Source organism: Streptosporangium sp. NPDC006930, assembly GCF_040635605.1.
Lineage (GTDB): Bacteria > Actinomycetota > Actinomycetes > Streptosporangiales > Streptosporangiaceae > Streptosporangium.
The window spans coordinates 221,449-279,119 of sequence record NZ_JBEYID010000005.1 but is presented as its reverse complement, the minus strand read 5'-3'; the positions used below and the strand labels follow the sequence as shown (position 1 = coordinate 279,119).

The following is a 57,671-nucleotide window of genomic DNA, read 5'->3' as shown; positions in this document are numbered from 1 at the left end:
TCGGACCGGTCAGACCGTCGTCGTCGTGCGGCGGAGCTGGAAGGTCAGGCCCAGCTCCGCGTCGCCGTGGACGGGAAGGTCGTCGGCGCCGCCCTCGGTGAGGGAGACGGCGAGGACCTCGTCGGCCACCGCCTGTCCCTGGGTCCGCAGGGCCTCGGCCAGGTCGGCGTCGCCGGTGGACCACCACACGTCGATCCGGTCGGCGATCGACAGGCCGGTGGACTTGCGGGTGTCCTGGAGCAGGCGGATGACGTCGCGGATCAGGCCCGCGCGGCGCAGCTCGTCGGTGATGGTCAGGTCGAGGGCGACCGTCTCACCGGCCCCGGCCTCCACCGCCCAGCCGGACCTCGGCTGCTCGGTGACGATCACGTCGTCGGCGCCGAGCTCCACGGTGCCCAGCTCTCCCGCCTCCACCGGGACCGGTGAGCCGGTACGGAGCGCGCGGGCGAGCTCGGCGGGGTCGGCGGCGGTGACGGCCGAGGCGACCAGCTTGGTCCGCGAGCCGAACCGCTTGCCCAGCGCCCTGAAGTTGGGCTTGACGGTGAAGGACACCAGGTCCGCGCCGATCCCGGACAGGTCCTCCAGATCCTTCACGTTGAGCTCGTCGGTGATCAGCTCGCGCAGTTCCGGGGGGAGAGCAGCCCAGCCGGGGGCGCCGACCAGGGCGCGGCCGAGCGGCTGGCGGGTCTTGACCCCGCTGGAGGCGCGGGCCGAGCGGCCCAGCTCCACCAGGCGGCGGACCAGCGCCATCCGCTCGGACAGCTCCGGGTCCAGCAGTTCGCCGTTGACCTCGGGCCAGGAGGCGAGGTGGACCGAGGAGGGGGCGTCGGCGTCGCGGAGCACGTCCCACACGTAGTCGGTGGTGAACGGCACCACCGGCGCCATCAGCCGGGTGACCGTCTCCAGGCACTCGTACAGCGTGGCGAACGCCGCGGGGTCACCGCTCCAGAAGCGGCGCCGGGAACGCCGTACGTACCAGTTGGACAGGTCGTCGAGGAACTCGGCGAGGCGCCGCCCGACGCGGGCGGTGTCGAAGACGTCCATCGACGCGGTGACCTCGTCCACGGTCCTGTGCAGCTCGGCGAGGGCCCAGCGGTCGATCAGCGGGCGCTCGTCGTACGCGGGCGCCGCCGACAGCTGGGACGGCGACCAGGATTCCGCGTTCGCGTACAGGGTGAAGAACGACGTGGTGTTCCAGTAGGTGAGCAGGACCTTGCGGACGATCTCCTCCAGGGCGCCGTGTCCCACCCTGCGGGCCGCCCACGGCGAGCCGGAGCAGGCCATGTACCAGCGCAGCGCGTCGGCGCCGTGCTGGTCCATCAGCGGCATCGGCTGCAGGACGTTGCCCAGGTGCTTGCTCATCTTGCGGCCGTCCTCGGCGAGGATCAGGCCGAGGCAGAGCACGTTCTCGTACGAGGACCTGCCGAAGACGAGCGTGCCCACCGCCATCAGCGAGTAGAACCAGCCGCGGGTCTGGTCGGTGGCCTCGCAGATGAACTGCGCGGGGTATGCCTTGGCGAGCATCTCCTCGTTCTGGTACGGGGCGCCCCACTGGGCGAACGGCATCGAGCCCGAGTCGTACCAGGCGTCGATCACGTCGGGCACCCGGCGCGCCTCGTTGCCGCAGGTGGGGCAGGGCAGGGTGACGTCGTCCACGTAGGGGCGGTGCGGGTCGAGCGCGGAGACGTCCTGACCGGACAGGCGGCCAAGCTCGTCCAGTGAGCCGACGCAGGTGACGTGCGAGTCGTCGGCCGTGCAGACCCACAGGGGCAGCGGGGTGCCCCAGTAGCGTGAGCGCGACAGCGACCAGTCGACGTTGTTGCGCAGCCACTCGCCGAACCGGCCCCACTTGATCGTCTCGGGGTACCAGCTGGTCTTCTCGTTCTCGGCGAGGAGCTGGTCCTTGATCGAGGTGGTGCGGATGTACCAGGCGGGGAGGGCGTAGTAGAGCAGCGCGGTGTGGCAGCGCCAGCAGTGCGGGTAGCTGTGCTCGAAGTGGCTGCCCCGGTAGAGCAGGCCGCGCGTCCGCAGGTCGGCCGTGAGCCCTTCGTCGGCGTCCTTGAAGAACGTGCCGCCGACCTGGGGAACGCCGTCGAGGAAGCGGCCGTCGGGGCCGATCGGGTTGACCACGGGCAGCCCGTAGCGCTTGCAGGTCGCCATGTCGTCGGCGCCGAAGGCGGGCGCCTGGTGGACCAGGCCGGTGCCGTTGTCGGTGGTGACGTAGTAGCCGAGCACCACGTAGTGCGCGCCGGGGATGTCGACCAGCTCGAAGGGGCGCGTGTAGGTGGTGTGCTCCAGGTCGGCGCCCTGGAAGGAGGCGAGGACCTCGGCGTCCTCGCCCAGCGCGGAGGCGAGCAGCGGCTCTGCCACGACGAGGACCTCGTCGGATCCGGCGGGGCGGGCCGCGACGTAGGTCACGTCCGGGTGCACGGCCACGGCGGTGTTGGAGACCAGGGTCCACGGCGTGGTGGTCCAGATCAGCAGCGAGGCGCCAAGGTCGGCGAGCGGCCCCGAGGTCGCGGGCATGCGGACGTAGACCGACGGGCTGTTGACGGTCTCGTAGCCGCCCGGCTGGCCCAGCTCGTGGTCGGACAGGCCGGTGCCGCAGCGGGGGCAGTACGGGGTGATGCGGAAGTCGCGGGTGAGGAGGTCCTTGTCGAAGATGACCTTGAGTGACCACCAGACGGACTCCACGTAGGCGGGGTCCATCGTGCGGTACGCCTGGGACAGGTCGATCCAGTAGCCCATCCGCTCGGTCATTTCCTCGAAGGCGTCCACGTGCTTCAGCACGGACTCGCGGCACCTGTCGTTGAACTCGGCGATGCCGTACGCCTCGATCTCCTTCTTGCCGGAGAGGCCGAGGGACTTCTCGACGGCGACCTCGACGGGCAGCCCGTGGCAGTCCCAGCCCGCCTTGCGGGGGACGTTGTAGCCACGCATCGACTTGTAGCGGGGGAAGACGTCCTTGAAGACACGCGCCTCGACGTGGTGGACGCCGGGCATGCCGTTGGCGGTGGGCGGACCCTCGTAGAAGACCCAGTTGGGACCGCCGGCGTTCTGCTCGACCGAGCGCTCGAAGATCTTGCCGTCCCGCCAGCGGTCGAGCACCTCGTGCTCAAGCGCGGGAAGATCGACCTGCGCGGGAAGAGAACGGAAATAGGCGGACATGATGGGCTGGACCTCCACGCTGGAACCGACTGCGGCGTGGAGGGACGAGGCTGTCGGGCCCCGCGGTACCACCCTCCTTGACCTCGCGTGCGAGGCCCTCTTCCTTCGGTCTGCTGCCGGGTCTACTGGGCCGCCGCGGATCTTCTCCGGGACGTCGCGGCCGTTCTTCCGGCGGCTCCGGGGTGATCGTGCCTTCGCGCCTCGCCCCGGGCTCGCACCGTCCCCGGGTCGCTCGTGCGAGGGGATGCGGAGGTTGCTGTCCCCATCAACGCCTTGCAGGCTCACACGATAACGCACCCGCTCCCCGGAAGCTTCCCCGTTATTGAGGCGGGCTGAGCGGAATCAGGGGGAAGCGACCGGATGTTACGGGAGTGGTAAACAATGCGGCGGGTCGTTTGCCGTTCTGTTATAGAAGACCTAAGCTGCCCGCACCGCTTACCACATTGGAGACGGTCATCGAGCAAGGAGGCCGCCATGGCCGCGACCGTGCGCGCAGACAACAGCGCGGTGGCGCCGTCCCCGGACGGCGCCGTCGTCACCTGGTCGGCCCAGGAGCTCAAGGAGGTCCGTGGGCAACTGGCCACGGAGATCCGAGAGCTCACCGAGGAGATCGCCAAGGCAGAGACGGAGATCGCGTCGAGCGACGTCACCGACGGCGCGGGAGACGATCAGGCCGACGCCGGAGCCCGGACGTATGAACGCGAGCGCGAAATCGCCCTTACCCTGAACTCGCGCGACCTGGTCGCGCAGAACGAGCGAGCGATCGCCCGGATCGACGCGGGGACCTACGGAGTGTGCGAATCGTGCCATCAGCCGATCGGAAAGGAGCGCCTTCAGGCGTTTCCGAGGGCGACGCTGTGCGTGGCCTGCAAGCAGCGGGAGGAGCGCCGCTGACCGGTGACAGCGAGGACGGGGCGGTTTCCGCCGCCCCGCTCCCGAGGCGGCGGATCGCCGTACTCGCGATGATCGTCCCCGTCATCTACGCCCTCGACCTGACCACGAAGACCCTCGTGCTCAGGACCCTGGAGGGCAGGGAACCGCTCGTGGTCATCCCGGATCTCCTCCAGTTCCGGGTGATCTTCAACTCGGGGGCCGCCTTCAGTCTCGGCACCGGGATGACGATCATCTTCACCTGTGTCGCGACCGCCGTCGTGGTGGCGATCCTGCGCACCGCGCGCAACCTGCGCAGCCTGCCCTGGGCGATCACGCTGAGCCTGCTGCTCGGCGGGGCGCTCGGCAACCTCACCGACCGGATCTTCCGCTGGCCCTCGGGCTTCGGGCCCGGAAGGCCCTCGCCCTTCCAGGGGCACGTGGTCGACTTCATCGAGACCTTCCCCGGCTACTTCCCGGTCTGGAACGTCGCCGACTCGGCGGTCGTCTGCGGAGGCATCCTGGCGGTCGTTCTCGCCTGGCGGGGCTACCAGCTCGACGGCACGCGCGACACGGGAGCCGAGAAGACCACGAAGGAAACGAAGGAGAACAGCGATGGCTGACCGGCGAAGCCTCCCCGTCCCCGACGGGCTGGAGGGCGAGCGCCTCGACGCCGCCCTGTCACGCCTGTTCGGCCTCTCCCGCACCCGCGCGGCCGAGCTGATCGTCGCCGGTGACGTGCTGGTGGACGGCGCGGCCGCGATCAAGTCCGACCGGGTCCACGGCGGCGCGTGGCTGGAGGTCACCCTCCCGCCGCCGCCCACCACGCCGATGCCGGTGGCCGAGCCCGTGCCCGGAATGCACATCGTGTACGAGGACGACGACATCGTCGTCGTCAACAAGCCCATCGGTGTGGCCGCCCACCCGACCACCGGGTGGACCGGTCCCACCGTGATCGGCGGTCTGCTGGGCACCGGCCACCGGGTGGCCACCAGCGGCGCGGCCGAACGCCAGGGCATCGTGCACCGGCTGGACGCCAACACCACCGGCGCGATGGTCGTCGCCAAGAGCGAGCACGCCTACTCCCACCTGAAGAGGGCTTTCAAGGAGCGTACGGTCGACAAGCGCTACCACGCGCTGGTCCAGGGCCACCCCGACCCGCACCGCGGCACGGTGGACGCGCCGATCGACCGCCATCCCGTCGGGGACGGTCGCTGGGCGGTGGTGGCCGGAGGCAAGGACTCGATCACCCACTACGACACGATCGAGGCGTTCCGCGCGGCGTCGCTGCTGGACATCAAGCTGGAGACGGGCCGGACCCACCAGATCCGGGTCCACATGTCGGCGCTGCGCCACCCGTGCGTCGGCGACATGCTGTACGGGGCCGACCCCACCCTGGCCGCGCGCCTGGGGGTGAGCAGGCAGTGGCTGCACGCGGTCTCTCTCGCCTTCGAGCACCCTTCCACCGGCGAGTGGGTCTCCTTCAGCACCACCTACCCCGACGATCTGGCCCAGGCTCTCGCGATCGTCGCCGCCGAGTCCTAGCGCCGCACGCCGATCAGCCGTTCCTGATCTCGCCTCCGGTGTCCGTGTCCTGGTGCGGTTCGTTGATCACCCCGGCGTTCGTGACCTCGCCCTCGGGGGCCGTCCCGGCGTTGGGGGCGACCTGGTCGGGTGAGTCGCCCTGCTGCCCCTCGCCCGGCGCGGTGTCCTGCCCCGAGCCCTCGTCGGTTCCCTCACCCTGGTCCTGCTCCTCGTTCTGCCCCTGGTCGGCGGGGTCCTCCTCGGGTGTGTCGGGCTTATCGGGTTTGTCGGGTTTGTTTTGGGGCTCCTGTGACGGCTTGGGCGACGGCTTCTTCGAAGGTTCGCCCGACGGCCTGTCCCGTGGCGCGGGGTCGTCGTTCCTCGCCCTTTCCGGGGCGGGGCGGCCCGAGGTCCCGCCACCGTTGTCTCGCGTGGGCACCTTCGCCTGCTCGGGCTTGTTCGAGGGCTTCTTCTCGTCGGGCCCCACGCTCGCCGACGTCGGCTGATCCCGGGGGACCGGGGGCGAGGAGTTGACGGCGACCCACGCCGCACCTCCCGCGGTCGCGGCGATGGCGAGCGTCGCCGCGACCAGGGCGGCCATCGCCGGGCGTCGCCTCCTCCGGGGGGCGGAGGCCGGATCCTGCTCCGGGCCGGATCCGGGGGGCACGGGAGGCAGGGGCGGAGTGGCCTCGGCCGGCGCGGTGGGAGCGCCGTCCGGACCCGGGACCGCGGCCACCATGGGAACCGCCATGGAAGATCCGGTCGACGGTCCGGTGGCGACCCCGGCCGGCGCTGCGGCGGGCAGTTCGATGGGCATGGTCGGTTCCGGTGCGGTGCCGTTCACCAGGGAGGTGAGGTGGACCTGCACATCGCGGGCCGACATGCGTCGCGCGGGATCCTTGTGGAGCAGGCCGAAGATCACCGGGGCGAGCGGCCCGGCGAACCGCATCGGCGACGGCTCCTGGTGCATGACAGCGCTGAGCGTCGCGAGCGGGTGGGCCCGCTCGAAGGGAGAGCGTCCCTCGACCGCCACGTAAAGTGTCACGCCGAGCGACCACAGGTCGGAGGCGAACTCGGCAGGCCCGCCGCTCGCCCGCTCCGGCGCGATGAAGGCCGGGGTGCCGATGAGCGAGCCGGTCCTGGTGATCGAGGAGTCGCCCTCCAGGACGGCGATGCCGAAGTCGGTGAGCACCGCCCGTCCGTCCCTGGCGAGCAGCACGTTGTCCGGCTTCACGTCGCGGTGCAGGACGCCGGCGTGGTGGGCGGCGAGCAGCGCGCCCAGCACCTCCAGCCCGATCCGCGCCACCCGCACCGGCGGCAGCGGCCCGTCCTCCCTGACCACCGCTCCGAGCGTGCGGGAGTCGATGAGCTGCATGATGATCCAGGGACGCCCGTTCTCCTCGATCACGTCGTAGACCGTCGCCACCCCCGGGTGGCCGCCGATTCGCCCGGCGGTACGGGCCTCCCTGAGGGTCCGGACGGTGAAGACCTCACGCTCGGGACCGGTGAGGTCGGGGGAGGGGACGACCTCCTTGACCGCCACCTCGCGGCCCAGGACCTCGTCCCGCGCTCGCCAGACCGTTCCCATGCCTCCTCGGCCGATGCGTTCGAGCAGACGGTAGCGGGCTCCGATGATCCCCTGAGAATCGGTCATGGGGTGGCGAGTACCCAGGATTTACGTCGGCATTCAGGAAAGTTTACGCAGACCAGAGCATGTGTCCCTCTTCGCACATGAACGTGTCCACGAATCCGGTGCCGTCGAAGGAGAAGTTCATCACGGCGACGACCACGCGATGGCCGCCGACGGTGGCGGTGCCGTGCGGAACGGCGTCGTCCAGACCGGTGCGGCGGGAGAGATCGTCACAGGGCACGCTCCCGGGGGGCCAGTGGTAGAACCGCCGTGCCATCGCGTCGGCGGGGCCGCGCCACTCGGTTCGCCCTGGCCGACGCCGCCCTCGATCCCGCCAGGGAGGATCCGTTCGACCTGTCGGTGGTGACCGCCGCCGCCTCGGGAGGAAACGCCTTCGGGCAGCGGGAGATCCAGGCGCTGTGGCGGAAAGGGCCACGAGCGGTGAGCGCCTACCAGTCCATCGGCTGGTCCTACCAGGAAAACGTGAACGGCCACCGTCTTCGCAGACGATGGCCGTTGCGTTGTCCGGCCGCTCCTAGACGGGTTCCGGGATCCGAGCGGGCTCGGGGTTCTCCCACCTCAGCGGCGAGGGCTCCACCCGCAGGATCCGGGCGGCCCGGACGGGTAGCCACCAGTTCCACCGGCCCATCATCGCGACCACGGCCGGGACCAGGACGCCGCGGATGAGGGTGGCGTCCAGGAAGACGCCCAGGGCGAGGCCGCTCGCGAACACCTTCACGTCCAGCTCGGGGGTCATGGCGAGCGCCGCGAAGGAGACGAAGAGGATCAGCGCCGCCGAGGTGACCAGCCGACCGGTGCGGCCCACCCCCTCGATCACCGCCTGCTCCGTGCTGCCGGACCTGTCGTACTCCTCGCGCATCCTGGCCAGGATGAACACCTCGTAGTCCATGCTCAGGCCGTACAGGAAGGCGAAGATGACGAGCGGCACGAACTCGCCGATCGAGCCGGTCGGCTGGATGTCCAGCAGCTCCCTGGTCCCCCAGCCGAACTGCCACAGCACCACCATCGCGCCGATCACCGCGCCCAGCGAGAGCAGGTTGAGGGCGATCGCCTTCAGCGGCAGCAGCAGCGAGCGGAACGCCCGCGCCAGCATGACGAAGGTGACCAGCGCGATCAGGCCGAGCATCCAGGGGAACGCCCCGTAGGCGTGCTCCTGGAAGTCCATGCTCTGCGCCGCGTTGCCGCCGACGCGCGCGGTGACCGGCACCGCCTCGCGTACCCGGGTGATGGTCGCCTCGCCGGCCTTGGTGCCGTTCTCCGAGATCGGGAGCACGGTGATGACGGCGGTGCCCTCGCGGCGCCGGGACGGGTCGTCGGGGGCGAGCACCGTGGACACGCCCTTCACGTTCCCGATCCGTTCGGCGGCCCGGGTGGGGTCGCCGCTCACCAGGACGTCGAACGGGGTGATCGAGCCCGCGGGTACGCCCGCCTGGCGCAGCGCGGACAGTCCCTCGGCGCCGGGGCCGGTGGTCAGCAGGTTCCCGCTCGCCGGCAGGCCGAGGTTGACGCTCAGCGCGGTCACCGTCAGCGCCGTCAGCAGCCCGCCGGTGAGCAGGGCGGCGAGCAGGCGCATCCGCACCACGCCGCGGGCCCACGCCGACCAGGCCCGTCCGGCCCGCGCCTCGCGCTGGAAGGGAGCCCCGTCCCGGCCCGCGCGGGCGCGCCTGCGGTCGAGCCGCTGCCCGGTGAGGGCGAGCAGCACCGGCAGCACGATGAGTGTCGTGGCCACGCTCGTCGCCGCGGTGCCCGTTCGCCCGCTCCTCCCGCCAGCGGGCCACCAGCAGCAGCGAGTAGTCGATCGCGATGCCCAGGCCGAGCAGGGGCATCGTGGTGAGGGCCACGTCGTGCACGGTCGTCACCAGCGTGAGCAGCAGGATCACGACGAACGACAGGAAGATGGACAGGGCCGAGATGAGGGGCGGTACGAAGGCCAGTGCCGAGCGGAACACCAGCAGCAGGACCACCACCGCGGCGAGCACACCGACACCGATCTTGGCCTGATCGTCCTGGACGTGATGCTGCCCGACGTGCTCGGCACCGAGGTCTGCCACCGGATCAGGTCGAAGGGCTCGGAGGTGCCCGTGGTCTTCCTCACCGCCCTCGACGCCACGGAGGACAAGATCGGCGGGCTCACCGTGGGAGGTGACGACTACGTCACCAAACCGTTCAGCCTGGAGGAGCTGATCGCGAGGATCCGCGCCGTGCTGCGCAGGACCAAGCGGGCCGGCGCCGAGGAGCAGGGCACCCTGGTCTTCGAGCGTTTCCACCGGGCCGGTCATCCCCGCGACGGCGCCCGCCAGGGAGGCGCGGGTCTCGGGCTCTCCATCGTCGCCGCCGCCGCCGCCGTCGCCGTCGCGCACGGCGGCGACGCCACGGTGACCTCCCGCCCCGGCGCCGGCGCCACCTTCCGCGTACGGTTCCCGCGCGGCACGGGCGACGTCGGCCAGGCCCGGGACGCGGCGCGAGGTGACGAGGCCGCTCCGGTTCGGAGCGCGGCACGGCACTGACACCCCCGGCTCCGCACGCGGTGATCCCGGCTCGGGAGGTGGCGCTCTCAGCTCAGGACGTGGCGCAGCGCGGCGGTGACGAGGGCGGCCGCGGCGAGGACCACCAGGAACGGGGCGCGCAGCAGCAGCGCCACGACGGCGGCGCACATCCCCGCGGTGCGCGGCCAGTCGAGGTGCAGCGCCTGCCCCTCGCCGAAGGTCTGCACCGCGATCAACGCCGCCAGCAGGGCCACCGGGACGAGCGTCGCGAAACGCTGTACCCCCGGGTGGTCGAGGACGCGGCGCGGTGCCGACAGCCCGGCGAGTTTGAGCGCGTAACAGGCGACGCAGGTGATGACGACGGCCCACCAGATGGTCACTTGGGTCTCCTCAGGATCACCGCGAGCACGGCCACGGACGCGAGCAGCACGGGCACGCCCGGCGGGGTGAAAGGGGTCGCGGCCAGCGCGACCGCCGCGCCGCCGCACGCGATCAGGCGCAGCGCGCGGGCCTCGGCGTCGCTCCCGGTGAGCCGGGGCCACAGGATGGCGAGGAAGGCCGCGGGACCGACGACGTCCAGGCCGAACGCCGAGGGGTCGGCCACCCACGAGGTGCCCAGCGCGCCGAGGAGGGTGGTGGCGTTCCAGGTCAGGTAGAGGCTGACGAAGGTGACGAAGAACGCGGTCCTGGCCGACTCCTCGTCCGGCTGGGCGAGGGCGACCGCCGTCGTCTCGTCGATCACTCCCTGGGCCGTCAGCGGCCTGCGCCATCCCCGGACGCGGAGCACCCCGGCCATGCGCAGGCCGTACAGGCTGTTGCGGGCGCCGAGCAGCATCGCACCGGCCGTGCCCGCGACCAGGTTGCCGCCGCCCGCGACGACGCCGACCAGGGCGAACTGCGAGGCGCCGGTGAAGGCGAACAGGCTCAGCACGCACGCCTGCGCGACGCTGAGCCCCGCGGTGACCGCCGCGGCGCCGAAGGCCACCCCTGACAGTCCGACGGCGATCCCCACGCCCAGTCCGTCCCTGATCGCGGAGGAACGAGTGGTTGTTTCCATGGGAGGCGAGCCTAGGTTCGGGTCACGTTCCGGTCTTGTACGTTCCTGCGCGCTGGTACGCGGCCGGTGGCACGCCCACCGTCCGCTTGAAATGCCTGCTCAGGTGGGCCTGGTCGGTGAATCCCACGTCCCCGGCGACCTGGGCGGGAGGCGTGCCCGCCTGGAGCAGCCGCCGGGCCCGGATGATCCTCAGCGTGTTCAGATAGGCGTGCGGAGGCAGCCCTGTCGCGGCCTTGAAGGCCCGGATCAGGGCGAAGGGTCCGGTGCCCACCGCCCGCGCCAGGTCCTCGATCGTGGGCGGGTCGACGAGCCGCTCGTGCAGGATCTCCCTCGCCCGGCGCACCGCCGGGTCGTCGTTCCAGCGCGGCGTCTCCGGGGGACGACGGGAGGCGTGGTGGCTGAGCAGGGCGGCGAAGGCCGTGCGGGCCAGCGTCGAGGAGGCGAGGTCGTCACCACCCTCCGCGGCGTCGTGCGCGGCCCGCAGCAGCGCGACGGTGGGCCGGTGGTAGGTGACGGTCTCGGGAAAGCAGGGGGTGCCGTGCCCGGCCATCAGCTCGGCGGCGATGCCGGAGACGAACTCGACCGAGGGATACATCACCCGGTAGGACCACCCATCGGGGACGCCCGCGTGGCCGTCGTGCACCTCATCGGGGTTGAGCGTGCTCAGGCTGCCCGGCCCCACGCGGTGGACGGTGCCCCGGTAGGCGAACTCCTCCACCCCGGACAGCATCATCGAGATCACGTAACCGTCGTGCACGTGCGGTGGGAAGCGGTGGGTCACGTATCTGGCCTTGAGGAGGTCCACCCCGGGCAGGGCCGGGGTGCGCCAGAAGCGCGCGCTCTCCGGGCCGCTCATGGCCGGAAGGTGTTGGTGAACGCGGCGAAGAGCGATCCGGACCGCCTGGCGTCCGGGCTCTCCCAGTAGATCGCGTACGGCTTGCCGTCGCGGGTACGGAAGCCCCGGTCCAGGACGCGGGTGCGAACCCCGTTCTTGAGGTAGGTGAACTCCCAGTCGGCGGCCGGCACCCCCTGGTACGTCAGCGCGGTGATGCTGACCCGCCGGTAGCCCGGCCAGACGTTCTCGGCGACCCCGGCCCGCTCCACCTTCTCCCAGTGCCTCTCCGGGTCCTTCTCCGGGTCCTCGGTCGACTCGATCCACAGGAAGCTGTCGCTCGCTCCGGGGGCACGGAACTCCACCCGGTCACGGCCGGAGAACCGCTTGACCTGCCAGTTTCCAGGCACCGCGATGGAGAAGCCCATCGGGTCGCGGTGTAGCCGCCAGCCCGAGGGGATGATCCTGGACGGACGCGGCGTCGCCGTCGGAGTCGCATCCCGGGTGGGGGTCGCCTCGGGCGACGTGGCGGGGGTGGGGTCGGTGATCGGGGCCGTGACGCCGGCCCGGCCGCCCGTGTCGACCGGGGTACCGGGATTCCTCAGGACCAGCCACGCGCCGACCCCGACCGTCACCGCGAGCGCGGGCACCCCGGCCAGGAGGGCCAGGCGTCGCGCCCCGGTCAGCCGCGCGGGCGCGGCCCCCGTGTCGGTGGGCTGCTCCCGCCTCGTCCAGGGCTCCGAGCCGTACGCCCGCTGCTCGGGGCGCGCGTGCCGAGGCTGCTCGTGGTACGCGTACACCTGCTGCTCGGGGTGTGTGTACGAGGACTGGCCGGGGTGTGTGTACGGATCGGGATGTGTGTACGGGGGCAGGCCGGGGTGTGTGTACGGATCGGGGGGCGCGGACGAGGAGTGGCCGGGATGTGTGTAGGGCTGCTGCGCGTACGGCGGCTGCTCCGGCCGGGGGTGAGCCACCGAGGGGCGGGCCTGTTCGGGCTGAGGGCCCCCCGCCGTGTAAGGGGAGTGCTCGGAGTGGGGGCGGGCCGTCGAGGGGAAGTGCTCGGGGGGCGTATGCGCGGCCGGGTGGCGAGGCTGCCCTGGACCGCCCGGGGAATCCCCGTACACCGGCCGCCACGCGTCCTGAAGCGGTGAGGGGTCGGTGCGCGGCGGGTCGGTCTGGAAGCCAGAGCCGTACGCCCGCTGCCCCGAGTGCGGCCCTGGGGAGGCCGGGGAGCCGGGGGAGGCTGCGCGGCCGAGCAGGACCTCGGCCTGTTCGGGGACCATCCGGGCGGCGGGATCCCTCGCCAGGAGGCCGAGGATCGCCGTCGACAGGGGGCCGGAACGGCTCATGGGGCTCGGCTCGCCGTGAAGGACCGCCATCATGGTGGCGGCGGCCGTGGCCCGCTCGAACGGTGGGCGGCCCTCCAGGGCGGCGTACAGCGTCGCCCCCAGCGACCACAGGTCCGACTCGGGGGTGGCGGGCATCCCGTGCAGCCGCTCGGGAGGCAGGAAGGCGGGGGTGCCGACCATCGCGCCCGTACGGGTGATGCCGGTCTCCTGCGTCATGGAGGCGATGCCGAAATCGGTCAGCACGACCCGGCCGTCGTCGGCGAGCAGCACGTTCTCCGGCTTGACGTCGCGGTGCAGCACCCCCGCGGCGTGCGCGGCCCGCAGCGCGCCCAGCACGTGCAGTCCGACCGAGGCGACCCGCTCCGGCGGGAGCGGCCCGCCCGAGCGGACGATCTCACCCAGCGACCGGGACCGGACCAGCTGCATGACGATCCAGGGACGCCCGTCCTCCTCGACCACGTCGTGCACGATGATCACGGAGGGGTGGTCGAGGCGCCCCGCGGTCCTCGCCTCGCGGATGGTCCGCCGGTTCAGGTCGGTGCGCGCGGCCTCGTCGACCCCCCGGTAGCGGACCTCCTTGACGGCCACCACCCGGTCGAGGAGCTCGTCGTGGGCACGCCAGACGATGCCCATGCCGCCCTCGCCGATGTGTTCGAGCAGCCTGTAGCGGCCCGCCACCCTGCTTTCCGCCATCCCCCGCCCTCCCAGAATCACTCACCGCAGGCGGTGGGGCTCCCGCTCACTTTTTGGAGGAGAAGGTCGCGGTGAACCCCTCGAAGAGGTGCATGTTCTTCTTCCAGTCCTTGGCCAGGGTATGCCAGTAAATCGCATACCCCCGGCCGCCCTTGGTGATGAACCCCCTGTTGATCACGCGGGCCTTGCCCGAGCTGGTGTTCCAGGTGAACTCCCAGTCGGAGGCCTTCACCATGTACTTGACGTTCGCGATCCGGATCCGGTCGTACCCGGGGAAGTTGCCCCGGACGACTCCCTCCTGGTTCTCCCAGTCCTTCTTCGGATCGGGACCCGCCTTGTCGACGTACTCGACGAAGACGAAACTCGTCCGGTCGGGGCCGCGGAACCACACCTGCTGGCCGGGCCGCTTCTCCACCGCCCACCCCTTGGGCAGGCCGATCGAGAAGCCGTTGCCGTCCTTGTGCATCCGCCAGCCGGAGGGAAGGGGGGACTTCTTCTCCTTCTTGGTGGGACTCGGGTCGGCGGAGGGGGACTCCGAAGGGTCCTCGGACGGCGACGTCTCAGAACTCGGCGAGCCCTCGGGGGTCGCCTCGGCGCCGCCGCTCGGGGCCTCCGACGCGCTGGACGCGCTCGGATCGACCGGCTTGGCCTGCGGGGTCTCGTCGCCGTCGCCACTACGCATGCCGAGCCAGCCGGCGATCCCGCCGACGATCAGCAGCGCGGGCACGAGCACGAGCAGCCCTCGCTTCACCGGGGAGACGCCGGAACTCCGGGAGACGAGTGTGTCGCCCCCGTCGCCGTGGCCCCCGTAGGCAGCGGGCTCCTCCCGCGGAGCGGGCTCGGCCCTGGAGGCGGAGGCGGGCTTCTGTTCGGTGCCGGGCTCGCGCCCCACGGGCGGGAAGGGGTTGGGGCGCGAGACGGGTTTGCGGCCCTCGGCTCCCGGCTCGGCGACCGGCGGGGCGCCCTCGCGGCTCGCCTCCGGACCGGCGGACCTGCTCCCGGCGGGGAGGGCGGGCTCGGAGGGGGCCGTGCCCGGTTTCGTCTCGCGTACCTGCGTGACATCGGCCGCGGGCTTGGGGGTGGGTTCGGCTTTCTGGCCGATGGTGGGTTTCGGCTTGGGAGCGAACCTGGCCAGGATCGGGGGTGCGGCCTCGGCGGCGGCTGCGGACGTCGGGGTGGGTTCGGTCTTCTGAGTCGGTTCGGGCCCGGTGGTGGGTTCGGTCTTCGCGCCGGTGGTGGGTTTCGGTTTGGGAGCGAACCTGGCCAGGATCGGGGGTGCGCCCTCGGCGGCGGGCGTGGCCCCGGCAGCGGGTTCGGGCTTGGAGGTGGGTTCGGTTCTCCGGCCGATGGTGGGTTTCGGTTTCGGGGCGAACCTGGCCAGGATCGGAGGCGCGGCCTCGGACGCGGAGGACGCCGGGGGAGCGGGGGTGGCCTCGCCGGTGGGGCGCTTCGCCTTCGAGCCCGCTCCCGCCTCGGGAGCCCGCGCACCCGCTCCGGCGTCCGGGCCGGGGGAGTCCGCCGCGGCCTCGGAGGCCTGCCCGCCCTGCGCGGTCTTCTTCGGCGCCGCCTTCGCCTTCTCCTCGGAACCGGCCGCCGGAGCGGATGCGGGAACGTCGGGGGCGGGGGCGGGCTTCGGCCGTACGGCTTCCGCGGGCGTCTTGGCGGGGGTTTTGGCCGAGGGCTTCCGCGGCTCCTCGCCGCGCGCGGGCGGGGCGGACGCCTCCTCCTTGGAACCCGAGGGTTCCGAGGGTACGGAGTCCAGCTTGGCGCCCGTCTCGGGGACGGCGCCCGGCTGGAAGCGGGCCCCGGGATCGGTGTCGTCTCCCGCGTTCACGGCCGGCATGACGGCGGTCCTGGGAGGCCGGACCCGGTCGCCCTCGGCCACCCGGCGCAGCAGCCGCTCGGCCTCCTTGTAGGGCATGCGCAGCGCCGGATCCTTGCGGAGCAGCCCTTCCAGGACGGGGGCGAGCGGCCCGGCGTGCACCGGAGGCTCGGGCTCGTCGTTCAGGATCGCGTGCATGGTCGGCAGCGCCCCGCCCCTGTCGTGCGGCGGCTTGCCCTCGACGGCGGCGTACAGGGTCGCGCCGAGCGACCACAGGTCGGACTCGCGCTGCGCGGCGCCGCCCTTGATGCGCTCGGGCGGGATGAACGCGGGCGTGCCCGCGATGCCGGTCATGGTGAGGGCGGTCTCGGCCTCGAGCGTGGCGATGCCGAAGTCGGTCAGCACCACCCGGCCGTCGTCGGCGAGCAGGACGTTCTCCGGCTTGACGTCGCGGTGCAGCACTCCCTGGGCGTGGGCGGCGCGCAACGCCTCGAGCAGCTTGAGACCGATCTCCGCGACCCGTCGAGGCGGCAGCGGCCCGTCCTGGCGCATCACCTTGCCGAGGGAACGCGACTCCACCAGCTGCATGACGATCCAGGGACGCCCGTCCTCCTCGACGACGTCGTGGACGACGACCACGTTCGGGTGCGTCAGGCGCCCGGCGGCGCGCGCCTCGCGCTTGGTGCGCCGATTGAAGTCCTCCTGGTTGTCCTCGCCGAGCATGTCGGCGTAGCGGACCTCCTTGATCGCGACCTCACGGTCGAGGAGCTCGTCGTGGGCCCGCCACACGATGCCCATGCCACCCCGGCCGATGGCTTCGAGCAGCTGGTAGCGGGAGGCGACACGCCGCCCCTCGGGCTGTGCTTCGGCCATCAACCGGCTTACCTCCTTCTGAACCCCCGAATACTCTCATAGCCCAGTAAAGTGATCGACTCACACGCCGCAGAAAAGTCCATGCCTTGAGATGCGCTGTCCAGTACGTGGCGGATGCCGGGAAGATAACCTAAGGTTGAGCCCATGACCTGCCACTTCGCGTTCATCGTGCCGGCTCGGGAGAGCCGGTGGTGACAGTCGGGAACTAGCGACCGGCCGGAGCCGGCACGAGGCGGAGACATGAGGTCTCTGCCTCTTTCTCTTTCCGAAGTCCCTTCTCGAACGGCCGCCGGCTCGCGGGACGCGCGTCGGCCGAACCAGGGGAGCCTCATGTCGTCCACCGCACAGTGCACCGCGCACACGGAACGCGCAACGGTACGGCTGGGCACGCTCACGGTGGGCGCGGGGCCGGCCGTGGTGATCGGAGGGCCGGGCGCGGACGCCCGCTGGATCAGCCTGCGAGACCACCGCGGGGGAGTATCCGCCCACGGGGCGGAGGAGTCCGTGGCCGTGGCCCGCGCCCAGGGGGCGGGACCCGTCCTGGTGGAGCCGTCCTTCGAGGGAGATCTTCCGCTGATCGCCGAGAGGGCCGACGGCGCGGTGGTCGGCGCGGCCTGGATGCGGGACTCCGGTCTGGTGCGTGCCACCGCCGGGCTCGGCCTGCCGATGCTCCTCCAGCGCGACCCCTCCGCGACGCTGGAGGAGTGGCTGGAGGTCGCCGGTCACTGCGCGGCGGAGGGCAACGAAGGGATCGTGCTCTGTGAGGGCGGCCGTGGCCCCCTGGGCGTCGCCGCTCCCGACCTGGCCCTGATGCGCGCCGCGCGTGAGAGGTCGGGACGTCCCGTCCTGGCCGGTCTCGGCGCCGACCCCGCGCTGGCCGCCGCCGCGATCGCCGCCGGTGCCGACGGCCTGCTCCTGGACCCCTCCTCGAGCGAGCGGGACGCGCTGGCGGCGCACGAGGCCGTGAAGATCGTCGGAGCCCTCACCCGCAGGGAGAGCCCCGACTCGGTACCGGCCGCCCGCGAGGCCATCGACCGCGTCGACGCCGCCCTCGCCGTCCTCCTGGAGCGCCGCGCCGAACTGGCAGGGACCATCCAGCGCCTCAAGCCCGTCGGAGGTTTCGCCGGTCGCGACGCCGACCGCGAGCGCCGCCTGGTCGCCGAGATGGCCCGCCGTGCCCCCGTACTGGGCGAGGCCAGGCTCGCCCCCATCATGAACGCCGTGATCGAGGCGGGCCTTCACCTCGCCGAGGAACGCCGGTCCGCGCCTCGCGACTGAAGGTGATAAGGAAGGTGAGAAGAACGCCGATGGCCCGGGCGCCCCGGCCGATCCGAGGCGCCGTGAAGGACCGGGGTGCCCCGGGAGGTCCGGGGGCGTCGGGAGGAGAGACGACTCAAAGCGCATGAGTCACTTCCGGAACTCGGATTTGGATACGCTTTCCCCGCCGACGGTGCGACTAGGGGAGGACGGGGCCGCATGTCAGACTCGTTTGTGCATCTGCACGTTCACACGGAATACTCCATGCTGGATGGGGCCGCCCGTTTGAAGCAGATGTTCAAACAGGTCGGCGATCTGGGCATGCCCGCCATCGCGATCACCGACCACGGCAACATGCACGGGGCCTACGACTTCTACAAGCAGGCGACCGGGGCCGGGATCAAGCCGATCATCGGCATCGAGGCCTACGTCGCCCCCGCCTCCCGGCACCAGAAGAAGCCGGTGCTGTGGGGCGAGCCGCACCAGAAGCGCGACGACGTCTCCGCGGGTGGCTACTACACCCACATGACCATCTGGGCGAAGAACGCCACGGGCCTGGGCAACCTGATGAAACTCTCCTCGCGCGCCTACACCGAGGGCTTCGTGCGCAAGTGGGCCCGGATGGACGCCGAGATCCTCGCCGAGCACTCCGAGGGCCTGATGGCCACGACCGGCTGCCCGTCGGGCGAGGTGCAGACCCGCCTGCGCCTGGGCCAGTACGACGAGGCGATCGCGGCGGCGGCGAGGTTCCAGGACCTGTTCGGCAAGGACAACTACTACCTGGAGATCATGGACCACGGGCTCGACATCGAGCGCCGGGTCCGCGACGGCCTGACCCGCATCTCGCGTGAGCTGGACATCCCGCCGCTGGTCACCAACGACTCCCACTACACCTACGAGTCCGACGCGACCTCGCACGACGCGCTCCTGTGCATCCAGACCGGCAAGCAGCTGTCCGACCCCGACCGTTTCCGCTTCGACGGCAGCGGTTACTACATCAAGAACGCCGACGAGATGCGCGCCGTCGACTCCTCGGACCTGTGGGCCGAGGGCTGCCGCAACACCCTGCTGGTCGCCGAGAAGGTCGACCCGAGCGGCATGTTCGGTTTCAAGAACCTGATGCCCACCTTCCCGCTGCCCGAGGGGGAGACCGAGGAGAGCTGGTTCCGCAAGGAGATCTGGTCGGGCATGGAGCGGCGCTTCCCCGAGGGCGTCGACTCCGAGCACCGCGCGCAGATCGAGTTCGAGATGAACGTCATCCTGCAGATGGGGTTCCCCTCCTACTTCCTCGTGGTCGCCGACTTCATCATGTGGGCCAAGAACAACGGCATCCGCGTCGGCCCCGGGCGAGGCTCGGCCGCGGGCTCGCTGGCCGCGTACGCGCTGGGCATCACCGACCTCGACCCGCTGCCGCACGGGCTGATCTTCGAGCGGTTCCTCAACCCCGACCGTGTCTCCATGCCCGATGTCGACATCGACTTCGACGAGCGCAGGCGCGGCGACGTGATCCGCTACGTGACGGAGAAGTACGGCGCCGACAAGGTCGCCATGATCGCCACCTTCGGCACCATCAAGGCGAAGGCTGCCATCAAGGACGCGGCCCGCGTCCTCGGGCATCCGTACGCGCTGGGCGACAAGGTCTCCAAGGCGTTCCCGCCCGCGGTGATGGGCAAGGACATCCCGCTGTCGGGCATCTTCGACTCCGACCACCCGCGCTACAACGAGGCCGGTGAGCTGCGCAGGCTGTACGAGGAGGACGTCGACGTCAAGTCGGCGATGGACCTGGGCAGGGGCCTGGAGGGCCTGATCCGGCAGACCGGCGTGCACGCCGCCGGGGTCATCATGTCGGCGGAGGTGCTGACCGACTACATTCCGATCATGCGCCGTGACTCCGACGGTGTGATCATCACGCAGTTCGACTACCCGACCTGCGAGACGCTCGGCCTGCTGAAGATGGACTTCCTGGGCCTGCGCAACCTCACGATCATCGACGACTGCCTGAAGATGATCGAGGCCAACACCGGCGAGGCCATCGACCTGCTCAAGCTGCCGCTGGACGACCGCAAGACGTACGAGCTGCTCGGCAGGGGCGACACCCTGGGGGTGTTCCAGCTGGACGGCGGCGGCATGCGGTCGCTGCTGCGGTTGATGAAGCCCGACAACTTCGAGGACATCTCCGCCGTCGGCGCCCTGTATCGGCCGGGTCCGATGGGCGCCAACTCCCACACCAACTACGCGCTGCGCAAGAACGGTCAGCAGGACATCGTCCCGATCCACCCGGAGTTCGAGGAGTCGCTGCAGGAGATCCTCGGCACGACGTACGGCCTGATCGTCTACCAGGAGCAGGTCATGGCCATCGCGCAGAAGGTCGCCGGGTTCTCGCTCGGCAAGGCCGACCTGCTGCGGCGGGCGATGGGCAAGAAGAAGAAGTCCGAGCTGGACAAGCAGTTCGAGTCGTTCGAGCAGGGCATGAAGGACAACGGCTACTCCGCGGCCGCGATCAAGACGCTCTGGGACATCCTGCTGCCCTTCTCCGACTACGCCTTCAACAAGGCGCACAGCGCCGCCTACGGCCTGGTCTCCTACTGGACCGCCTACCTCAAGGCCAACTACCCGGCCGAGTACATGGCGGGGCTGCTCACCTCGGTCAAGGACGACAAGGACAAGTCGGCCCTCTACCTCAACGAGTGCCGCCGCATGGGCATCAAGGTGCTGCCGCCGGACGTCAACGACTCCGACTTCGACTTCACCCCGCGTGGCACCGACGTCCGGTTCGGCCTGTCGGCGATCCGTAACGTCGGAGGCAACGTGGTCGACGGGATCATCGCCGCGCGCCGGGAGAAGAGCCGTTTCGCCGACTTCAAGGACTTCCTGCGCAAGGTCCCCATGGTGGTCTGCAACAAGCGGGTCATCGAGTCGCTGATCAAGGCCGGTGCCTTCGACTCCTTCGGGCACGTGCGCAAGGGCCTGGTGATGGTCCACGAGCAGGCGGTCGACAGCATCATCGGGATCAAGAAGAACGAGGCCCAGGGGCAGGACTCCCTGTTCGGCGCCATCGAGGGCGCCGAGGACCAGACCTTCGACGTGCAGATCCCGCTGGGGGAGTGGGACAAGAACACCCTGCTGCAGTTCGAGCGGGAGATGCTCGGCCTGTACGTCTCCGATCACCCGCTCTTCGGTGTGGAGCACATTCTCGCCTCCGGGGCCGACTGCTCGATCGCCTCGCTGCAGGACGAGCACCGGCCGGACGGTCAGGTCGTCACCGTCGGCGGCATCCTGAGCGGCCTGCAGCGCAAGGTCACCAAGAAGGGCGACACCTGGGTCCTCACCCAGTTGGAGGACCTGGAGGGCGCCATCGAGGTGATGATCTTCCCGTCGGCGTACCAGCTCTGCGCGACGGTGCTCGCCGAGGACGCGATCGTGTTCGTCAAGGGACGCCTGGACAAGCGCGAGGACGTCGGGAAGATCATCGCCATGGAGGTGACGGCTCCCGACCTGACCCGCGAGGCCGGTGGCCCGCTGGCCGTCAGCCTCGCCCTGGCCCGCTGCACCCCGCCGGTGGTCGGCCGCCTCAAAGAGGTGCTGACCGCGCACCCCGGAACCACCGAGGTGCATCTGCAGGTCCACAACGGCCCGAAGACCACCATCGTGCGCCTCGACGACCGCCTGCGGGTGTCGCCGTCCCCGGCCCTGATGGGCGACCTGAAGCAACTGCTCGGCCCCGCCTGCCTGGGGGCCTGAGAACGGGATTCATCCGGTGTGACCTTGATGACGCGGTAGGAGGGCAGGCCGGCGAGCGGTCGGGCCTGAGCGGATGCCCGCCGGTGACGGTGAATCCGACGGAGCACTTCGGTCACCGTCCCGGACGGGCGAGCCAGGTGGGGATCCGCGGGGGGCGGCGCGCCCGAGTGCGGCAGAAGATCATCAGCATCGATGAACGTTTCATCACAGAGCCGATCTCGCACAGTGCGGTCGGGCGCCCGTAAGGGCAGATGAAGGCCCACAGGGGCGGGAACGCGGGGAAAAGGGCGAGGAGTCGTGCCTTGACGCGGATCGGCCGCATCGTATTGGCTCCGCGCACCACCCCCTCCCGCCGGAGAAACGAAGCAGTCCGCCAGCGGGCTGCTTGTTAACGCTAACAACAACCGTGGCCCCGCGCATACGTCTGGGCCGAACCCCTCGGGTGTGCCCACACCAGTCCCTGACAGTGGCTGGACGAGAAGATGAGGAGCACGCACATGCGCCTGCCCTGGCGAACGCGGACACCGCGCCGCTCCGCCGTCACACCGACGGCACCGTCCCGATCGGCCATGCGCCGAGGCTTGGCGATCGTCACGATCCCGATCCTGCTGGCGGCGACCGGCCTACTGGCCACCCAGCCCGCGCAGGCGGCCGTCGCCTGCCGGGTCGACTACACCGTCGGCTCGTCGTGGCCGGGGGGCTTCAACACCAACGTCACCATCAACAACCTGGGTGACCCGGTCAACGGATGGCGGCTGACCTGGTCCTTCGGGGGCGGCCAGCAGATCACCCAGATGTGGAACGCCACGTCCGCCCAGTCCGGTTCCGCGGTGACCGCGACCAATGTCAGCTACAACGCCGCCATCCCCACGGGAGGCAGCGCCTCCTTCGGGTTCAACGGCTCGTACACCGGCAGCAACCCGTCGCCCACCTCGTTCTCCCTGAACGGCGTGGCCTGCACCGGGACCCCCGGAGACCCGGACCCCACCCCGACCCCCACCCCCACGGTCACGCCGACTCCCACGCCGACTCCGACTCCGACGCCGGGCAACTGCCCCCTTCCCTCGACGTACCGCTGGACCTCCTCCGGCGTGCTCGCGACCCCGAGGTCGGGCTGGGTCTCGCTCAAGGACTTCACCGTCGCCCCCTACAACGGCAGGCAGCTCGTCTACGCCACCACCCACGACACCGGCACCAGGTGGGGCTCGATGAACTTCGGCCTGTTCACCAACTACTCGGAGATGGCCTCGGCCAGCCAGAACGCGATGAACAACGCCACCGTCGCGCCGTCGCTGTTCTACTTCGCGCCGAAGAACATCTGGGTGCTCGCCTACCAGTGGGGCGGCCCGGCCTTCTCCTACCGCACCTCGACCGACCCCACCAACCCCAACGGCTGGTCGGCGGCGCAGACGCTGTTCTCCGGCAGCATCTCCAACTCCGGCACCGGCCCCATCGACCAGGCGCTCATCGGTGACGGCCAGAACATGTACCTGTTCTTCGCCGGCGACAACGGCAGGATCTACCGGGCCAGCATGCCCATCGGCAACTTCCCCGGCAGCTTCGGCTCGAACTACACGACCATCATGACCGACACCACGAACAACCTGTTCGAGGCCGTCCAGGTCTACAAGATCCAGAACGAGAACCGCTACCTCATGATCGTCGAGGCGATCGGCTCGCAGGGCCGCTACTTCCGGTCCTTCACCGCCACCAGCCTCGGCGGCAACTGGACCCCGCAGGCCGCGACCGAGAGCAACCCCTTCGCCGGCAAGGCCAACAGCGGCGCCACCTGGACCAACGACATCAGCCACGGTGAGCTGCTGCGCACCAACGCCGACCAGACCATGACCATCGACCCCTGCAACCTGCAGCTGCTCTACCAGGGCCGCAGCCCCAGCTCCGGCGGCGACTACGGCCTGCTGCCCTACCGGCCCGGCCTGCTCACCCTGCGGAGATAACACCATGGCACCGATCCGGACCGGGTGTTCCTGACACTCGCGGGGAAGGCGCACACCCTCGCCGGGTGAGCGTGATCAGGACCGGCTGGAGACGGAGGGGCGGGTTCGGCGTGACGCCGAGCCCGCCCCGTTTCATGTGGAGAGACCAGATCATCCCGCTGTCCGAGCGGGCGGTTCACCTCGGGTGGTCGCCGATACGCCAAGCACTCGAAGTGAGTCCGTACCGGTCGGCATGTCCGCGGCCCGAAGCCGAGGCGGTCGGCTTCGGGCACGCCATGATGCCCCGCCGGTCAGGAGCGGCCGATGTCGGCGGCCCAGGGATAGGTGAGCTGGACGGAAGAGGTGGGCGCCCCGGTCAGGCCCTTGCCCAGGTAGAGCGGGTTGAACGGCGCGTACAGCGGGATCCAGATCAGCTGTTCCGCGGCGATCTTCTGCGCTTCGGCCACCAGCCTGGCCCGCTCGGCCGGGTCGGCCGCCGAGGTGGCCTCGCCGATCAGCCGGTCGAACTCCGGGTCGGCCCACCCGGCGTAGTTGAACGTGTTGCCGCCCTGAAGGTACTGGTAGATCTGCGTCGGGTCCGGGTAGTCGGTCTGCCAGAGCGAGAAGATCATGTCGATCCCCTCCCGCGCCTTGGCGTCGCTGTACAGCGCGTTGTAGTTGTCGGCGGGCAGCGTCCTGATCTCCACCTTGAGGCCGACGGACTCGCCCGCCCGCTTGACCTCCGCGCCGATGACCGGCATCTCGGCCTGCGAGCCGGTGACCGCGATCGTGATCGGGGTCGCGGGCGCGCCCGCCTCGGTCACCAGCCTCCGCGCCTCGTCGGCCGGGCCGCTGGGCTCGGGCAGTGCGTCGTACGCCGCCTTCAGCGTGTCCTGCCCATAGCCCCAGGTGCCCGGGGAGGCGGGGGCCTTGAGCGGCTCGGCCGCCCCCGACACCGCGGCCTTGATGATGCCCGGCCGGTCGATGGCGAGCGAGAGCGCCCTGCGGATCCGCACGTCGGCCAGCGGGCCCTTCAGGCTGGTCACCATGCCGACGTAGCTGCCGGAGGTGCGACCGAAGTAGAGCTTCCCGGTGTCGGTGGCCTGGAGCCGGGTGAAGCCGGAGGAGGGTACGTACCAGGAGCCGTCCAGCTCTCCCGCCAGCATGGCGGTGACCCGGGCCGCGGGGTCCCGGATGAAGTCGAAGCGGATGCCGGGGGCCTTGGCCCGGTGCGCGGCGTCCCAGTAGCCGTCGAAGCGGGCCAGCTCGATGGACTGTCCCGCCGTCCAGCCGGCCAGCCTGAACGGGCCTGTGCAGTCCACGCCCCCCTGAGGCGTGCCGAGCCTCTTGCCGGCCGCCTCGGACGCGGCTTTGCCCAGGACGCGGCCCGCCGGGGTCGCCATCGACTGGTTGAACAACGCGTCCGGCTTCTTCAGCCGGACGGTGACCTCACCGTCGCCGGTGGCCTTGATGTCCTTGACGTTCTGGTAGACGGCGTCGTTGTAGGAACCCAGGTCCTTGTCGAGATTGCGGTTGAGGCTGTACGCGACGTCCTCGGCGGTCAGTTCGGCGCCGCTGTGCAGCTTCACCCCGGGGCGTAACGTGTAGACCCAGGTCAGGGAGTCGGGTTGTTCCCACGACTCGGCCAGCGAGGGCTGGAACGAGAAGTCGGGTGCGATCTTCACCAGGCTCTCGCACACGTTGGCGAGGACCTCCATCGGCGGGAAGTCGTTGCTGTAGATCGGGTCCAGAGAGGACGGCTCGGCGTACAGCGCCCAGCGGAGCGTGTCCGCCTCGCCGGTGGCGGCGGGCAGTGACTCGGTGAGTACGGGGCCGTCCGATCCGCCGGGCGAGGAGGAGGCGCCGTCGGCTCCTCCGGTCCCGGTGGCGACGGTGCCTCCTGAGCATGCGGAAACGGTGAGGGCGGCGCAGACGGCCAGTGCGAGGAGGAGGCTGCGGCCAGGGGCGGGTCCGACGGTCATGGGATTCCTTCCGGGGTCTCTGTCACGAGGCCGGTGATCGGTGGGGGACGCGGAGAGAGGGGAGTGGTCGGCGGGGTCAGTACCGGGCGAGCAGATCGCGGCGGGCCTGCCCCACGCGGGCCGGGTCCCAGCCGGGGCGCGGGACACTGGACAGCAGCAGCCGGGTGTAGGGGTGCTCCGGCCGCTGGAGCACCCGGGAGGTGGGGCCGCGTTCGATCACGGCCCCGCGGAACATGACCACCACGTCGTCGGTGACCCAGCGCACGACCTCCAGGTCGTGGCTGACGAACACCAGCGCCACGCCCATGTCACGGCGGATCTCCGAGAGCAGGTTGAGGATCTGCGCCTGGATGGACACGTCCAGCGCGGCCACCGCCTCGTCCAGCACCAGCATGCGCGGCCGGGCGGCCAGCGCCCTGGCGATGGCGACGCGCTGCCGCTGCCCGCCGGACAGCGCGCGGGGCAGCGCCGCCGCCTCGCGTGAGCCGAGCCCGACCTGGTCCAGCAGTTCCCGCCGACGGCGGGCGCGGGTGGGCGGGTCCGACTCGGTGTGCAGCCGGAGTATCTCGTCGAGGGCGTCGGCGACGCTCTGCCGGGGATCCAGGCTCTGGTAGGGGTCCTGGAAGACGAGCTGCACGATCCGGGCACGCCGCATCCGGTCGCGGCGGTCGCGGCCGTGGCCGGACTCAAGGCCGTCGAAGCGGATCGTGCCGGAGTCGGGCCGCTCCAGCCCGACGATCAGCCGTGCCGTCGTGGTCTTGCCGGAGCCGGACTCGCCGACGACGCCCAGCGAGCCGCCGGCCGCGACCTCGAAGGAGACGTCGTCGACCGCGACGACCCGCCCTCGGTCGTACGTCTTGCGCAACCCCTCGGCCCGCAGCAGGGGGTGCTCGCCCGCTGCGGCGGGCCGGGGGGAGGTGGGACTCGCCTCTGGTGTCACGGTCGGCTCCTCTGTCGCGGCCGGGCCGGTCCGGCGGGTTCCTCGGTCTCCACCCCGGACGTGACCGGGGCGGAGGTGTCGGTGAGGGCGAGGTCGTCGGCCCGGTGGCAGGCGACCAGGTGCCCGGCGATCGCCCGGGGGCGGGGAGCCGACTCGTGGCAGGCGTCGGCCGCGTACACGCAGCGCGGCGCGAAGGCGCAGCCGGGCGGCGCCTCGAACAGCCCGAGCGGGCGTCCGGGCACCGCCCGCAGCGTCGTCCGGCCGGGGCCCGGCCGGGAGGCGAAGAGCGCCGCCGTGTAGGGGTGGCGCGGGCGGCGGTGCAGCGCGTCCGCGTCGGCGACCTCGACGATCGAGCCCGCGTACATCACATGGATGCGGTCGCAGACGGCCGCCGCGAGGTCGAGGTCGTGGGTGACCAGCACGATGGCGAGCCCGCGCTCGCGCCGAAGGCGCAGCAGGATCGCCATGATCTCCGCCTGGGTGGTGACGTCCAGCGCGGTGGTCGGCTCGTCGGCGAGCAGCAGTTCGGGCTCGCCGGCCAGTGCGGCAGCGATCATCACTCGCTGGAGCATCCCGCCGGACAGCTCGTGCGGGTACTGGCGCAGGTGGCGTCCGGGGTCGGGCAGGCCGACCTCGTCCAGCAGGCCGGCGGCCACGGCGAGCGCCTTGCCGCGTGGCAGTCCCCGGTGGACGCGCAGCCCTTCGGTGAGGAACGCGCCGATGCGCTGGAACGGGTTGATGTGCGCCCGGGGGTCCTGGAAGATCATCGCGGTGGTGCGAGACCGCATCTCGCGCAGCACCGACGCCGGGGCGCCGAGGACGTCCCGCCCGGCCACCAGGACCCGGCCCTCCACCCGGGACCGTGGCGGGGTGAGTCCGACTGCGGTGCGCAGCGTCATCGACTTGCCGGAGCCGGACTCTCCGACCAGACCGACGATCTCACCTTTCCCGCAGGTCAGAAAGACCGTTTCGAGGATGGGGCGGCCGACGCCGCCGGTGGTCACCGCCAGGGACAGGCCCTGCACCTCAAGCATCGGATCGATCCGGGGCGCGCTCACCGGTCCGCCTTCCTGATGTGGTCGGCGATGCCCTCGCCGAGCAGGCTGAACGCGACGACGGCGATCACGATGACGGCGCCGGGGGCGAGCGCGGACAGCGGCGCTCCCTGGAGCAGCGCCGACTGGCCCTCGGAGATCATGGCGCCCCAGTCCGCCTGCGGTGGCTGGACGCTGAAACCGAGGAAGGAGAGCCCGGCGAGATCGATCATCGCGTAACCGAAGCACAGCGACGCCTGGGCCAGCACGAACGGCGCGATGTTGGGGATGAGGTGCCGCGTCGTGATGCCCCAGGCGGAGAAGCCCTGGATCTCCAGTGACCGGATGTAGGGGCGGTGTCGTTCACTGAGCGCGACGCCGCGCGTCATCCGCGCCATGTACGGGGTGTAGGCGACGGCGAGGGCGAGCACCGTGGAGTCCAGGCCCGCGCCGAGCACGGCGACCAGCAGGATCGCCAGCAGCACGCCGGGAAAGGAGAAGATCACCTCGATGACGCGGGACAGCGCCGCGTCGATCCAGCCGCCGTACCAGGCGGCCACCACGCCGATCGCGACGCCGAGGACGGTGGCTCCGGTGACGACGCCGAGCGGTCCGAGCAGCGAGGTGCGGGCGCCCCAGATCAGCCGGGACAGCACGTCGCGTCCGGCCTGGTCGGCGCCGAGCGGATGCGCGGCGGACGGCCCGGCCAGGCTGTCGGAGAGCGAGACCGCGTCCGGGTCCTGCGGGGACAGCCACGGGGCGAAAACCGCCACCACGACCAGGACCGTGAGGACCGCGACCGAGAACACGACCAGCGGGCCGCCTCCGACCGGACGGGGCACCCAGCGGCGCCGCACCAGGGGGGCGGCGTCGGCGAGAGTCCCGGCAGGACTTCCGGCGGGGCTTCCGGCGGGGATGCTCATCGGGCACCCGCCTTTCCGCGCACCCGCGGGTCGATCAGCGGGTACAGCAGGTCCACCAGCAGGTTGGACAGCGCGAACACCGCGACGATGATCAGGACGATGGCCTGGGTGACAGGGAAGTCCTTGGCGTTGACCGACTGCACGAGCAGCGACCCCATTCCGTTGAGCCCGAAGGCGGTCTCGACCAGGGTCGTGGTGACCAGCAGGCCGGAGACCACCAGCCCGGCGAGTGTGACGACCGGGGCCATCGCGTTGCGGAAGACGTGCCGCCAGATGATCCGGCGCTCGGGCATGCCGCGGACCCGGGCGGTCTCGACGTACTCCTTGCCGAGTTCGGTGAGCATGGAGGACCGGGTCGCGCGGGCGACCAGCGCCACCGACGACAGCGCCAGCGCGATCGCGGGCAGGGTGAGGTGCCAGATCCGGTCCCAGAGTCCCTCACCCGCACCGAAGGCGGGGAACCAGCCAAGCGTCACGGCGAAGAACGAGGTCAGCCCGATCGCGACCACGAAGGCGGGGGTGCCCATCGCGACCGTGGTCCCGATGATCGCGACGGCGTCCACCGTGCCGCGGCGGACCGCGGCGAGCACGCCGAGCAGGACACCGGACAGCAGGATGAGTACCGAGGCGTACGCGACGAGCGCGAGCGTGGTGGGGATCCGGGAGGCGATCAGGCCGCCGACCGGCTGCCGGAACTGCAGGGACTGGCCGAAGTCGCCCGTCAGCAGCCCGCCGAGCCAGGAGACGAACCGCTGGGGGAAGGGATCGTCCAGGTTGTACTGGGCGCGGATGGCCCGCAGTGTGTCGGCGGTCACCGAGTTGCCGCGGGCCAGGAAGGACTCGGGAGACCCCGGCGCGAGGTACATCGCGCCGAAGATCACCACAGAGGTCGCCAGCATGACCAGGACCAGCGCGAGCAGCCGGCGACCCAGCACGGGCAGCACCGTCCCCGGCCATCCCGGTGGGCGGTCGCGTTCCGTCCCCGGTTTCCGTGCCTTCGGCGGTGGCACGACTGCCGCGCCCGGTGGGACTCCGGTCACGACGCCGTCCCGAGATCGGCCGCCCACGGGTAGTGCAGCTGGACGTAGGAGGCGGGAGTGCCGGTGAGCCTGTTGTTGAGGAAGAGGGTGTTGTACGGCGCGTACAGCGGGATCCACACCAACTCGTCGACCACGATCCGCTGTGCGTCGGCGACCAGCGCGGCACGGGCCTCCGGGTCCCCGGTCTTCCCGGCCTCGGCCACCAGCTTGTCGAACCCGGTGTTGGAGAACCCGGCGAAGTTGTAGAAGTGCCCTGTTTGGAAGTACTGGTACATCTGCAGCGGGTCGGCGAAGTCGGTGCCCCAGCCGGTCAGGTACAGGTCGATGCCCTCGCGGGCCTTCTTGTCGGTGTACACGCCGCTGTACTGGTCGGCGGGGATGCTTCTGATCTCGACCTGGAGGCCGATCTGCTTGGCGGCGGCCTGGATCTCCGCGCCGATCACCGGCACCTCGGCCTCGCCGTTCGTCGTCGCCAGCACGATCGGCCCGGTGGGCGCGCCCGCCTCGGCGACCAGCTTCCTCGCCTCGTCGAGACGGCGCTCGGTGACGGTGAGGGCGTCCCACGCCTTCTGGTACGTCTCGTCGGCGTAGCCCCAGGAGCCGGGCACGGCGGGGGCCTTCTGCGGTTCTCCCGCACCCTGGAGCACGGCCTTGATGATGCCGTCGCGGTCGATCGCCATCGACAGCGCGCGGCGGATGCGCACGTCGCCGAGCGGGCCGTCAAAGTTCATCACGATGGCGTTGAAGCCCTGGGTGCTGCGGCCGTAGTAGACCTTTCCCTGCCCGCTGGAGGCCAGGCGCCGCAGCGAGGACGGCGGCAGGAACCAGCCGCCGTCGATCGACCCGGCCAGCATGCCGTTGACCGCGGCCGCCGGGTCGCGGACGAACTGGAACACCACCTCCTTGGCCTTGGCCCTGTGCGCCGGGTCGAAGTAGTCGTCGTCACGGGCGAGCGTCATGGACTGGCCCTTGTCCCAGGAGGCGAGCGAGAACGGGCCGACGCAGTTCACGCCGCCGTCCGGTGTCCCGTAGGACTTCCCCTTCGCCTGCACGGTCGCCTTGCTGTCGATGATCCCGGCGGGACTGCTCATGTAGGAGTTGAAGAGCGCGTCGGGCTGCTTGAGGGTGACCGTGACCTCCAGCGGGCCGGTCGCCTTGACCGTGGAGACGTTGGCGTACGCGCCGGACCAGAAGGACCCGGCGGCGGTGTCGAGGTTGCGGCTCAGGCTGAAGGCGGCGTCCTCGGCGGTCAGCGGGGTGCCGTCGTGGAAGGTGACCCCGGAACGCAGCCGGTAGACCCAGGTCTTCGGGGACGGGTTGTCGAAGGACTCGGCCAGCGCGGGCTCCAGCGACATGTCGGGGGCGAGCCGCAGCAGACCCTCGCAGACATTGGCCATGATCTGGCCGGTCGCGAAGCTGGCGTTGTAGATCCAGTCGAAGGACGAAGGCTCGGCCGCCACGGACCAGGTGACGCGGTCGAGTTCCCCCGCTCCGGCGGGGGTCCGTTCGGTGACGGTGATCGTGTCCTTACCCTCGGAGGCGGTGGGGGCGGTGGGAGAGGCGGATCCCGCGGGGGCGGCGCAGCCGGCCAGAGAGAGGACCCCGGCGGTGAGGGCCGCGGCGATCGGCCGATGGCGGGCTGGTCTGGCAGGTCTGGCAGAGCTGGAGTCGGCGGTCAAGGGATACCTCCGGGACTGCGGATCAGGTGGCTCGGGCGGTGGGCGTACCGCGTCCGGCCGCCGGTTCTGTGACTGCGGGAGCACCGGTTCCGGGGTGGGGGCCGGTGCCGAGTCGAGGTTGTGTGACTGGGCGGGGCGCCGGCTCGGATGACGGGATGAGCGTTCGGTAGCCGGTTCTGTGACTGTTGGCGGGGCGCCGGTTCCGGCGGTGAGGGCCGGTTCCGAGCCGATGATTCGGCGAGGGGTGTTCGCCGTGGTTGGCGGCAGTTAACCCCAGCTGGTTCCGGGGGGTCAAGGGTCTAAAGAAACGTTCCTGTTAACAAAAGAAACGTTTCTTTTTTCTCTTGCATGGGTCATGATGCTGTCCGTCGGCGCTCTGGCCCCCTCCAGGGGAGGCGGGGCCGCCCCACCCCCTGTCCTTCCATCCACCGGAAGGTGTGTGATGACCCAGCCCTGGATCCTGGTGACCGGGAACGGTGCCTTCGGCGCTTCGGCGAGCCGCGCCGAACTGCACTACCCCGAGAATCCCAGTAGCGCCGTCGCCCTCGCGCTCGACGGCGAGACGATCGCCGGACACCGCGTGGCCGCCCGGAGCCTCGCCTGGTGCTCACACCCGGAGGAGGCGCTGCTCCCCCTGCTCGTCGGCCCGTCCGCCGGTGAGGGGCCTCCGGCGGCGGTGGTGTCCTGCGGGGTGTTCTCGGGGCGCGCCGTCGTCACCGCGGAACGGGTCGCCGTCAACGTGCAGGACTTCCAGTTCGCCGACGACCGGGGTCACCGGCCGGCCGGTGACCCCGTCTATCCGGACGGTCCCGCCGCCTACCTGTCGACCCTGCCGATCAAGGCCATGACCATGGCGATGCGCGCGGCCGGCGTCCCCGCCCTGGTCTCCAACTCCGCCTCCACCCATGGCTGCAACTCCGTCATGTACACCGCGCTGCATCTGGCCGCCAGGCACGGGCTGCCCTCCAGGTGCGGCTTCCTGCATCTGCCGGATCCTCCGGGCCACGTGGCCAGGATCGGGCACAACGGACCGAGCATGGACCTGTCGCTACAGGTCACCGCTGTGCGCGCGGCTCTGCGCGCACTGGTCGAGAACCCGGCCGACATCAGCACGCCGGCCAACGAATGGGAGTGGTGACCGACATGCCACAGGAACTCGACCTGTTGATCCGCGCCGGGCGGGTCCACGGCCACGACGGCCTCGTGGACGTCCACGTCAGGAACGGGCTGGTCGTCGCGGTGGAGCCGACGGCCGTCCCCGCCGGGAACGGTCAAGCAGGAAACGACCGAACCGGGGACGGGCAAGCGGGGGAGGGACGCGCGAGGGCCGTCCCGGCCGAGGCGCGCGAGGTGCTGGACGCCGCTGGTGGGCTGGTCTCGCGTTCCTTCACCGAGCCGCACTATCACCCGGACAAGGCGTACAGCCGCCGCCTGGCCCCCGAGGGGACGGCGGACGGGTTCGCCCGCGCCCGCGCGATCAAGGCGGGCTTCACCGTTCCCGATGTGACCGAGCGCGCCCTCCGGGCGCTGCGACTGGCATCCGCGAACGGTGTCACGGCACTGCGCGCCAACGTGGACGTCGACTCGGTGTCCGGGCTGACCGGGCTGCACGGCGTGCTCGCCGCCCGCGAGCGGGTGGCGCACCTGCTCGACGTGCAGATCGTCGCGTTCCCGCAGGAAGGGCTGCTGCGGGACCCGCTGGCCAGGCCGCTGCTGGTCGAGGCGCTGCGCTCGGGCGCCGGGCTGGTCGGTGGCTGGCCCAACGTCGAGGAGGGGGTCGAGGCGCAGCGGGCTCACGTACGCGAGGTGTTCGACCTGGCCGAGCGGTTCGGCGCCGATGTGGACATCCACCTGGACTGTGAGATCGACGCGACCGAGACCATGCTGGAGTTCACCGCCGCCGAGACCGTACGGCGCGGCTACCAGGGACGGGTCGTGGCGAGCCACTGCTGCGGCCTGGAGGTGTACGACGACGCGGACGCGGCCCGTGTGATCGCGGCGGTGGCAGAGGCCGACGTGCGAGTGGTGGTCGTCCCGCTGAACCTGGTGGACGGCGGCCCGCGCGGGCTGTCCCGGCCACGGCAACTGGCCGAGGCCGGGGTGGTCGTGGCCGCGGGCAGCGACAACCTGAACGACGGCTGGTACGCGCTGGGAACGCTGGACCCGATGGACCGGGCGCAGACGGCGTTCCTCGGCGCCGGATACCACGACGAGGGCGCGCTGGACACCGCGTGGGACCTGGTCTGCGGTCAGGCGGCGGCCGCGATCGGCGGGCGCCCCGGTGACATCGCCGTCGGGGAGGACGCGGACCTGGTGGTGTTCGAGGTGCCGGACCGGGCCACCGCCCTGGCCGGGGTGCCGGGGCGTCGCGTCACACTGCGGCGCGGCCGGGTGGTCGGTCGCAGGGACACCACCGGAACCACCGCGCACGGGCCGATCGGTCTCACCGCCGCCCTCTCCGGCACCGGGACACCCGGTGGCACGGGCTCCGGCGGTCCCACCCAGGAAAAGGCGAGCGCGTGATCGGGCGGGTGGACCTGGCGGTGGTCGGAGGCACCGTGCTGACCCCCACCGGCGCGGCGCCCGCGACCCTGCTGGTGGACCGGGGGCGCGTGCGCGCGGTGGTCCCGCGGGAGACCCCGGTGGACGCCGCCGAGGTGCTCGACGCCACCGGCCTGCACGTGATGGCCGGGATCATCGACCTGCACGTCCACTTCGACGTCCCGGGCATCTCCTTCGAGGAGGACTTCCGCACCGGCACCCGGTGTGCCGCCGCCGGAGGCGTCACCTTCGTGATGGAGCACCCCTTCTCCAACCCGCCGACCACGACCGCCGCCCGGTACGCCGCCAAGAGCGAGCGGGCCGCGGCCGGCGCGGTCGTCGACTTCGGCCTGTGGGGCGCGCTCACCCGGCCGTCGCTGGAGGAGATGGTGGGCCAGCGCGCACTGGGGGCCCCCGGCTTCAAGGCGTTCCTGCCGGAGAACACCATGGGCTTCCCGCCCGCCACCGAGACGGACCTGCTGACCGGGATGGCCACCGCGGCCCGGCTCGGCGCGCGGGTGCTGGTGCACGCCGAGGATCACGACACGCTGGTCTCCGCCGAGGCCAGACTGCGCGCCGGCGGGCGTACCGACCTGACCGCGCTGCTGGAGGCGCGCCCGCCGTCGGCCGAGATCGACGCGGTACGCCACGTGCTGCGGCTGGCCCGCAGGACCGGCTGTGCCGTCCACCTCGTGCACCTGTCCACCCCCGAGGCGGTCGACCTGGTCGCCGAAGCACGGGCGGAGGGGATGGACGCCACCTGCGAGGTCACCGCCCACCATCTGCTGCTGGACGACGGTGACCTGCGGCGGGTCGGCGGGTTCGGGGTGTGCGCCCCACCGCTGCGCGACGCCTGGCGGGTGGAGCGGCTGTGGGATCGGGTCCGCGCCGGGCTGGTGCAGGCGATCGTGTCCGACCACTGTCCCTACGACCGCGCGGGCAAGCTCGCCGCCGACACCGACGTGTTCAGCTGTCCGTTCGGGATCCAGGGCGTCCAGGAGTACGCGCCGCTGGTGCTCGGTGAGGCGCTGAGCCGCGGCCTCCCGCTGGACGGGATCGCTCCGCTTTTCACCGCCGGGCCGGCCGCGATCTGCGGGGTCTCCGGTTCCAAGGGCGCGCTGGCACCGGGCATGGACGCGGATCTCGTCCTCCTCGACCTGAACTCTCCCTGGGTGGTCGACTCCGAGGCGCAGCAACTCGCGGCGGAGCGGTGGTCGCCGTACGACGGCCGTGGCTGCGATGTCCGGGTGGTGCGTACCCTGGTGCGCGGCCGGACGGTGGCCGTGGACGGCGAGGTCGTGGCCGCCCCCGGCTCGGGACGCTTCGTCCCCCTCCCCGAGGGGGCCCCGTGCCCGATCTGACGTCCCATGCCCCCGATTCCCCGGTCTCCGGGCCCTCGGACCGGGCCGTCCCCGATCCGGCTCCGTCCCCCGGCGACCCCGAGTCCCCGCACCTCGATCCGTCCTCCGGCGCCCCCGAATCCTCGGGCTCCGAGCCTTCGCGGCAGGCCGTGCCCGTCCCTGTGCTCCCGGAGCCGGATTTCGGAAAGACCGCGCTCCCCGACGCGCGGCTGCGCCAAGGGGCAGCGGAGCTGGTGGGGACCTGCCTGGCCGTGGCGAAGGAGGACCGGGTGCTGGTGCTGACCGACCGGGCCACCCGGCGGCTGGCCGGGATCGTGGCCGACGAGGCCCGGACCCTGGCACCGGACACCGTCGTCGTCGAGGTGCTCCCGGATGTCGCGGCAGGCTACCCGGCGGCCCGGCGGGCGGTCGAGGCGGCGTTGGACGCCCACCGGCCCACCGTCACCGTGTTCGCCGCCGCCGACCCCGAGGACCTGCTCGCCTGGGACCCCTCGTTCTGGGCGCTGCTGGCTCGCGACGGCGTCCGCCACGCCCACATGCCCGCCCTGGACGACGCCTGCCTGGGCATCGGCATGGCCGTCGACTACACCGAGGTGGCCAGGTTCACGCTGAGCGTCCGCGACCTGCTCACCGGCTGCGCGTCGGTGCACGTCACCAGCGCCACCGGTACGGACCTGACGCTGACGTGCGACCCGGTCCGTCCGTGGACGCCGTTCACCGGCCTGTACCGGTGCGGTGGCCAGGGCGGGCGGCTGCCGCAGGGTGAGGTGTTCTGCAGCCCGCGCTCGGCCGAGGGCGTCCTCGCCGCCTCGGTACTCGGCTACCCCCTCAACTCCCGCCACGGTCTGCTCACCGAGCCGGTGCTGATCGAGGTGGCGGCCGGTGAGGCCGTGGAGGTGCGCCACCCCGACACCGCGCTGGCCTCGGAGGTGTACCGCCTCCTGGCGGAGGCACCGGGCGGACTGCGGCTCGGCGAGCTGGCCCTGGGCACCAACCGGGCCCTGACCGGGCTCACCGGCAACCTGCTGTTCGACGAGAACGTGCCCGGCGTGCACATCGCGTTCGGTCACCCGTTCCCGCAGTACACCGGCGCCGACTGGGAGTCCCCGGTCCACCTGGACCTGGTGCTGGAGCGCCCCTCGGTCCGCGTCGACGGGCACACCGTCCTGGACTCCGGCCGGTACGCCTCCGCCGACCAACCCCTTTCCCCCTCGCCACGCCTCCACGGAAGGAAGCGACGTTGACACCCTCCCCACGGCCAAGCCGGGGCCTCCGCGCCGGAGGCATCCGATGACCGGCACCACCCGAGCCGACTACGTGAGCGCCAACCGCGGACGCGTCCGCGACTCCTACATCCTGATGTGCCCGGACAACCTCGTCGAGAACTCCCTTCCCCACCTGCGCGGCGTGGTCGCCAGGCCACTCGCCACGCCACGGGCCCGTCCCGCGGCCTTCGGCGAGTACCTGCTGGAGTTCGAACCGGGCGGTGGAGGCACTCGCCCGCTCGGCGCCGGCTTCGAGAACTTCCTGTACGTCCTCGACGGCGGTCATCTGGACGTGCGAGCCGGAGGGGAGACGCGCTCACTGGCACCCGGCGGATTCGTCTTCCTCCCGCAGGGCACCGAGTTCGAGGTCCTGGCCCCCGGGGACGCGACCCGGGCCCTGTGGGTGAAGCGCCGATACGAGGAGGTGGACGGCGTTCCCGCGCCCGAGCCGGTGACCGGACACGTCGAGGAGGTCGAGCACATCCGCGACGAGAGCATCGGCGGCACGTACGCGCCGCTGCTACCGCTGGACGAGCGCTACGACATGGCGATGAACGTGATGCGGTTCGACATCGGCGCCAGGTTCACCATGGTGGAGGTCCACCATCAGGAGCACGGCCTGTACATGCTCGAAGGCCAGGGGGTCTACTACCTCGGCGACGACCACCTGGAGGTCGCCGAGGGCGACTTCGTCTACATGGCGCCCTACTGCCCGCAGTACTTCTACGCCACCGGATCGACCCGCGCCGGCTACCTGCTCTACAAGGACATCAACCGTGACGGCTTCTGAACCGCCCGCCGACCTCGTCATCGAGAACGCCGTGTACGAGGGCGCGGCCGTGGACGTCGTGATCCGCGGCGGCCTGATCGCCGCGCTCGGTGCCGGCGCGGGCGCCGGTCTGCCCGCCCGCGAACGGATCTCCGCCCGCGGCGGCCTGGTCACGCCGCCGTTCGTCGAGCCGCACAGCCACCCGGACAAGGCGTTGAGCCGCCACTCGATCCGCCGGCTCGGCCTGCCCGAGCGGCTCGTCCACCGCCCCGCGATGATGCAGCGGCAGCGCGACCTGAAGGCGTCCTTCACCGTCGAGGACGTGGCGGCTCGGGCCGGGGCGTTTCTGCGGCTGGCCGCGTCCCAGGGCACGGGGACCGTCGCCGGGCAGGTCGACATCGACACCGTCACCGGGCTGACCTCGTTCGAGGGTGTCATGCGGGCGCGCGAGGAGCACGCCGGCTTGGTGGACCTGCTGGTGACCGCCTTCCCCCAGGAAGGCCTGGTGCAGGATCCCGGCGCGTACGACCTGGTGGCCGAGGCGCTGGCCGCGGGCGCGCACCGGGTCGGCGGGTGGCCCAACAACGAGCGGACCGAGCAGGACCGGCTGTCCCACCTGGACCAGGTCTTCGCGCTGGCCGAGCGGTTCGGCGTCGGGATCGACGTCAACATCGACTACTTCACCGACCCGAGCGAGCGGATGCTGGAACCGCTGGCCGAGCGGACCGTCGCGCACGGCATGCGCGGCCTGGTCAACGCCAACCACGTGGGCGCGCTGGAGACGTACGCCGACGACGACGCGCGACGGGTGATCGAGAAGGTGGCCGCCGCCGGGATCACGGTGACGGTGTGCCCGTCCAACCTGGGGGGATCGCTGCCCTACCGGGGCGTCTCCCGGGCGAACGAGCTGCTCGCCGCGGGGGTGGTCGTCGCGGCGGGGACCGGCAACATGCAGGACAACTGGGAGCCCTTCGGCAACCTGGACCCGCTGGACCTGGCCAGGCTGGCATGGCACGCCTTCCCGCTCGCGGACGAGTCCGACGCGGGGATCGCCGTCGCCTGGGACCTGGTCGGCGCGCACGCGGCGCGGGCGGCCGGGGTCGCCTACGGGGAACTGCGGCCGGGAGCGCCGGCCGACCTCGTCGTGCTGGCGGCCGGCACGCTCACCGACGCGCTGCGCAACGAGCCGGGCCCGCGATGGCTGGTGCGCGGCGGCCGGGTGGTGGCGAGCCGGTCCGGTGAGCTGTGGACGGCGGACGAGCCCGATACCGACCCGGTGGGCGTGCGGTGAGAAAACCCCAGGAAACCTCGATCCGAAACGTTTCTGCTTTGATCGCTCGCCTGGCGGGGCGGTGATATTTTGAAGGACGTGACCAGGGCCGCAGGCGGGCGGGTGACGATTCGCGACGTCGCGGCCGTCGCCGAGGTCTCGGTGACGACGGTCTCCGACGCGCTCAACAACAAGGGCAAGCTCCGTGAGGAGACGCGTGCCCGCATCCGCGAGGTCGCCGAGTCTCTCGGCTACCGCCCCAGCCGGGTCGCGCAGGCGTTCCGGCTGGGACGCACCGGCACCATCGCCCTCGTCCTGCCCAACATGGGCGAGCACGCCGCCGAGCAGGAGATGATCAGCCTCGACTACTACATGTCGATCGCCTCCGGCTGTGCGCGGGCCGCGTTCAGGGAGAGATACTCCCTCACCCTCACCCCGCACATCAGCACGGCCGACGAGTGGCGGCTGATCGGCGCGGACGGGGTCGTGCTGTGCGATCCCGCCGGACTGGACCCGCGTATCGACATGCTGGAGGGCATGGGCGTGCCGGTGGTGTCGATCGAGCGCGACCCGGGACGGCCCGAGCGCCCGTACTACACCTCGGGCGACAACGAGCGCAACATTCGCGACCTGCTGGAGCACCTGTACGAGGCGGGCGCGCGGCGCATCGCGCTGCTGTCGGCCCAGTCGTCCTGGGCGTGGTCGCTGGACGGCCTGCGCGCGTACGAGACGTGGTGCGCCGAGCGGGGCATGCGGCCGAGGGTCGCCCCCGTCTCACTGGACCGGCTGGAGGCCGACTCCTACCGGGCGACCCGCGCGTTGCTGGACGGCGACGAGCCGCCCGACGCGCTGATCGCGTCGGCCGAGCAGTACAGCGAGGGAGCCACCCGGGCCTGCCGTGAGCGGGGCGTCCGCATCCCGGAGGACCTGATGCTCGCGGTCGGAGTCGACAGCCGGTTCGCCCAGCAGTTCGACCCGCCGATCACCGCCATCGACCTGCGGCCGGTGGACCAGGCGTCGGCCGCGGTGGACATGCTGCTGCGGAGGCTGTCCGGCGAACGGGTGGACCGGCCAGAGGTGGTCGCCAGCAAACTGCACATCCGGGCCAGCACCCGGCGTCGAGCCTGAGGGGCGTCCTCGGCCGGTCGGGGGCGTCCCAGGAGCAAGGTTCCGCGGTACGGCGTGGGCCGCGGGCGGCGTATGGGGCGAGGGCCGTCTCGCCGACGTGACCTCCTCCGTTCCGGCGGCGCCCTGTGAAGGGGTCAGCGGTGGCGCGGGCGGTCGCGCCGGTGGGGGGTGCGGTACCGGCGGCGCGTGTCGTTCTCGCGGTAGCTCCGCTCCTGGCGATACCCGCGCTCCCGCCGGTAACGGCCCTCCTCGCGGAAGCGGCGTCCGCGCTCTCCCCGGGCGCCGCGGTCCTCGCGGTCCCCTCTGGCGCCGCGACGGCCCTCGCCGTCAGCGCCCTCCTCCTCGCGCTCCCTGGCGAGGGCCTCCTCCAGGCCGGGGGTGAACCCGCCGCCGAAACGGCTCATGTCGGGACGGCGGAAGTGGGTCTCGCGCGTACCGTCGAGGGCCGCCGACATCGACGAGACCCAGATCGGCCCCGGCAGGGAGGCCCCCTGGACCGAGCCGAAGTACTCGCCGCCGATCTCGACGTCGGTGAGCGGGTAGCGGTAGGAGCCCCGGATGTCGCCCACGCTGACCGCCGCCGCCAGGTCGGGGGTGTAGCCGGCGAACCAGGCCGACGTGTAGCCGTTGTTGGTGCCCGTCTTGCCCGCGGCGGGGCGGCCGATGCTCTGACCGGTCATCGTCCCCTTGGTGAACACCCCGGCCAGCAGGTGGTTGACCGCGTCGGCGACGGCGGGCTCGATCGCCCGCGCGCAGCTGGGCGGGATCTTGAAACGCCTGCCGTCCCGCTCGACGATCTCGACGATCGCCACCGGGCGGCAGTAGCGGCCCCGAGCCCCGAACGCGGCGAACGCGGCGGCCACGGTCACCGGGTCCATCTCGTTCACGCCGAGGGTGAAGGTCGGCACCTCCCGCAGCGGGGCGCCGTCGGCGCGGACGATGCCCAGGGCCTTGGCCGTCGTGACGACCGGGCACAGGCCCACCCGCTGCTCCAGCATCATGTAGAAGATGTTCACCGACTTCCAGGTGCCGGTGGACAGGCTCTGCGGGCCTCCCTTGCCCTCGCCGCTCGCGTTGAAGATCTCCGCGCCGGGATCGTTGACCTCGCGTCCCCGGCAGTCGGTGAAACCGCTGTCGGGGACGAAACTGCCGGGCGTCATGAAACCCTGGTCGAACCGCCAGCCCTGGGCGAGCGCGGTCGCGAGGGTGAACACCTTGAACGTCGAGCCCGCCTGGAAGCCCTGGCCGCCGCCGTGCGCCGTGTCGGCGGGCAGGTTGTAGGTGGTGTTGGGGCCGTTCTTGGCGTTGGCGGCGTTGCCGGGGTTAGGGCCGTACCTCTTGCTCGCCGCCATGGCCCGGATCCGCCCGGTGCCCGGCTGGACCATCGCCTCGGCCGCGACCTCGGTGTCCTTCCTGCCGACCCGCGCGGTGATGGCGCGCTCCGTGGCCCGCTGCGCCTTCGGCGACAGGGTGGTGCGCAGCACGAGGCCGCCCTTCGCCAGGCGGCGTTCCCGCTCGGCGCGGGTGTGGCCGAAGGCCGGGTTGGTGAGCAGCTCCCGGTGCACGTAGAGACAGAAGTAGGGATAGGTGCTCCCGTCGCAGCCGCCGGGCTCGGGTTTGAGCCGGATGGCGAGCGGGCGCCTCTTGGCGGCCTCGGCCCGAGCCGGGGTGACGTACGACAGCTGGGCCATCCGGTCCAGGACGAGGTCCCTGCGCTCGCGCAGCCGCTGCCTGCGCCCGGCGTCCAGCGAGGGGTCGGTGGTGTACGGCGCGCGGACCGCCCCGGCCAGCGCCGCGGCCTGGGGCAGGGTGAGCCGGGCGGCCGGGACGGAGAAGAACCGCTGGGCGGCGGCCTCCACCCCGAAGGCGCCCGCGCCGAAGTAGGCGATGTTGAGATAGCGCTCCAGGATCTCGGCCTTGCTGTACTTCTTCTCCATCGCCAGCGCGTACCGCAGCTCGGTGATCTTGCGCTGGATGCTGGGCGCGCGGGCACGGGCGCGCTCGGTGTCGCTCTCGGAGTTTTCGACCAGGATGTTCTTCACGAGCTGCTGGGTGAGCGAGGACCCGCCCTGCCGCACCCCGCCCGCCCTGGTATTGGTGATCAGGGCGCGCAGGGTGCCCTTGATGTCCAGGCCCGCGTGCTCGTAGAAGCGCGCGTCCTCGATCGCCACGATCGCGTCACGCATCACGGGGGCGACCTGGGCGAGCGTCACCACCGTCCGGTTCTCCGTGTAGAACTGGGCGAACCGCTTGCCGTTCTTGTCCAGCAGCACGGTGCGCTGGGAGAGCGGGTTCTCCCGAGGGCTCGGAGGCAGGTCGGTGAGGGTCCTCGCGACGCTGTTGGCGGTGAGTCCGGCCGTGCCGACCAGTGGCAGCGCGGCCATGGCGGCGAGCAGCCCGCCGAACACCCCGCAGACCACCAGCCCGAGCAGGCACGCGCCGGGCCCGCGTCTCACCTCTGGGCGCGATGTCACGCATAGTAACGTGCGACCAGGTGATCACCTATAAACGCCCGATTGCCAATCCTTACCCGTCCTGCACCTTTTCTCGACTGATCTTCAGCCCGAGCGAGGCGAACTGCTCGAACGGCCGGTGGTAGCCCCGCTCGATGTGGTGCACCCCGCGCAGGGTGGAGGTGCCCTCGGCGGCCGCGGCGGCGAGCACCGCCGAGAACCCGGCCCGGATGTCGGGCAGTGTCACGTCGGCGCCGCTCAACCTGGAGACGCCGCGCACGACCGCCGAGTGCTTGGCGTTGGTGTCGTGGTAGCGGCAGGCGGGACCGCCGAGGCAGACGTCGAACACCTCGATCTCGCAGCCCATCTTCTGCAGGGCGGGCACGTAGACCAGGCGGTTCTCGAACACCGTCTCATGCAGCACCGACATGCCCTGGGCCTGCGTGAACAGCACCATCAAAGGCGTCTGCCAGTCGGTCATGAACCCCGGGTGCGTGTCGGTCTGCACCGCCGCGGCCCGCAGCCCGTTCGGCGCGGACGCCGACAGGTAGTCGTCGGTGATGTCGACCTCGGCGCCCATCCTGGCCAGGGTGGTGATCGCGGTCACCAGCCGGTCCTGCGGGCAGCCGTGCACCCGCACCTGCCCGCCCGTGATCAGACCGGCCGCCAGATAGGAGAACGCCTCGATGCGGTCGCCGTTGAGCCAGGTGGAGGCGCCGTGCAGACTCTCCACACCCTCGATCACGATGCGCCGGTCGGGACTGAGCTCGATGCGCGCGCCCATGCGCTGCAGGAACAGGGCGAGCTCCACCACCTCGGGCTCCATCGCCGCGCCCTTCAGCACGGTCTTGCCCTCGGCGAGCACCGCGGACATCAGGATCGTCTCGGTGGCTCCGACGCTGGGGTAGGGCAGCTCGATCCGGGTGCCGCGCAACCTCTTGGCCTTGGCGTAGACCCCCGTGTCGCTCACCTCGACCTCGGCGCCCATCGCCCGCAGCGCCTCGACGTGGAAGTCGACGGGCCGGCGGCCGATCGGGTCGCCGCCGACCAGCGGCACGAACGCCTCGCCCGCCAGGTGCAGCAGGGGGCCGAGCATCAGGATCGGGATCCTGTTGAGGCCGGTGAACGCCGCGGGAACATGCGGGTTGATCTGCTTGCCGGGAGCGACGGAGATCTCGCCGGAGCTGATCTCCACGTCGATGCCGAGAGCCCTCAGCATCTGCGCGGTGATCCCCACCTCGCCCACGTCCGGGGCGTTCTGGATCGTGCTCTCACCGCTCCCCAGCATCGCGGCGACCATGTGCTTGGAGACGCCGTTCTTGGAACCGCGGACCTCGACGTCACCGCGCAGCGGCCCGGAGGGTTCGATCAGCCATACCTCTTCGTTCACCCCGCCAGAGTAACGGGATTCGGTCGAAGCCTCGGATGGCACCGGGCGGAGAGGTATGTAACATCGGGCACATCTGCACAGAGGGTGAGGGAACCATGGTGCGAGGCGTGCGTGATTTTGCGATCACAGTGCTGGTGCTCGCGCTGATCGGGATCGTCGCCGGGGTCCTGTGGTCGCTGGCCGCGCCGCGCCCCCCGTACGTCGTGACGGGCAGGGGGTCGCTGCTGGCCGATCCCTCCACGCAGGCGCTGATCGCCGCGGACGGCTGGTTCGCGGTGATCACCGGTGCGTTCGGGCTCGCCTGCGGGGCGATCGGCTACAGCGTGTCGCGCGGGGGCCGCCCGCTGCCGGTGGTGGTGGGCCTGGCGGCCGGTGGCCTGCTCGGCGCGCACCTGGCGCTGGTGGTGGGGGAGGCGGTCAACCTCGGGGCCGTGAGCGTGACCGCCTCGGGGGTGTCCGCGTCGCTGGTCGCGGGGCCGCTGAAGCTGACCGCCAGGGGGGTGCTGTTCGCGTGGCCGACGCTGGCCGCCGGCCTCTTCTTCGCGCTGGAGGGCATCGCTGGCTACCGCGACTCCCCGCTGCGCCGGCCTTTCGGCGGGGACGACCCCTACGGGCCGCTGTCGTCGTACGACATCAGCGGCCGGTAAGGCCTGGTGAGAGGCGTCAGAGCGGTGGCCGGTGCGAGCCGTGGCCGGTGGCGCGCTCGAACGCGTGGGCGAGCCGCAGCACCGCCATGTCGGCGAAGGGGCGCCCGACGATCTGCACGCCCACCGGCAGTCCGCCGGAGGTGAACCCGCACGGCACCGACGCCGCGGGGGCGTGCAGCACGCTGATCCAGTAGGCCGAGCGCATCCACGCCAGATAGTCGGGCAGCGCCTCCCCGTTGATCTCCGAGACGTAGGGGGCTTCCACCGGGAACGGCGGCACCTGGCTGACCGGCGCGATCAGGAAGTCGTAGGTGTCGAAGAAGGAGCCCATCCGCCGGTAGAGCTCGCTGCGCAGCCGCTCGGCGCGGGCCAGGTCGGCACCGGTCAGCTCCCGGCCCCGCTCGACGTTCCAGCGCACGTTCGCCCCGAGGCTCTCCTGCGGCAGGTCGCCGAAGGAGAGCGCGTAATACCACGCCCGGTGGATCCGGAAGGCGTCCTCGGCGGCGGACAGGTCCAGATCCACCCGTTCCACCCGCGCGCCCAGCTCCGCGAGCGCGGCCGGGGCGTCCGCGGTGACCTTGGCCGTCTCCGCGTCGACCGGGAGCCCGCCCAGGTCGGGGCTCCAGGCGATGCGCACCCCTGTCAGGTCGAGGTCCAGCGGCCCGGCGAAGGCGGAGCCGCTCTCGGTGATCGAGAAGGGGGAGGCGGCGTCGAACCCCGCCACCGCGCTCATCAGCAGCGCCAGGTCCTGCGCGGTGCGGGCCATCGGTCCCGGGACGCCGAGGGTGAACCAGGCCGCGACGGGTGACGGCGAGGGGACCCGCCCAGGGGTGGGCCGCAGCCCGGCCACGTTGCAGAAGGAGGCCGGGTTGCGCAGCGAGCCGCCCATGTCGGAGCCGTCGGCGAGCGCCACCATGCCGGTCGCCAGCGCCGCCGCGGCCCCGCCGCTGCTGCCTCCCGCCGACCTCGACAGGTCGTACGGGTTGCGGGTGGGGCCGAAGATCTCGTTCACGGTGTGCGATCCGGTGCCGAACTCCGGGATGTTGGTCTTGCCGACCGTGATCGCCCCGGCCTCGCGCATCCGCCGCACGATCGGCGCGTCGGCGGCCGGGACATGGTCGGCGAAGATCGGCGAGCCGTACGTGGTGCGGATCCCCGCGGTGTCGGCGAGGTCCTTGTGCGCGACCGGCAGCCCGTGCAGCGGTCCCCGCCACCGGCCGCGGGCCAGGTCCCTGTCGGCCTCTTCGGCCTCCCGCCTGGCACGTTCGGCCACCAGCGTGACGATCGCGTTGACCTTCGGGTTGACCTCCTCGATCCGCCGCAGGTGCGCGTCGAGCAGCTCGACCGCGCTGATCTGCCCGGTACGCAGCAGCTCGATCATCTCGGTAGCGGTCAGATAATGCATCTTGCCCCCGATGTCCCCGGTCAGGTGTCTGCCTTCTCACCGAGTGTGGCCGAACGTCGCCGCGCGCCGCGTCGGCAACCTTCGACAGGACTCGCCCCAGGGAGCGGGCTCGTCTTGCGGGCCCGTCCCGCGCGACCTCGGGAGAGCCTCAGTCGGCCTTGCCGATGGGGGCGGTGACGGCCTGGGTGAGCCGTACCAGCTCCGAGGGGTCGGTCTCGATCTGCAGCCCGCGCCGCCCGGCGGAGAAGTAGATCGTCGCGAAGCCGAGCGCGGAGGCGTCGACCACCGTGGGCAGGCGTTTGCGCTGCCCGAGAGGGCTGATGCCGCCGACCACGTAGCCGGTGACCCGCTCGACCTTCGCCGCGTCGGCCATCGTCGCCCGCTTGCTTTTCATCGCCGCCGCGAACGCCTTGAGGTCGAGTTTGCCCGCCACCGGCACCACCGCGACGGCGAGCCCGCTCTCCACCTCGGCCACGAGGGTTTTGAAGATCCGCTCGTACGGCACCCCGAGGGCGTCGGCCGCCTCCTCGCCGTAGGTCTGCGCACCGGCGTCGTGCTCGTAGGGGTGCAGGGTGAAATCGACCTTGGCCTGGGTGAGGGCCACCGTCGCGGGGGTCCCCTGGCCGCCCTTGTTCTTGCTCTTGCTCACGGGGGAAGCGTAGCGGCTGATTAAAATCTACATAGTAAAGGCGCCGTCCGGATAATGGACAGGACGATATCGGGTGGCGGACCTCCGTAGACTGAACGGGTGATTTCGCGTACCGACCTGCGAGGCCCTCTGCCGGAGGACCTTCGCGACGTGCTGCCCCGCGCCGACCTCGACGTCGAAGCCGCCCTGGAGAAGGTGCGGTCCATCTGCGAGGACGTGCGCCATCGCGGGGCGGTCGCCGTGCGCGAGCTGACCGCCAGGTTCGACGGCGTCGAGCTGGAGTCCACCCGGGTGCCCGCCGAGGCGATCGCCGGGGCGCTGGAAGGGCTCGACCCGAAGGTGAGGGCGGCACTGGAGGAGTCGATCCGCCGCGCCCGCCTCGTCCACCGCGATCAGCGGCGCGCCGACGTCACCACCCAGGTCGTGCCCGGTGGCACCGTCACGGAGCGCTGGGTGCCCGTCGACCGCGTGGGGCTGTACGTCCCCGGCGGCCGGGCGGTCTACCCCTCCAGCGTGGTGATGAACGTCGTTCCCGCCCAGGAGGCGGGGGTGCCCTCCCTCGCGGTCTCCTCGCCCGCGCAGCGCGAGTTCGGCGGGCTGCCGCACCCGGCCATCCTGGCGGCCTGCGCGCTGCTCGGCGTGGACGAGGTCTACGCGGCCGGCGGCGCCTCGGCGGTGGCGATGTTCGCGTACGGCACCGAGGAGTGCCCGTCGGTCACCATGGTCACCGGCCCCGGCAACATCTGGGTGGCCGCCGCCAAACGCCTGCTCAAGGGGCGCATCGGCATCGACTCCGAGGCCGGTCCCACCGAGATCGCGATCCTCGCCGACTCCACGGCCGACCCGGTGCACGTCGCCGCCGACCTGATCAGCCAGGCCGAGCACGACACGATCGCCGCCGCCGTGCTCGTCACCGACTCGGTGGAGCTGGCCCAGGGCGTCGAGCGGGAGCTGCCCCGCCAGGTCGCCGCGACCAAGCACGCCGAGCGGATCACCGAGGCCCTGTCGGGACGCCAGTCGGGCATCCTGCTCGTCGACGACATGGAGGCCGGGCTGCGCGTCGTCGACGCGTACGCCGCCGAGCACCTGGAGATCCACGCCGCCGGGGCGCATGAGCTCGCCGCCCGGGTGCGCAACGCGGGAGCGATCTTCGTCGGCTCCTACGCGCCGGTCTCGCTCGGCGACTACATGGCCGGTTCCAACCACGTGCTGCCCACCGGCGGCTGTGCATGCCACTCCTCCGGGCTGTCGGTGCAGACGTTCCTGCGTGGCATCCACGTCGTGGACTACAGCCGCGAGGCCCTCGCCGATGCCGCCGCCCACGTGTGCGTGCTGGCCGACACCGAGGACCTCCCGGCGCATGGCGCGGCGATCCGCGCACGATTCGACTGGGAGGTGCCCTCGTGAGGACCTCCCGGCCCGTGCTCACCGGGCGCGCGGCGATCCGCGCACGATTCGACTGGGAGGTGCCCTCGTGAGGACCTCCCGGCCCGTGCTCACCGGGCGCGCGGCGATCCGCGCACGGACCTCCTCGCCGGTGCCCGGCGGGAATGCCCGTGCCCGATTCGATGGGGAGACCCGGCGTGAGGTTTGAAGATCTGCCGATCCGCGACGACCTTCGGGGGCGCACACCGTACGGTGCCCCCCAGATCGACGTTCCGGTCAGGCTCAACACCAACGAGAACCCCTACGGGCCCTCCGCGTCCCTCGTCGCCGACCTGGCAGAGGCCGTACGCGCCCAGGCGGGCGAGCTCAACCGCTACCCCGACCGCGACGCGCTCGCCCTGCGCGGGGATCTGGCCTCGTATCTGGGGCACGGCCTGGCCGTGGAGCAGGTCTGGGCGGCCAACGGCTCCAACGAGGTGCTCCAGCAGATCCTGCAGGCCTTCGGCGGCCATGGCCGGGTCGCGATGGGCTTCGAGCCCTCCTACTCGATGCACCCGATCATCACCACCGGAGCCTCCACCGAGTGGATCTCCGGGGCGCGTGAGGACGACTTCGGGATCGACCCGGGCAAGGCCGTGGCCGCGATCGAGGAGCACCGGCCGGACGTCGTCTTCCTGACCTCTCCCAACAACCCGACCGGCACCGCCCTGGACCCGGCGGTGATCGCCGCGATCGTGGAGGCGGCGCCGGGCATGGTGGTGGTGGACGAGGCCTACTTCGAGTTCGCCCGCGGCGGCACCCCGTCGGCGCTGACGCTGCTGCCGGACAATCCCCGGCTGATCGTCACGCGGACGATGTCCAAGGCGTTCGCCATGGCCGGGACCCGGCTCGGTTACCTGGCGGCCCACCCGGCGGTGATCGAGGCATTGCTGCTGGTCCGGCTGCCGTACCACCTGTCCACGCTCACCCAGACGGCGGCGCGGGTCGCGCTTGCCCACAGTGCCGAGTTGCTCGGTGCCGTCGACGCGCTGCGGGCCGAGCGGGACGCCACGGTGGAGTGGTTGCGTGGCCGAGGGCTGACGGTCGCCGACTCGGACGCCAACTTCGTGCTGTTCGGGCTCTTCGAGGACAGACACGCGGTGTGGCGGGGCATGCTGGAGCGCGGTGTGCTGATCCGCGAGGTGGGCCCGCCCGGGTGGCTGAGAGTTTCGATCGGTACCCCTGAGGAGATGGCGGCGTTCCGCGCCGCCCTGGAGGAGATCCTGTGAGCAGCATCACTGACGGTGTCATGGCCGCACCGCGTCGCGGTCGCGTCGAGCGTGTCACCAAGGAGACCTCGGTGCTGGTCGAGGTCGACCTCGACGGCACCGGGAACGTCGAGGTGTCCACCGGTGTCGGGTTCTTCGACCACATGCTGAACCAGCTCGGCAAGCACGGGCTGTTCGACCTGACCGTGAAGACCGAGGGCGACCTGCACATCGACGCCCACCACACGATCGAGGACACCTCGCTCGCGCTGGGGGCGGCGTTCCGCGAGGCTCTGGGCGACAAGTCGGGCCTCCGGAGGTTCGGCAACGCCTCCTGCCCGCTGGACGAGTCGCTCGCGGAGGTCACGGTCGACCTGTCGGGACGCCCCTACCTGGTGCACAGCGAGCCTGATGGCATGGCACCCATGATCGGTGCGGAGTACGACACGACGATGACCAGGCACATCCTGGAGTCGTTCGTCGCCCAGGCCGCGATCTGCCTGCACGTGCGCGTCCCGTACGGCCGCAACGCCCACCACATCGTGGAGGCGCAGTTCAAGGCGCTGGCCAGGGCGTTGCGGGCGGCCTCCGAGCGCGACCCGCGCGCCACCGGGGTGCCCAGTACGAAGGGCGTGCTGTGACCTCCTCTCGCGGGGCTTCTCGCGGAGGGAGGGGGACGCGCCGGTGAGCGACAACTGGACGGCCGTCGCGATGGCCTTCGTGGCCCTCTTCCTCGTCGGCGGGATCGTCTCATTCCTCAAACAGGGTCTGAAGAAGGGCGCGGTGCTGCTCGCCGCCCTCGCGGCCCTGGCGACCACGGCGGCGGTGCTCTGGTGGTGAAGAAGAAGGTGACCGTTCTCGACTACGGCTCGGGCAACCTCCGTTCCGCGGAGCGCGCGCTGGCCAGGGTCGGAGCGGAGGTCACGGTGACGGCCGACTACGAGGCGGCGCTGGAGGCCGACGGTCTCGTCGTGCCGGGGGTGGGGGCGTTCGCCGCGTGCATGACGGGACTGCGCGCCGTGCGGGGTGAGCGGATCATCGGCCGGCGCCTGTCGGCGGGGCGGCCGGTCCTCGGCATCTGTGTCGGCATGCAGATCCTCTTCGAGACGGGCGTCGAGCACGGCGTCACCTCCGAGGGGTGCGGGGAGTGGCCGGGCACGGTGGAGCGTCTGGACGCTCCGGTCCTGCCGCACATGGGCTGGAACACGGTCAAGGCGCCCGCCGAGACCGCGCTGTTCGCCGGGCTCGACGCCGGGACGCGTTTCTACTTCGTGCACTCCTACGGCGTGCGCTCCTGGGAGCTGAAGGCGGGACCGGGTTTCCCCGATCCGCTGGTCACCTGGGCCGAGCACGGTGTTCCGTTCGTCGCGGCGGTGGAGAACGGCCCGCTCGCGGCCACCCAGTTCCACCCGGAGAAGTCGGGCGACGCCGGTGCTCAGCTGCTCACGAACTGGCTCGGGACCCTCGCGTGAGCGTCCGGTGAGTTCTCGATGAGCAAGGAGCGGGCCAGGCGCAGGGCCGAGCGGGAGGCCGAGCAGGCACGCCAGGCGGCTCTGCGCGCCGAGCGGGAGGCTCGGCTGGCGCGGCGGCGCGAGCGGGTCGGCAGGGTGGTCGCGCTGCTTCCGGGCAGGCCGGTGCGCATCGTCTCCCAGGGCGGCATCATGGCCCGCCGCCGCCGGACGCAGAACGGTGTCGCGGCGGTGCTGTTCCTGATCGCCCAGGTGATCGTCTGGCTGTTGTGGTCCTCGTGGGCGGCCCGGTTCGGGGCGCTCGTCATCTCTTTGTTGTTGCTACCGCTTCTCATCACCCTTGTCTTCGACCGGAGGTCTTGAACAGATGACGCTTGAGCTGCTCCCCGCCGTGGACGTCGCCGACGGTCAGGCGGTCCGCCTGGTCCAGGGCGCGGCCGGCACCGAGACGTCGTACGGCGATCCCCTGTCCGCGGCGCTCGCCTGGCAGGAGGCCGGTGCCGAGTGGATCCATCTGGTCGACCTGGACGCGGCGTTCGGCCGGGGCAGCAACCGCGAGCTGCTCGCCACCGTGGTCGGCGCGCTCGACGTGAAGGTGGAGATGTCCGGCGGCATCCGCGACGACGCCTCGCTGGAGCTCGCGCTGGCCACCGGCTGCCGCCGGGTGAACATCGGCACCGCGGCGCTGGAGAACCCCGCCTGGTGTTCCAAGATCATCTCTGAGTACGGTGACCGGGTCGCGATCGGCCTCGACGTCCGGGGGACCACGCTGGCCGCCCGTGGCTGGACCCAGGAGGGCGGCGACCTGTGGGAGGTGCTGGCCCGGCTGGAGAAGGACGGCTGCTCCCGCTACGTCGTCACCGACGTCACCAAGGACGGCACGTTGCGCGGTCCCAACCTCGACCTGCTCCGTGAGGTCTGCTCCCGCACCGACGCGCCGGTGGTCGCGAGCGGCGGCGTCTCGTCCCTGGACGACCTGCGCGCCCTGGCCTCGCTCGTCCCGATCGGCGTCGAGGGGGTCATCGTGGGCAAGGCGCTGTACGCACAGGAGTTCACCCTCGAAGACGCCCTCGCCGCCGTCGCCGCCGCGAGTTCGTGAGGGGCCCGCGGATGACTTCGTCCCCACACCCAAAAGCGGGGGTCGCCACGCTGAAAGGAACGCGATGACTGTCGCGGTACGAGTGATCCCCTGCCTGGACGTGGACGCCGGGCGGGTGGTCAAGGGCGTCAACTTCGAGAACCTCCGCGACGCGGGCGACCCGGTCGAGCTGGCCCGCCGCTACGACGCGGAGGGGGCCGACGAGCTGACGTTCCTGGACATCACGGCCTCCAGTTCCGACCGGTCGACGATGTACGACGTGGTCAGCCGGACGGCCGAGCAGGTGTTCATCCCGCTCACCGTGGGCGGGGGGGTGCGCGCGGTCGAGGACGTCGACAGGCTGCTGCGGGCCGGCGCCGACAAGGTGAGCCTGAACACGGCTGCCCTCGCCCGGCCCGAGCTGCTGACCGAGGCGTCGCAGCGTTACGGGGCGCAGTGCATCGTGCTGTCGGTGGACGCCCGCAGGATCGTCGACGGCCCGCCGACGCCGTCCGGTTTCGAGGTGACCACGCACGGCGGACGCCGGGGCACCGGCATCGACGCGGTGGAGTGGGCCCGGCGGGGTGAGGAGCTCGGGGTGGGGGAGATCCTGCTCAACTCCATGGACGGTGACGGCACGCGTCACGGCTACGACCTGGAGCTGATCCGGGCCGTACGGGCCGAGGTGTCGGTTCCGATCATCGCGAGCGGCGGGGCCGGTGCCGTCGAGGACTTCCCGCCCGCGGTCGAGGCGGGGGCGGACGCGGTGCTGGCGGCGTCGGTGTTCCACTTCGGGCAGCTCAAGATCGGCGATGTCAAGGACACGCTGAGGGTGGCGGGGCATCCGGTCCGCTGACATCGTTCCGGTTCGCCGTGGCTCGCAGAAGGTAGCCGGTAGCCGAGTTCTTTGGTGTACAAAATGCCGGTGTGCGTGAATTTGACGGCATAGGGTGACTCCGGTGAACATGATCGGCGGCTACGCGCTCAGACGTGAGCTGGGCCGGGGTGGCATGGGCGTGGTGCACCTCGCCGCGACCCCGGCGGGGAGCCTGGCCGCGGTGAAGGTGATCCATCCGCACCTGGCCCGCGACCCCGCCTTCCGGCGGCGCTTCGACCGCGAGGTGGCGGCGGCGCGCAGGGTGGCGAGGTTCTGCACCGCCCCGGTGCTCGACGCAGGGGTCGAGGACGGCGTCGCCTACCTCGTCACCGAGTACGTCAGGGGACCCGACCTGGCGCAGGCCGTACGCGAGCAGGGACCGCTCACCGGCGCCAACCTGGAGGCGCTCGCGGTCGGGATCGCCACCGCCCTCCACGCGATCCACGGGGCCGGGGTGATCCACCGCGATCTGAAACCGTCTAACGTGCTGCTCTCGCCCCTCGGCCCGCGCGTGATCGACTTCGGTATCGCGCAGCTCGTCGACACCGAGAGCCTGACCAGCCAGGCGATCCTGGGAACCCCCGCGTTCATGGCCCCCGAGCAGGTGCGCGGCGAGCCGCTCACGCCGGCGGCCGACGTGTACGCGTGGGGCGGGGTGATCGCGTTCGCCGGTACGGGGCGGTTGCCGTTCGGCGGCGGCTCGCCGTCCGAGGTCCTCTACCGGATCGTCAACGACGGGCCGAACCTCGAAGGCCTCGACGAGAGTGTGCGCGCCGTCGTCGAGGGGGCGATGGCGAAGGACCCCGCGCGGCGGCCGAGCGCCCAGCGGCTGCTGGACGAGCTGGTCGGCGGCCGGCCGACCCCGGCGACGGCGAGTCAGGTCGTCGAGCGCGCCTGGGCGGGCGGCGGAGGGCCGGGCGCGCCCGGGAGGGCGGGTCTGCGGGAGGGGTCGGCGGTGTCCGCAGGGCCGGGGGCGGTCGGGAGGCCGGACGTGTCGGGGGGATCGGTCGCGTCCGGGGAACCGCCCGTGGCCGGGGGGTCGGGTGCGCAGGGGGGACCGGTCGTGGTCGGGGGATCGGGGCTGCCCGGGGAACAGGCTGCGGTGGGGGTACCGGTTTTGATCGGGGAACCGCCTGTGGTCGGAGAGCCCGTACGGTCCGGTGTCACGGTCGCGAGAAGACGGCGGTGGCCCTGGGCGGCGGGTGTCGCCGTGCTCGTGGCGGTCCTGGTGAGCGGGGTGATCCTGTATGCCGGTTCAGGCGCGCTCACGTCGCCGTACCGTGCCGATTTCGCCGAGTCGTGGGCCGTCGGCGCGTCCGACGGCGGCAGGACCGAGCTGGACGGCGGGGTCTACCTGCTGACCGCCAATCCCGGATGGCGGCTGTGGAAGTCCGCCCCCTTCTCCGAGGGTTCCGCCGGGGGTGTCGTGGTCAGCTCCAGGATGCGGCTGCGGGAGGGGGCGGGGGAGTTCGGCGTGTGGTGCCGTGGCGACGCCGATACCGGAGACCGTTACGAGTTCACGGTCACCGCTTCGGGCGAGGCCTCGATCACCAAGCGGCACGACGGGCGGGGCGTCGTCCTGCACGGACCCGTACGGATGGGGAAAGCCGCCGACAACCGGGTCGTCGCCCGATGCGCGCAGCAGGGCGATCGGGTCGTCCTCGGCATGTGGCTCAACGAGGAGCCGGTGGGGGAGACCGAGGACACCCAGGACCCCTACGGTCCTGGAGCCGTCGGCGTCCACGCGGCACCGGACACGGCCACACCCGTCCGGGTCGGGTTCCAGTCGTTCGAGGTAGGCCCGGCGGAGGGGTGAGCGTGCGGTTCGGGGTGCTGGGAGCACTGCGGGTCGTCGAGGGCGAGCGTGACCTGACGCCCGGCCCCGCCAAGCACCGCGCGCTTCTGGCCGCCCTGCTGCTGAGGCCCGGACGGACGCTGACCGTCGGGCGGCTGGTCGCCGAGGTGTGGGGAGAGGAGCCGCCCGCCTCGGCGGAACCGGTGCTGCGGGTGTACGTGAGCGCGCTGCGCAAGCTCATCGACGGGATCCGCACCGTGCCCGGCGGCTACCTCCTCGACGTCGACCCCGAGCAGGTGGACGCGCACAGGTTCGAGCGCCTGGTGGCCGCGGGCAGGCGGGCCAGGGACGCGGGCATGAGCGCGGAGGCGGCCGGCGAGCTGCGTGCCGCGCTGGCCCTGTGGCGGGGACCCGCGCTGGCCGACATCGACTCCGCCGAACTGCGGCGGGCGTACGCCGTACCGCTGGAGGAACTGCGGCTCACCGCGCTCGAAGAGCGCGTCGAGCTGGACGTGGCGCTCGGCCGTGGCGCGGAGGTGACGGGGGAGCTGCGCGCGCTCGTGACCTCGTACCCCCTGCGGGAGCGGGCGTGGGCACAGCTCGTACTCGCGCTCGGCCAGGCGGGGCGCAGGTCGGAGGCGCTGAGCGCCTACCGGGAGGCGCGGCGGCTGCTCGTCGGCGAGCTCGGCCTTGAGCCGGGTCCCGAGCTGAACCGGGCGCACGAGCGCGTGCTGAGGGGGGACGCCCTCGCGCGGATCGTGCCTGGCGAGTCGGCGGGAGATGCCTCCGTGTGGATTGTGCCGAACGAGTCGGCGGGTGTCCCCGTGCGGGTCGTGCCGAACGAGACGCCGCCGGACATCGCCGACTTCACCGGGCGCCAGCGCGTCCTGGACTGGATCCGCCGGTCCGTGCCCGCCGAGGGAGGCGCGCCCGTCCATCTGGTGCTGCACGGTCCCGCGGGGGCGGGCAAGTCCGCGGTGGCGGTCCACGTGGCCGGCGGGCTCGACTTTCCCGGCGGACGGTTGTACGCCTCGCTCGGGGCCAGGACGCCGGGCGCGGTGCTGGAGGACCTGCTGCGCTCACTCGGCTGCCCGGAGGGTGCGGTGCCCGCTCACCTGGCCGAGCGGACGCGCCTGTACCGCAGCCTGGTGAGCGGGCGGCGGCTGCTGGTGGTGCTGGACGACGCGGCCGACGCCGCTCAGGTGCGCCCGCTGCTGCCCGCGGGGCCCGGTTGCCTGACACTGGTGACCAGCCGCTCGCCGCTGTCCGGCCTGGAGGCGGCGCGAGCCTTCGAACTCGGCGTGTTCGACACCGGCGAGTCCGTGGAGATGCTCGCGCGGGTGGTGGGGGAAGGACGGGTGCGGGCCGAGCCGCGGGCGGCCGCGCGGATCGCGGTGTTGTGCGGCGGATTGCCGCTGGCGCTCAGGATCGCCGGGGCCAGGCTCGCGCGGCGGCCGGGCTGGACGCTGGAGCACCTGGCGGGACGCCTTGAGGACGAGCGTGGCCGCCTCGACGAACTCAGCGCGGGAGATCTGGCCGTACGTGGCAGCCTGGCGTTCGGCTACCGTGCGCTCTCGGATCGCGAACGCCTGCTGCTGCGCCGTCTCGGCGCGCTGTCCGCGCCCCACGTCGCCCCGTGGGCGGCCACCGCCGTCCTCGGGGCGCCCGCCGAGCGGCTGCTGGAGGCGCTGGCCGAGGCGGGTCTGCTGCGCTCGCGCGGGCTCGACGCGAGCGGTCAGGAGAGGTACGACTGCCACGACCTGACCAGGCTCTATGCCGCCGAGCGCCTGGAGGCCGAGGAGGGGCCGCCCGCCCGGGTCCTCGCCGCGGCCGCGGGGGAGATCCTCGACCGCGCCCGGCGGGCCAGGGCGCTGCTGCTGCCCGCGGAGCCGGGGTCCGGCCAGACCGTCGCCCGTACGGCGGAGCAGGCCGCGGACCTGGACACCGCGCGGTTGCGGGAGTCGGCCCGCTGGCTGGCCGCCGAGCGTGGGTTCCTGGTCGCGGCCGTCGCCGACCTCCAGCGGGCCGGCCTGGACGAGGCGACCTGGCGGCTCGCCTTCTACCTGACCCCGTTCTTCGAGCTGGGCGCGTACCGCGAGGACTGGAACACGGTCGTGGCACTCGGCCTGTGGGCCGCCCGGCGCACGGGCCACCGCCACGGTGAGGCGCTGCTGCTGCGGTCCCTGGCCGACCTTCGCCGTACGGAGGGCCGTCTGGAGGAGGCGGCCGACGCCCTCGGGCGGGCGCTTCCGCTCGCCGAGGCGCACGAGGTGGCCCGTACCCGCCACCGGCTCGGTCTGGTACGTCTCGCCCAGGGGCGGCGTCCGGAGGCGGAGGCCTGCTTCGTCGCCTGCCTGGCCGCGTTCTCGGCGGCGGGGGATCGGCGCGGCAGGGCCGATGCGCTGCGTGCCCTCGGCGGGGCGCGGCAGGCAGAGGACCTGCTGCGCGAGAGTCTCGCCGTCTACCGGGAGCTGGGTGATCCGCGCGGCGAGGCGGCCGTCTCGCTCGACCTCGCGGGGCTTCATCTGGAACGGCGGCGCGTGGTCGAGGCGCGCGAGCGGGCCGAACGCGGCCTCGGTCTGGTCAGGCGTCTGGGGGACCGGCTCCCCGAGGCCGCGGGGCTGGTGCTCCTGGCGAGGGTGGCCCTGGCGGAGGGGCGGCCCGACATCGCCCGCGGGGGCGCGGAGGAGGCGCTGGGGACGTTCCGCGAGTACGGGGACCGCCGGGGTGCCGGGCGGGCGCTGCTCACTCTGGCGGCGGCGCTTTTAGATCTTGATGAGGTGGATGGGGCAGTTGGTGCTGTATCGGATGCTGTGGGAGAGTTTGACGCTCTCGGCGACAAGGACGGCCTCGCCGAGGCCGAAGAGCTCGCCCGTGAGGTGTCGCGGCGCCGTGGCCTGCGCGTATAGCGCGCTATGCGGTTTCTGAAGGCGGATCTCCTACGGTCGGGCTCGATGTGATCCACAACGGGCGGAGGCGGTACGGGATGCGAAGAGGGACCACGCCGGTGGCGGTCGTGGCGGTGATGGCCGCGATGCTGAGCGGCTGCGGGATGCTTCCTGGGCAGCAGGGGGGCGGCGGCGAGGAGAGGCAGCCCGTCTCGCAGGAGTCACGGGTCTCGCAGGACTCGCAGGAGGGGCGGGCGACGAGTACGGCGGACGCCACGGATGTCACGGAGGCCACGGCGACCGGCGATCCCGGTGAGCCCGCGCCCGCGGAGCAGGAGAGGGTGATCGCCCGCAGGGAGGTCAAGACGGGCGGCGCGGACCTGACCGTGGAGATCACCGGTCTCAAGCGCCAGGGCCGGCTGTCCACGCTGACCTGGAGGGTCACCAACAACAGCGACGACCGGTGGCAGATGACCAGCGGCATGGGCGACACCCCGGGCGGCCTCGGCCTGACCGTGGCCGGGATCAGCCTGATCGACCCGGTCAACGGCAAGCGGTACGTCGTCGCGCGCACCGGGAAGTATCCCCGGGCCAAGTGCCTGTGCTCCGATTACGACGTGTTCACCGAGGCCGGCGAGGTGCTGCCCCTGCACGCCACGTTCGCCGCCCCGCCGCCGGACGTCACGAAGATCAATGTGGACCTCAAGGTGCTGGGTGTGTTCACCGATGTCCCGATCTCCTGAGCGCCTCACGACCCTGGTACTCGGGCTGGCCCTGGTCACGGGCCTCGTACCGGCCGCGTGGGCGGATCCGGGCGACGACGCCGTGGCCGAGGTGGAGGACGTCGTCGCGGTCGTCGAGGACGTCGTCGCCGAGGTGGAGTCCCTCGACGGCGCCGAGAGCGAGTCGCGACAGGGCGAGAAGGTCACCGTGGCGCTCACCAGCGACGTGCTGTTCGCGCTCGACAAGGCCGTGCTGACTTCGAGGGCGCGGCAGCGGCTGGGGCAGGTCGCCGCGAAGGTCCGGGCCGACTCCGCGGGCGGGACGGTCGGGATCGAGGGACACACCGACGACCAGGGCGACGACGCCTACAACGCCGCGCTCTCGCTCAGGCGGGCGCAGGCCGTGCGGCAGGCACTCCAGGGGACACTGACGGGCGCGACCTTCCGGGTCGAGGGCTTCGGCGAGAGGCGGC

At 71.8% G+C, this 57,671-nt stretch carries 45 protein-coding genes and 2 pseudogenes (1 of these 47 running past the window's edge); 27 read left to right on the top strand and 20 right to left on the bottom strand.

What is annotated here, in order from left to right; all coding sequences use genetic code 11:
- Positions 1-9: 9 nt before the first annotated feature.
- On the bottom strand, positions 10-3,168 hold the full coding sequence (gene ileS, locus ABZ664_RS11955) for an isoleucine--tRNA ligase (RefSeq protein ID WP_362506955.1): 3,159 nt from the start codon (positions 3,166-3,168) through the stop codon (positions 10-12).
- A gap of 474 nt (positions 3,169-3,642) precedes the next feature.
- On the opposite strand from ileS, the gene ABZ664_RS11950 reads away from it, so the two are divergent.
- Genes ABZ664_RS11950 through ABZ664_RS11940 form a run of 3 tightly spaced genes read left to right on the top strand, consistent with a single transcriptional unit; the run spans position 3,643 to position 5,583 of the window.
- The gene (locus ABZ664_RS11950) at positions 3,643-4,062 is read left to right on the top strand and encodes a TraR/DksA C4-type zinc finger protein (protein ID WP_362506952.1); all 420 of its coding nucleotides are present in this window, start codon (positions 3,643-3,645) and stop codon (positions 4,060-4,062) included.
- Positions 4,026-4,661, top strand: a complete 636-nt coding sequence (locus tag ABZ664_RS11945) for a signal peptidase II (protein ID WP_362506949.1) — start codon at positions 4,026-4,028, stop codon at positions 4,659-4,661. The genes ABZ664_RS11950 and ABZ664_RS11945 overlap by 37 nt, the downstream gene beginning before the upstream one ends.
- Positions 4,654-5,583: an RluA family pseudouridine synthase gene (locus tag ABZ664_RS11940; protein WP_362506946.1), complete on the top strand. Its 930-nt coding sequence runs from the start codon at positions 4,654-4,656 to the stop codon at positions 5,581-5,583. Before ABZ664_RS11945 ends, ABZ664_RS11940 begins: the two co-directional genes overlap by 8 nt.
- 13 nt (positions 5,584-5,596) lie before the next feature.
- Here the strand turns inward: ABZ664_RS11940 and ABZ664_RS11935 are convergent, their stop codons facing one another.
- From ABZ664_RS11935 to ABZ664_RS11920, 4 genes and pseudogenes are all read right to left on the bottom strand, one after another.
- Positions 5,597-7,216, bottom strand: a complete 1,620-nt coding sequence (locus ABZ664_RS11935) for a protein kinase (protein ID WP_362506943.1) — start codon at positions 7,214-7,216, stop codon at positions 5,597-5,599.
- A gap of 43 nt (positions 7,217-7,259) precedes the next feature.
- Positions 7,260-7,433, bottom strand: a complete 174-nt coding sequence (locus ABZ664_RS11930; RefSeq protein WP_362506940.1) for a hypothetical protein — start codon at positions 7,431-7,433, stop codon at positions 7,260-7,262.
- Between the two features lie 294 nt (positions 7,434-7,727).
- Positions 7,728-8,942 carry an MMPL family transporter gene (locus ABZ664_RS11925; protein WP_362506937.1) on the bottom strand — a complete coding sequence of 405 codons (1,215 nt, stop codon included), beginning with the start codon at positions 8,940-8,942 and terminating at the stop codon, positions 7,728-7,730.
- A gap of 64 nt (positions 8,943-9,006) precedes the next feature.
- Positions 9,007-9,162: pseudogene (locus tag ABZ664_RS11920) on the bottom strand (hypothetical protein); the annotation flags it as partial.
- A gap of 48 nt (positions 9,163-9,210) precedes the next feature.
- Between ABZ664_RS11920 and ABZ664_RS11915 the strand changes: the two are divergent.
- Positions 9,211-9,720, top strand: a pseudogene (locus ABZ664_RS11915) (response regulator); the annotation flags it as partial.
- 47 nt (positions 9,721-9,767) lie between these two features.
- Here the strand turns inward: ABZ664_RS11915 and ABZ664_RS11910 are convergent.
- The 5 genes from ABZ664_RS11910 to ABZ664_RS11890 are packed head-to-tail and all read right to left on the bottom strand — an operon-like array spanning position 9,768 to position 16,325.
- The gene (locus tag ABZ664_RS11910; RefSeq protein ID WP_362506934.1) at positions 9,768-10,079 is read right to left on the bottom strand and encodes an AzlD domain-containing protein; all 312 of its coding nucleotides are present in this window, start codon (positions 10,077-10,079) and stop codon (positions 9,768-9,770) included.
- On the bottom strand, positions 10,076-10,756 hold the full coding sequence (locus tag ABZ664_RS11905) for an AzlC family ABC transporter permease (RefSeq protein WP_362506931.1): 681 nt from the start codon (positions 10,754-10,756) through the stop codon (positions 10,076-10,078). The genes ABZ664_RS11910 and ABZ664_RS11905 overlap by 4 nt, the downstream gene beginning before the upstream one ends.
- Before the next feature lie 22 nt (positions 10,757-10,778).
- Entirely contained in the window at positions 10,779-11,612 is an 834-nt protein-coding gene (locus ABZ664_RS11900; protein ID WP_362506928.1) for an AraC family transcriptional regulator, read from the bottom strand.
- Positions 11,609-13,630: a protein kinase gene (locus ABZ664_RS11895; RefSeq protein WP_362506925.1), complete on the bottom strand. Its 2,022-nt coding sequence runs from the start codon at positions 13,628-13,630 to the stop codon at positions 11,609-11,611. The genes ABZ664_RS11900 and ABZ664_RS11895 overlap by 4 nt, the downstream gene beginning before the upstream one ends.
- A 46-nt stretch (positions 13,631-13,676) precedes the next feature.
- Positions 13,677-16,325 carry a protein kinase gene (locus tag ABZ664_RS11890; RefSeq protein ID WP_362506922.1) on the bottom strand — a complete coding sequence of 883 codons (2,649 nt, stop codon included), beginning with the start codon at positions 16,323-16,325 and terminating at the stop codon, positions 13,677-13,679.
- Positions 16,326-17,294: 969 nt separating this feature from the next.
- On the opposite strand from ABZ664_RS11890, the gene ABZ664_RS11885 reads away from it, so the two are divergent.
- The 3 genes from ABZ664_RS11885 to ABZ664_RS11875 all read left to right on the top strand — a co-directional run bounded on the left by ABZ664_RS11885 (position 17,295) and on the right by ABZ664_RS11875 (position 23,281).
- Entirely contained in the window at positions 17,295-17,603 is a 309-nt protein-coding gene (locus ABZ664_RS11885; protein ID WP_362507293.1) for a chorismate mutase, read from the top strand.
- Between the two features lie 198 nt (positions 17,604-17,801).
- Positions 17,802-21,323 carry a DNA polymerase III subunit alpha gene (gene dnaE / locus ABZ664_RS11880; RefSeq protein WP_362506919.1) on the top strand — a complete coding sequence of 1,174 codons (3,522 nt, stop codon included), beginning with the start codon at positions 17,802-17,804 and terminating at the stop codon, positions 21,321-21,323.
- A gap of 581 nt (positions 21,324-21,904) precedes the next feature.
- Positions 21,905-23,281: a non-reducing end alpha-L-arabinofuranosidase family hydrolase gene (locus ABZ664_RS11875; RefSeq protein WP_362506916.1), complete on the top strand. Its 1,377-nt coding sequence runs from the start codon at positions 21,905-21,907 to the stop codon at positions 23,279-23,281.
- Between the two features lie 290 nt (positions 23,282-23,571).
- Here the strand turns inward: ABZ664_RS11875 and ABZ664_RS11870 are convergent, their stop codons facing one another.
- From ABZ664_RS11870 to ABZ664_RS11845, 6 genes are all read right to left on the bottom strand, one after another.
- Positions 23,572-25,242 carry an ABC transporter substrate-binding protein gene (locus ABZ664_RS11870; RefSeq protein ID WP_362506913.1) on the bottom strand — a complete coding sequence of 557 codons (1,671 nt, stop codon included), beginning with the start codon at positions 25,240-25,242 and terminating at the stop codon, positions 23,572-23,574.
- A 76-nt stretch (positions 25,243-25,318) separates the two neighbouring features.
- Entirely contained in the window at positions 25,319-26,182 is an 864-nt protein-coding gene (locus tag ABZ664_RS11865; RefSeq protein ID WP_362506910.1) for an ATP-binding cassette domain-containing protein, read from the bottom strand.
- A complete protein-coding gene (locus ABZ664_RS11860; protein WP_362506907.1) occupies positions 26,179-27,240 on the bottom strand; it encodes an ABC transporter ATP-binding protein in 1,062 nt (353 codons plus the stop codon). Before ABZ664_RS11860 ends, ABZ664_RS11865 begins: the two co-directional genes overlap by 4 nt.
- Positions 27,237-28,139 (bottom strand): ABC transporter permease, encoded by a 903-nt coding sequence (locus ABZ664_RS11855; RefSeq protein ID WP_362506904.1) that lies wholly within the window; start codon positions 28,137-28,139, stop codon positions 27,237-27,239. Before ABZ664_RS11855 ends, ABZ664_RS11860 begins: the two co-directional genes overlap by 4 nt.
- A complete protein-coding gene (locus tag ABZ664_RS11850; RefSeq protein ID WP_362506901.1) occupies positions 28,136-29,074 on the bottom strand; it encodes an ABC transporter permease in 939 nt (312 codons plus the stop codon). The genes ABZ664_RS11855 and ABZ664_RS11850 overlap by 4 nt, the downstream gene beginning before the upstream one ends.
- 101 nt (positions 29,075-29,175) lie before the next feature.
- The gene (locus ABZ664_RS11845) at positions 29,176-30,858 is read right to left on the bottom strand and encodes an ABC transporter substrate-binding protein (protein ID WP_362506898.1); all 1,683 of its coding nucleotides are present in this window, start codon (positions 30,856-30,858) and stop codon (positions 29,176-29,178) included.
- A gap of 442 nt (positions 30,859-31,300) precedes the next feature.
- Here ABZ664_RS11845 and ABZ664_RS11840 point away from each other — a divergent pair, with 442 nt between their 5' ends.
- The 7 genes from ABZ664_RS11840 to ABZ664_RS11810 all read left to right on the top strand — a co-directional run bounded on the left by ABZ664_RS11840 (position 31,301) and on the right by ABZ664_RS11810 (position 39,192).
- Positions 31,301-31,996 (top strand): hypothetical protein, encoded by a 696-nt coding sequence (locus ABZ664_RS11840; protein WP_362506894.1) that lies wholly within the window; start codon positions 31,301-31,303, stop codon positions 31,994-31,996.
- 5 nt (positions 31,997-32,001) lie between these two features.
- The gene (locus tag ABZ664_RS11835) at positions 32,002-33,381 is read left to right on the top strand and encodes an amidohydrolase family protein (protein ID WP_362506891.1); all 1,380 of its coding nucleotides are present in this window, start codon (positions 32,002-32,004) and stop codon (positions 33,379-33,381) included.
- Positions 33,378-34,760 (top strand): amidohydrolase family protein, encoded by a 1,383-nt coding sequence (locus ABZ664_RS11830; protein WP_362506889.1) that lies wholly within the window; start codon positions 33,378-33,380, stop codon positions 34,758-34,760. Before ABZ664_RS11835 ends, ABZ664_RS11830 begins: the two co-directional genes overlap by 4 nt.
- Entirely contained in the window at positions 34,748-36,004 is a 1,257-nt protein-coding gene (locus tag ABZ664_RS11825; protein WP_362506886.1) for an aminopeptidase, read from the top strand. The genes ABZ664_RS11830 and ABZ664_RS11825 overlap by 13 nt, the downstream gene beginning before the upstream one ends.
- A gap of 46 nt (positions 36,005-36,050) precedes the next feature.
- Entirely contained in the window at positions 36,051-36,815 is a 765-nt protein-coding gene (gene allE, locus ABZ664_RS11820) for a (S)-ureidoglycine aminohydrolase (protein WP_362506883.1), read from the top strand.
- Positions 36,802-38,085, top strand: a complete 1,284-nt coding sequence (locus ABZ664_RS11815; protein WP_362506880.1) for an amidohydrolase family protein — start codon at positions 36,802-36,804, stop codon at positions 38,083-38,085. Before allE ends, ABZ664_RS11815 begins: the two co-directional genes overlap by 14 nt.
- 78 nt (positions 38,086-38,163) lie before the next feature.
- The gene (locus ABZ664_RS11810) at positions 38,164-39,192 is read left to right on the top strand and encodes a LacI family DNA-binding transcriptional regulator (protein WP_362506877.1); all 1,029 of its coding nucleotides are present in this window, start codon (positions 38,164-38,166) and stop codon (positions 39,190-39,192) included.
- Between the two features lie 134 nt (positions 39,193-39,326).
- On the opposite strand, the gene ABZ664_RS11805 is transcribed toward ABZ664_RS11810, so the two are convergent.
- Positions 39,327-41,666, bottom strand: coding sequence for a transglycosylase domain-containing protein (locus tag ABZ664_RS11805; protein ID WP_362506874.1), 2,340 nt, complete (start codon positions 41,664-41,666; stop codon positions 39,327-39,329).
- A 52-nt stretch (positions 41,667-41,718) separates the two neighbouring features.
- A complete protein-coding gene (murA, locus tag ABZ664_RS11800; RefSeq protein WP_362506871.1) occupies positions 41,719-43,035 on the bottom strand; it encodes a UDP-N-acetylglucosamine 1-carboxyvinyltransferase in 1,317 nt (438 codons plus the stop codon).
- A 107-nt stretch (positions 43,036-43,142) separates the two neighbouring features.
- Here murA and ABZ664_RS11795 point away from each other — a divergent pair, with 107 nt between their 5' ends.
- Entirely contained in the window at positions 43,143-43,682 is a 540-nt protein-coding gene (locus tag ABZ664_RS11795; protein ID WP_362506868.1) for a hypothetical protein, read from the top strand.
- 16 nt (positions 43,683-43,698) lie between these two features.
- Here ABZ664_RS11795 and ABZ664_RS11790 read toward each other — a convergent pair whose 3' ends face one another.
- Positions 43,699-45,087, bottom strand: coding sequence for an amidase (locus ABZ664_RS11790; protein WP_362506865.1), 1,389 nt, complete (start codon positions 45,085-45,087; stop codon positions 43,699-43,701).
- A 148-nt stretch (positions 45,088-45,235) separates the two neighbouring features.
- Positions 45,236-45,736: a Cys-tRNA(Pro) deacylase gene (ybaK, locus tag ABZ664_RS11785; protein WP_350950343.1), complete on the bottom strand. Its 501-nt coding sequence runs from the start codon at positions 45,734-45,736 to the stop codon at positions 45,236-45,238.
- Between the two features lie 99 nt (positions 45,737-45,835).
- On the opposite strand from ybaK, the gene hisD reads away from it, so the two are divergent.
- The 12 genes from hisD to ABZ664_RS11725 form a co-directional block, all read left to right on the top strand.
- Complete coding sequence (gene hisD / locus ABZ664_RS11780; RefSeq protein WP_362506862.1) at positions 45,836-47,143, top strand: histidinol dehydrogenase; 1,308 nt, start codon at positions 45,836-45,838, stop codon at positions 47,141-47,143.
- Positions 47,144-47,304: 161 nt separating this feature from the next.
- Positions 47,305-48,390 carry a histidinol-phosphate transaminase gene (locus tag ABZ664_RS11775; RefSeq protein WP_362507290.1) on the top strand — a complete coding sequence of 362 codons (1,086 nt, stop codon included), beginning with the start codon at positions 47,305-47,307 and terminating at the stop codon, positions 48,388-48,390.
- 20 nt (positions 48,391-48,410) lie between these two features.
- Complete coding sequence (gene hisB / locus ABZ664_RS11770) at positions 48,411-49,010, top strand: imidazoleglycerol-phosphate dehydratase HisB (RefSeq protein ID WP_362507287.1); 600 nt, start codon at positions 48,411-48,413, stop codon at positions 49,008-49,010.
- A 43-nt stretch (positions 49,011-49,053) separates the two neighbouring features.
- The gene (locus ABZ664_RS11765; protein ID WP_350950340.1) at positions 49,054-49,209 is read left to right on the top strand and encodes a hypothetical protein; all 156 of its coding nucleotides are present in this window, start codon (positions 49,054-49,056) and stop codon (positions 49,207-49,209) included.
- Positions 49,206-49,841 (top strand): imidazole glycerol phosphate synthase subunit HisH, encoded by a 636-nt coding sequence (hisH, locus tag ABZ664_RS11760; protein ID WP_362507284.1) that lies wholly within the window; start codon positions 49,206-49,208, stop codon positions 49,839-49,841. The genes ABZ664_RS11765 and hisH overlap by 4 nt, the downstream gene beginning before the upstream one ends.
- An 18-nt stretch (positions 49,842-49,859) precedes the next feature.
- Entirely contained in the window at positions 49,860-50,201 is a 342-nt protein-coding gene (locus ABZ664_RS11755; RefSeq protein WP_362506857.1) for a hypothetical protein, read from the top strand.
- Positions 50,202-50,205: 4 nt separating this feature from the next.
- Positions 50,206-50,937, top strand: coding sequence for a bifunctional 1-(5-phosphoribosyl)-5-((5-phosphoribosylamino)methylideneamino)imidazole-4-carboxamide isomerase/phosphoribosylanthranilate isomerase PriA (gene priA, locus ABZ664_RS11750; RefSeq protein WP_362506854.1), 732 nt, complete (start codon positions 50,206-50,208; stop codon positions 50,935-50,937).
- Positions 50,938-51,001: 64 nt separating this feature from the next.
- On the top strand, positions 51,002-51,772 hold the full coding sequence (gene hisF / locus ABZ664_RS11745) for an imidazole glycerol phosphate synthase subunit HisF (protein ID WP_362506851.1): 771 nt from the start codon (positions 51,002-51,004) through the stop codon (positions 51,770-51,772).
- Positions 51,773-51,881: 109 nt separating this feature from the next.
- The gene (locus ABZ664_RS11740; RefSeq protein ID WP_362507281.1) at positions 51,882-53,609 is read left to right on the top strand and encodes a serine/threonine-protein kinase; all 1,728 of its coding nucleotides are present in this window, start codon (positions 51,882-51,884) and stop codon (positions 53,607-53,609) included.
- Positions 53,606-56,497, top strand: coding sequence for a BTAD domain-containing putative transcriptional regulator (locus tag ABZ664_RS11735; RefSeq protein ID WP_362506848.1), 2,892 nt, complete (start codon positions 53,606-53,608; stop codon positions 56,495-56,497). Before ABZ664_RS11740 ends, ABZ664_RS11735 begins: the two co-directional genes overlap by 4 nt.
- Positions 56,498-56,574: 77 nt before the next feature.
- Entirely contained in the window at positions 56,575-57,219 is a 645-nt protein-coding gene (locus ABZ664_RS11730; RefSeq protein ID WP_362506845.1) for a hypothetical protein, read from the top strand.
- A protein-coding gene (locus ABZ664_RS11725) for an OmpA family protein (RefSeq protein WP_362506842.1) crosses the window boundary here: on the top strand, positions 57,203-57,671 show its 5' portion. It continues 92 nt past the right edge of the window; 469 of the gene's 561 nt are visible here — the first part of the coding sequence; it begins with the start codon at positions 57,203-57,205; the stop codon falls past the right edge of the window. The genes ABZ664_RS11730 and ABZ664_RS11725 overlap by 17 nt, the downstream gene beginning before the upstream one ends.

Coding starts and splice junctions, on each gene's coding strand:
- ileS (WP_362506955.1), bottom strand. CDS start 3,168: ATGTCCGCCTATTTCCGTTCTCTTCCCGCGCAGGTCGATCTTCCCGCG.
- ABZ664_RS11950 (WP_362506952.1), top strand. CDS start 3,643: ATGGCCGCGACCGTGCGCGCAGACAACAGCGCGGTGGCGCCGTCCCCG.
- ABZ664_RS11940 (WP_362506946.1), top strand. CDS start 4,654: ATGGCTGACCGGCGAAGCCTCCCCGTCCCCGACGGGCTGGAGGGCGAG.
- ABZ664_RS11935 (WP_362506943.1), bottom strand. CDS start 7,216: ATGACCGATTCTCAGGGGATCATCGGAGCCCGCTACCGTCTGCTCGAA.
- ABZ664_RS11905 (WP_362506931.1), bottom strand. CDS start 10,756: ATGGAAACAACCACTCGTTCCTCCGCGATCAGGGACGGACTGGGCGTG.
- ABZ664_RS11900 (WP_362506928.1), bottom strand. CDS start 11,612: ATGAGCGGCCCGGAGAGCGCGCGCTTCTGGCGCACCCCGGCCCTGCCC.
- ABZ664_RS11895 (WP_362506925.1), bottom strand. CDS start 13,630: ATGGCGGAAAGCAGGGTGGCGGGCCGCTACAGGCTGCTCGAACACATC.
- ABZ664_RS11890 (WP_362506922.1), bottom strand. CDS start 16,325: ATGGCCGAAGCACAGCCCGAGGGGCGGCGTGTCGCCTCCCGCTACCAG.
- dnaE (WP_362506919.1), top strand. CDS start 17,802: ATGTCAGACTCGTTTGTGCATCTGCACGTTCACACGGAATACTCCATG.
- ABZ664_RS11870 (WP_362506913.1), bottom strand. CDS start 25,242: ATGACCGTCGGACCCGCCCCTGGCCGCAGCCTCCTCCTCGCACTGGCC.
- ABZ664_RS11855 (WP_362506904.1), bottom strand. CDS start 28,139: ATGAGCATCCCCGCCGGAAGCCCCGCCGGAAGTCCTGCCGGGACTCTC.
- ABZ664_RS11840 (WP_362506894.1), top strand. CDS start 31,301: ATGACCCAGCCCTGGATCCTGGTGACCGGGAACGGTGCCTTCGGCGCT.
- ABZ664_RS11835 (WP_362506891.1), top strand. CDS start 32,002: ATGCCACAGGAACTCGACCTGTTGATCCGCGCCGGGCGGGTCCACGGC.
- allE (WP_362506883.1), top strand. CDS start 36,051: ATGACCGGCACCACCCGAGCCGACTACGTGAGCGCCAACCGCGGACGC.
- ABZ664_RS11790 (WP_362506865.1), bottom strand. CDS start 45,087: ATGCATTATCTGACCGCTACCGAGATGATCGAGCTGCTGCGTACCGGG.
- ABZ664_RS11775 (WP_362507290.1), top strand. CDS start 47,305: ATGGGGAGACCCGGCGTGAGGTTTGAAGATCTGCCGATCCGCGACGAC.
- hisB (WP_362507287.1), top strand. CDS start 48,411: ATGGCCGCACCGCGTCGCGGTCGCGTCGAGCGTGTCACCAAGGAGACC.
- ABZ664_RS11755 (WP_362506857.1), top strand. CDS start 49,860: ATGAGCAAGGAGCGGGCCAGGCGCAGGGCCGAGCGGGAGGCCGAGCAG.
- priA (WP_362506854.1), top strand. CDS start 50,206: ATGACGCTTGAGCTGCTCCCCGCCGTGGACGTCGCCGACGGTCAGGCG.
- hisF (WP_362506851.1), top strand. CDS start 51,002: ATGACTGTCGCGGTACGAGTGATCCCCTGCCTGGACGTGGACGCCGGG.
- ABZ664_RS11740 (WP_362507281.1), top strand. CDS start 51,882: ATGATCGGCGGCTACGCGCTCAGACGTGAGCTGGGCCGGGGTGGCATG.
- ABZ664_RS11730 (WP_362506845.1), top strand. CDS start 56,575: ATGCGAAGAGGGACCACGCCGGTGGCGGTCGTGGCGGTGATGGCCGCG.